Genomic DNA, 57,671 nt, shown 5'->3' on the forward strand with positions numbered 1-57,671 from the left:
AGCCCGTTGAGTACTCAGACCGTGCTCGAAGGCGGCGCGCCGCTGCTGTTGTCCGAAGTTGCTGAACCGCCTGCGCAGATGGTTGATTCGCTGACTACGCTGTTCAAGACGCTGAAAACGGTGAAACGCGCGTTCTTATGCTCGATTAAAGACAGCGCCGATGCGCCAGCTAACCTGCTGATTGGTATTGAAGCGGAAGGCGACATCGAGGAGATCATTCAGGCAACCGGCAGCGTAGCGACCGATACGCTTCCCGGCGACGAACCGATTGATATCTGCCAGGTGGTGGAGGGCGAAAAGGGCATCAGCCACTTTATGATTGCCCACATCACGCCGTTCTATGAAAAGCGCTGGGGCAGTTTCCTGCGCGACTTTAAGCAGAATCGTATTATCTGAATATGACGGGGGCCTGCGCCCCCGTGCAGATAACTGACTCAGATATTTTTGCTATTTATTTCAGGTAATACAACACAAAGCCAAATATCACTTTTCCCGTCACACACAGAATCACTATTCCGTTAAACAGCGCAAACTGCCCGCGCCAGGCCCGGCAATTTTCGTCGCCCAGCATCCGGCACACTGCCCAGGTCAGTCCTGCGGTCAGTAGAAAAGCCAGTAAAATGCCGACCATCAACGCGGCGGTAATGCACCAGCCCTCTGGCATAAGATCAAAACCACGTGCGGTGAGTAAGGTGATTTGTACCGGCCAGAAGAGTTGAAACCCTAATATCATTACCACGGGCAGACGCAGATTGCTCAGCGACGCATCAGGAGCGCGCGCGAGCCTCCAGGCATCGCGTACCAGTAGCCCGCCTAATACAACAGACGCCAGAATACTTACGTGTTGAAGAATAAAACTATATAAACTCAGTGCGGTGGAAGGGACATAGCGTAAAAAGAACAGATTGCAGAAAACAAGCACCAGCAGGCCCCACTTTACCCCCCAAGCGCGCAGTATCTCGCTAAAAAATGCTTTACCAGATGGTTGGTTATGCAGCATCCAGGCGGCAATTGGTAGCTTGCCGTAACCGGGAAACAGAAATACCAGAAGAAAACCAAAAAGCACCAGCTTGCCATATACTGTTAGCGGAATCTCTGCCAGAACAATATCTTTAACCGTGATATACGGCGATATCTCATCACGAAGGTCGCCCGGCCACCAGTGAACCCACATCTTCCAGTAATAGAGTATTGCTAAACCCACAGCCAGGCCAAAAAACCCCCCGAGCCACGGAAAACCTTGCCCGTCAACACGACTATTTCCTGAGACTATCGCCATTATTATTCCTTGTTGTAATGCATTCCTGAAAAATAATTTATTCAATTTTATAAAAATTAATAATATTAAATCACCTGAGCAATAACAACTTAATTTATCCGGAGGTGATGGGAATACAGTTGATGGGCCGTATATTCAGGTGTCGGAAAAGGAAATTCATGATGATTTTATTTCGATTATATATATTGATGAGTTTATAATTCGTATTCTTATGCTGAATAGTGATTGGTAATAAAATGCGGTTAATTATAAGGCGATGAGGGTATTCTCCTGGTGATACTCCAGGGGAAAAGAATAAAAAAACAGGTTTTATTAAATGATTGCGGAGGATATAGCTCCGCAATCATTATCATCAGCGTATTTTTATCTACTGCGCTGGTTCAATCGGCAAATCCATCCGCGCGCCCCATTCGCTCCATGAGCCGTCATACAGGCAAACGCCGTTGACGCCCAGGGTCGTTAGCGCTAGTACGACGACGGATGCCGTCACGCCGGAGCCGCAGCTGGCAATAATTGGTCGTTCAAAATCCACACCCTGACGCGCAAAGATCTCATTCAGCTCATCGACGGTTTTCAGCTCGCCGTTAATCACCAGTTCGGTCCATGGCACATTGAGTGCGCCTGGAATATGCCCGCTGCGCAAACCAGCGCGCGGTTCAGCCACGAGGCCATTAAAGCGCGCCGCCGGGCGAGCATCGACGATCTGCGCCGATCCTTCATGGCTTACCAGCAGCACATCGGTCAGACGCTTGATCACCAGCGGATCGAAGCGGCCGTCAAAATCACCTTCCGGCAATTCAGGAAGGCCTTGCTCCAGCGGTAGCTCATCGCGACGCCAGCCTTCGAGGCCACCCGCAAGTATCGAAACTTTTTCGACACCGAAAGTACGCAACATCCACCAGGCGCGCGGTGCGGAGAAGAGATTACCTTCATCGTACACCACCAGATGCTTATCACTGTTGACGCCAAGCTCACGCATCGCAACGGCAAAAGCCTCCGGGCGCGGCATCATGTGCGGTAGCGGGCTGGTGTGATCTGACAGGGCTTCAATATCGAAAAAAACGGCGCCAGGAACATGGCCTGCCAGGTACTCGGCGTTAAGGTCCCGATCGTCCTGCCCCGGTGGCGCCATGCGCGCATCGATAATTTGGATTTCCGGGTCATCAATATGTTCCGCCAGCCAATCGGCAGCGACAAAAAACGAGGTCGACATCGGCGTCTCCTTTTTTATTGTTCAAGAATGAATTGTCGACGTTTTCCGGGAGACTGACAAGTTAAGGATGCCAGAGTGGCGACCGTATCACGGATGATTCACTATTGAGAGTTTGATTCTATTCTCGTCGCTGTTGGCAATGATATTGTTCACGCATAATAATGTGTTCACTGAATGTATCTGGCTCTCGGGCCGAGGGGTTAGAAGGATGAAACCATTTCGTTTGGCGGCGCTATCTCTGGCGCTACTTACTGCGTTATCGTTGACCGGCTGCGATGACAGCGGCAAACCACAGGCGGCTGCCCCAGCGGCCTCTACGGCGGCGGATAAAGACAATGCGAAACCGGACAGCGCCCAGTTGGCGGCGCTGGCTGAAAAAAGCAAAGGCAAGGCGCTAACGCTGCTGGATGCCTCGGAAGTGCAGCTCGACGGCGCGGCGACGCTGGTGCTGACCTTTTCTATCCCTCTACAGCCGGATCAGGATTTCTCCCGTAGCGTGCATCTGGTCGACAAAAAGAGCGGCAAAGTCGACGGTGCCTGGGAGCTGGCGCCAAATCTTAAAGAGCTACGGTTGCGCCATCTGGAGCCAAAACGTGAGCTGATTGTTTCGGTGGACCCAACCCTGGCGGCGCTGAATAAAGCGACTTTTGACAGCAGCTTCGAAAAAATCATTACTACGCGCGATATCGCCCCAAGCATTGGTTTTGCCAGCCGCGGCTCGCTGCTGCCGGGGAAAGTCGTCGCCGGACTACCGGTGATGGCGCTGAATGTTGATAACGTCGACGTGAACTTTTTCCGCATCAAACCGGAATCACTCTCCGCTTTTGTCAGCCAGTGGGAATACCGTAATTCGCTGAGCAACTGGGAGTCGGATGAGCTGCTGAAGATGGCCGATTTGGTCTATACCGGCCGTTTCGATCTTAACCCGGCGCGCAATACCCGCGAAAAATTGCTGCTGCCGCTGGCGGATATCAAGCCTCTGCAAGAGCCGGGCGTCTATATTGCGGTGATGAATCAGGCGGGCCGCTATAACTACAGCAACGCCGCAACGCTGTTCACCCTCAGCGATATCGGCGTATCCGCACACCGTTACCACAACCGGCTGGATGTCTTTACCCAGAGCCTCGAAAACGGTGCTGCGCAGTCCGATATTGACGTTCAACTGCTGAATGCCAAAGGGCAAACCCTGGCACAAGCGAAGAGCGATGCTCAGGGGCACGTCACGCTGCAAACTGATAAAGACGCGGCGCTGCTGCTAGCGCGCAAGGACGGACAAACTACCCTGTTGGACCTCAAACTCCCGGCGCTGGATCTGGCGGAGTTTTCGATTGCCGGAGCGCCGGGCTTCACTAAGCAACTGTTTATGTTCGGCCCGCGCGATCTCTATCGACCGGGCGAAACGGTGGTTCTCAACGCCTTACTGCGCGATAGCGACGGCAAACTGCTGGCCGAGCAGCCGGTGAAGCTGGAAGTGGTGCAGCCGGACGGTCAGGTGATTCGTTCGACGGTAAGCAAGCCCGTTAACGGTCTGTACCAGTTTACGTATCCGCTCGATAGCGGCGCGGCAACCGGGATGTGGCATATCCGCGCCAGCACTGGCGACAACCAGCCGCGCGAGTGGGATTTCCACGTTGAAGATTTTATGCCCGAGCGCATGGCGCTGAACCTGACGCCGCAAAATGCGCCGATTGCTCCCGCTACTGATGTCAGTTTTGCCGTGACCGGCGCTTATCTGTATGGCGCGCCGGCCAGCGGCAACCAGCTACAGGGCAAGCTGTTCCTTCGCCCGCTGCGCGATGCAGTGCCCGCGCTGCCGGGCTTCCAGTTTGGCGATATTGCCGAAGAGAACCTTTCCCGCAGCCTGGATGAAGTACAGGCCACGCTCGATGAGCAAGGTCATGCGCAAGTGACCACCGCCAGCCAGTGGCAGGAGAGCCACTCGCCGCTGCAGGTAATTTTTCAGGCCAGCCTGCTGGAATCTGGTGGCCGCCCGGTGACCCGCACTGCCCGGCAGCCTATCTGGCCTGCCGACGCGCTGCCGGGCATTCGTCCGGAATTTGCCCTGAAAGAGATATACGACTATCGCACCGACAGCACCATCAAGCAGCCGGTGGTGGATGAAAACGGCAACGCCGCGTTTGAGATCGTCTATGCCGATGCCAAAGGCGAGAAGAAGGCGGTCTCCGGGCTACAGGTCAGGTTGATCCGCGAGCGCCGCGACTACTACTGGAACTGGTCTGATAGCGAAGGCTGGCAGTCACAGTTCGATCAAAAAGATCTTCAGGAAGGAGAGGAGTCGCTGGATCTTACTGCCGGGCAAACGGCGAAAGTGAGCTTCCCGGTTGAGTGGGGCTCTTATCGACTGGAGGTCAGAGGGCCGGACGATGTTGTCAGCAGCGTGCGTTTCTGGGCCGGATACAGCTGGCAGGATAACAGCGATGGTCAGGGGGCCGCGCGTCCGGACCGCGTTACCATGAAGCTGGATAAACCAGCCTATAAACCGGGTGACACTATCAAGCTGCACATTGCCGCTCCGGCAGCCGGTAAAGGCTATGCGCTGGTGGAATCAAGCGAAGGGCCGCTGTGGTGGCAGGAAATTGACGTTCCGGCGGAAGGCATGGATTTGTCGATTCCGGTGGATAAAGCCTGGAATCGCCACGACCTGTATCTCAGCACCCTGGTGATTCGTCCGGGGGATAAATCACGCTCCGCGACGCCAAAACGGGCGGTGGGGCTATTGCATCTGCCGCTCGGTGATGAAAACCGCCGTCTGAATCTGGCGCTGGAAGCGCCGGATAAAATGCGCCCGAACCAGCCGCTGACGGTTAAGGTTAAGGCCAGCGTCAAAGAAGGCGAGACGCCGAAGCAGGTCAACGTTCTGCTCTCCGCCGTGGATAGCGGCGTATTGAATATTACCGACTATGCGACGCCGGATCCGTGGAATGCTTTCTTTGGCCAGAAGCGTTACGGCGCAGATATTTACGATATCTACGGTCAGGTCATTGAAGGACAGGGGAGGCTCGCCAGCCTGCGCTTCGGCGGCGATGGTGATGAACTCAAGCGCGGCGGTAAACCGCCGGTCAATCATGTGACGATTATCGCCCAGCAGGCGCAGCCGGTGGTGCTGGATGAGAAAGGCGAAGGCACGGTAACGTTGCCGATTGGCGATTTTAACGGCGAACTGCGGGTGATGGCCCAGGCGTGGAGCGCTGATGATTTCGGCAGTAGTGAAGATAAAGTGATCGTTGCAGCGCCGGTAATTGCCGAGCTGAACATGCCGCGCTTCCTCGCCAGCGGAGATACTACACGCCTGGCGCTGGATCTCAGCAACCTGACCGACAAGCCGCAAACGCTCAACGTTGCGCTGAACACCAGCGGTCTGCTCCAGCTTGAAGGCGGGGAAATACCGCCGGTACAGCTGGCTCCTGGGGCGCGCAGCACTTTGTTTGTGTCCGTTCGCGCGCAGGACGGTTTTGGCGACGGCCAGGTTAACGCCACTATCAGCGGTCTGAACCTGCCTGGCGAAACCTTCACCCCGATGCAAAAACAGTGGACGCTGGGCGTGCGTCCGGCGTTTCCGGCACAAACCGTGAATTCCGGCGCGGTATTACAGCCCGGTGAAAGCTGGCAGGCTCCGGTGGCGCAAAGCCAGGGCTTCTCGCCCGCCACGCTGCAAGGGCAACTGGTATTCAGCGGTAAGCCGCCGCTGAATCTGGCGCGCTATATTCGCGATCTCAAAGCTTATCCCTACGGCTGCCTGGAGCAGACCACCAGCGGACTGTTCCCGTCGCTCTATACCAACGCCGTCCAGCTAAAAGCGTTGGGGATCAGCGGAGACAGCGATGAAAAACGGCGCGCGGCGGTGGATATCGGCATTTCGCGCCTGCTGCAAATGCAGCGCGATGATGGTGGTTTCGCCCTGTGGGATAAACAAGGATCGGAAGAGTACTGGCTGACCGCTTACGCGATGGACTTCCTCGTGCGAGCGGGAGAGCAGGGCTATAGCGTGCCGACGAATGCTATTAACAACGGCAACCAGCGCCTGCTACGTTATTTACAGGAACCGGGGCTGATGACCGTTCGCTATAGCGATGATGCCCAGGCCAGCCGCTTTGCTGCTCAGGCCTATGCTGCGTTGGTGCTGGCGCGGCAGCAAAAAGCGCCGCTCGGCGCGCTGCGCGAAATCTGGAATCGCCACGAGCAGGCGCGTTCTGGTCTGCCGTTGTTGCAGTTAGGCGTTGCGCTGAAAGCGATGGGCGATGCGCCTCGCGGTGACGAAGCTTTGAAGCTGGCAATGTCTACGCCGCGTCAGGATGCAAATCGCTGGCTCGGCGACTACGGTAGCGAGCTGCGCGATGATGCGCTGAAGCTGGCGCTGCTGGAAGAGAACAAGCTGCTACCGGAGGCGCAAAACAGACTACTAAGCAACCTGGCGGAAGAGGCTTATGGTCAGCGCTGGCTCTCAACGCAGGAGACCAATGCGCTATTCCTTGCCGGGCGCTCGTTGCAGGACGTTCCTGGCAACTGGCAGGTACAAACCTCGTTGCAGGTCGAACCGCTCTCCGGTGACAAAGCGCAAACTCGCAACCTGACCGGCGACCAGTTGGCGGCGCTGGAGGTGACCAACACCGGTCAACAGCCGCTGTGGCTGCGTCCCGACAGCAGCGGGTATCCGCAGAGCGCTCCACAGCCAGGCGGTAACGTGCTGGGTATTGAACGGCAAATTTTCGATACTCAGGGTCAGCAGAAATCGCTCTCTTCACTGCGTAGCGGTGAGCTGGTACTGGTGAAGCTGGAAGTCACAGCCAAACGCAACGTACCGGACGCGCTGGTGGTCGATTTACTTCCAGCAGGGCTGGAGCTGGAAAACCAGAATCTGGCCAACAGCAGCGCTAGCCTGCAGGAGAATGGCGAGGTGGTGCAGAATCTGCTCAACCAGATGCAGCAGGCGGATATCCAGCACATTGAATTTCGCGACGATCGTTTTGTCGCTGCGGTGGCTATCAACGAAGGACAGCCGGTGACCCTGGTTTATCTGGCGCGAGCGGTGACGCCGGGGACTTATCAGGTTCCGCAGCCACAGGTGGAGTCGATGTATGTGCCGCAATGGCGGGCAACCGGCGCGGCCAGCGGCCCGCTAACCGTCGCCCCGTAAATGCGCGGATTGAGTGGTATAAAACGCCGCTGGCGCTGGCTGGCGGCGTTCTTTTTTCTGCTGTGGCTTGCGGTGCTGGCGGCTGACAGGCTATGGCCGCTTCCGCTGCATGAGGTTACGCCCGCAAGGGTTGTGGTGGCGGAAGACGGAACGCCGTTGTGGCGCTTTGCCGATGCGCAGGGCGTCTGGCGCTATCCGGTGACGCTCGGTGACGTCTCACCGCGCTATTTGCAGGCGCTGACCCAGTATGAAGATCGCTGGTTCTGGGAGCATCCAGGCGTCAATCCTTTTTCTATCGCGCGTGCCGCCTGGCAGGATCTGACCTCCGGTCGGGTGATCTCCGGAGGCAGTACGCTGACCATGCAGGTGGCGCGCCTACTCGATCCTCACCCGCGTACTTTTGGCGGCAAGCTGCGCCAGTTATGGCGGGCGCTACAGCTGGAGTGGCATCTGTCGAAAAGCGATATTCTCACGCTATACCTCAACCGGGCGCCGTTTGGCGGCACGTTACAGGGCATTGGTGCGGCGAGCTGGGCCTACCTGGGTAAACCGCCCGCGCAGTTGAGCTACGGCGAAGCGGCGCTGCTGGCGGTACTGCCGCAGGCACCAAGCCGTCTGCGTCCCGATCGTTGGCCCGAGCGGGCTCAGGCAGCGCGCGACAAAGTGCTGCTGCGGATGCAGAGCCAGGGCGTGTGGCCTGAAAAACCGGTGCGTGAAGCTATCGAAGAGCCTGTGTGGCTCTTTCCACGCCAGATGCCGCAGCTGGCGCCGCTTTTTTCCCGCCGCGCGCTGGCGAGCAGCCGTGAAGATAAGGTGGTGACGACGCTGGATGCCGGGCTACAGCGGCAACTGGAAGATCTGGCGTTAAACTGGAAATCGCGCCTGCCGCCGCGCAGCTCGCTGGCGATAGTCGTGGTCGATCATACTAATATGAAGGTGCGCGGCTGGGTGGGATCGGCGGATATTACCGATGATAGTCGCTTTGGTCACATTGATATGGTGGCGGCGATTCGCTCACCTGGTTCAGTACTTAAACCATTTGTTTATGGCATGGCGTTGGATGAGGGGCTGATTCATCCGGCTTCTTTACTGCAGGACGTGCCGCGTCGTTTTAGCGACTACCGGCCGGGCAATTTTGACAGCGGTTTTCATGGGCCGGTGAGCGCCAGCGAAGCGCTGGTTCGTTCGCTGAACCTTCCGGCGGTGCAGGTACTGGAGGCCTACGGGCCGAAGCGGTTTGCCGCTAACCTGCGCAACGCTGGTCTGCCGCTGATGCTGCCAACGGGCGCGGAGCCGAATCTGTCGCTGATCCTCGGCGGCGCCGGGGCGAGGCTGGAGGATATTGTGGCGGCGTATAGCGCATTTGCCCGTCACGGCAAGGCCGCGCGCTTACGCATCACACCGAACGCTCGGCTAGTGGAAAGACCGCTACTGTCGCCGGGCTCAGCCTGGATTGTGCGGCGTATTCTTGCTGGTGAAGCGCAGCCTGTTCCTGATGCATCGCTGGTGCAGGTGGTGCCGCTGGCGTGGAAAACCGGCACCAGCTATGGCTATCGCGATGCCTGGGCGATCGGCGTTAATGCCCGCTACCTGATCGGCATCTGGACCGGGCGACCTGATGGTACGCCGGTGGTCGGGCAGTTTGGTTTTGCCAGCGCGGTGCCGTTGCTTAATCAGGTGAATAATATGCTGCTGGCGCGACCGTCGATGGGCCGCGGCGGATTGCCGACTGACCCGCGTCCACCGTCGGTCAGCGCCGGGAACATTTGCTGGCCTGGCGGGCAGCATTTAGCGTCAGGAGATGCGAACTGTCGCCGACGGTTGGCAACCTGGCTGCTGGATGAGAGCCAGCCGCCGACGCTGCTGCTGCCCGGTCAGGAAGGGATTCGCGGCATTCGTTTCCCGGTATGGTTGAATGACAAAGGGCTGCGGGTGGCGGCAGATTGCCCCGGCGCGGTGGAAAAAAATATCGACGTCTGGCCGCTACCGCTCGAACCCTGGCTCCCCGTTGGCGAACGGCGTCGCGCCAGACTGCCTGCAGTATCGGCTGATTGTCCGCCAGTACAAACCGCGGACCCCGCGCCGCTGGTGCTATCCGGCATTCGCGAGGGATCGGTGATTAAACGCCTGCCCGGTGAGCAGAAGGTTATGCTACCGCTGCAAACGACCGGCGGGGAAGGGCGGCGCTGGTGGTTTCTGAACGGCGAACCGCTGGCGGTGGAAGGCGTTAACGCAACCCTCAGCCTGGAACGCCTCGAAAATTATCAACTGGTGGTGATGGATGAGGCCGGGCAAATTGTTGCCGCGAATTTCACCGTACAATAAGCGGAGCTGTCATAGATTGGTCGGATTTGTTGTTTAAGGTCGCTTTTTTTTAAAAAAATGTTACCTAAACACATAGGCAACCGCTGTAGATGATGATTATAATTCGCGCCGTATTTATCTGCTCATCTGCAAAACAGAACAACACATATAAGAGGTTATCATGGCTATTGAACGTACTTTTTCCATCATCAAACCAAACGCGGTGGCAAAAAACGTTATTGGCGGCATCTTTTCTCGCTTTGAAGCTGCAGGGTTCAAAATTGTCGGCACCAAAATGCTGCACCTGACCGTTGAGCAGGCTCGCGGTTTTTATGCTGAGCACGAAGGCCGCCCATTCTTCGACGGCCTGGTTGAATTTATGACTTCTGGCCCGATCGTCGTATCCGTGCTGGAAGGCGAAAATGCGGTCCAGCGTCACCGTGACCTGCTGGGCGCAACCAACCCGGCGAACGCGCTGGCAGGTACCCTGCGCGCTGACTACGCTGACAGCTTTACCGAGAACGGCACCCACGGTTCTGATTCTGTTGAATCTGCTGCGCGCGAAATCGCGTTCTTCTTTGCGGAAGGCGAGGTTTGCCCGCGCACCCGCTAATCCTCGTCGTCTTTTCGACCGTCGCGATGTTGGCTGCGCGCGTTCACCCCGGTCACATAGTTATCTATGCTCCCGGGGCTTAACTTGCTTGCCGCCTTGCGACAATCGAAAAGCCATAGAGGATTAAGTATGTGGTTACGATTTTTTTATCATTGACTGCGTGCAAGCGTGGTATTGATGCGCCAGACTTTGTAGAATACAGCGCCCCGGACGAGCAGTTGCTCCCGGGGCGTTTCTTTTTCAACCCTCCAGGGGCCATAACGTGTAATAACGAGGCCGGGATCAATTATGTCTGAACAAATAGTCACACCTGATAGCGCCGCTCTGACGGTGCCGAACAAAGATGCCAAAATCAACCTGCTGGATCTGAACCGTCAGCAGATGCGCGAGTTTTTCAAAGATATGGGCGAAAAGCCTTTCCGCGCCGATCAGGTGATGAAATGGATGTATCACTACTGCTGCGATAACTTTGATGAGATGACCGACATCAACAAAGTCCTGCGCGGCAAACTGAAGGAAATCGCGGAGATCCGCGCACCCGAAGTTGTTGAAGAGCAGCGCTCCAGCGATGGTACTATCAAATGGGCGATTGCCGTTGGCGATCAGCGCGTTGAAACCGTGTATATCCCGGAAGACGATCGCGCCACCCTGTGCGTCTCTTCCCAGGTTGGCTGTGCGCTGGAGTGCAAATTTTGCTCTACGGCGCAGCAGGGCTTTAACCGTAATCTGCGGGTATCGGAAATTATCGGCCAGGTCTGGCGTGCGGCGAAAATTGTCGGCGCGGTGAAGGCAACGGGCGTGCGTCCGATCACCAACGTGGTAATGATGGGGATGGGCGAACCGCTGCTGAACCTGACCAACGTGGTTCCGGCGATGGAAATCATGCTCGACGACTTCGGCTTTGGCCTGTCCAAACGTCGCGTGACCCTGTCGACTTCCGGTGTGGTACCGGCGCTGGATAAGCTTGGCGATATGATTGACGTTGCGCTGGCGATCTCCTTGCACGCACCGAACGACACCATTCGTGACGAAATCGTACCGATCAACAAGAAATACAATATCGAGACCTTTCTGAACTCGGTGCGTGGCTACATTTCGAAGTCCAACGCCAATCAGGGCCGCGTGACTATCGAATACGTTATGCTGGATCACGTCAATGATGGTACCGAGCATGCGCATGAGCTGGCCGAGCTGTTGAAAGATACACCATGTAAGATCAACCTGATCCCATGGAACCCCTTCCCGGGCGCGCCGTATGGCCGTAGCTCCAACAGCCGTATTGACCGTTTCTCCAAAGTGTTGATGGAATACGGTTTTACCACGATTGTGCGTAAAACCCGTGGCGATGACATTGATGCCGCCTGCGGCCAGCTGGCGGGTGATGTAATCGACCGCACCAAGCGCACTCTGCGTAAGCGTATGCAGGGTGAAGCGATCGACGTTAAGGCAATCTGATAAATGATGCAGCGCGCAACCCGGGTTGTGCGTTGCATATTTATGTTGAATAGCCGGGCGAAATACACTGGTTTGGTTAATAATTACGGTGCGTTTTTGTTGACTTTGAGGCAGTATGTAGCGGTACAACAACCGCTTAGCATTCAATATTGATAAGTCTCTGTGATAGTACGTCATACGGACTTATACTGTTTGTCTGACGTTGAGCAGATGTCTCGCGGCGCGGGGTTACCGGCGCTGAACTTTAAATTTCACGTACCAGTAATTGTAGCGAATGAATACTGAAGCCACTCAAGACCATCAAGAAGCAAACACCACGGGCGCGCGTCTGCGTACGGCTCGTGAACAACTCGGACTCAGCCAGCAAGCGGTGGCAGAGCGCTTATGCCTGAAGGTTTCCACGGTTCGTGATATTGAAGACGATAAGGCCCCAGCCGATCTTGCTTCAACCTTCCTGCGCGGCTATATCCGTTCTTATGCTCGCCTTGTGCACATTCCCGAAGAAGAACTGCTGCCAATGATGGCGAAACAGGCTCCCATTCGCGCGGCAAAAGTTGCGCCAATGCAGAGTTTCTCGCTGGGCAAACGTCGTAAAAAGCGTGATGGCTGGCTGATGAGCTTTACCTGGCTGGTCCTGTTTGTGGTGATCGGACTCAGCGGCGCCTGGTGGTGGCAAGACCACAAAGCGCAGCAGGACGAGATCTCCACCATGGCCGATCAATCCACCGCTGAGCTGAATTCTGGCGATAATAATAGCCAAAACATTCCTCTGGGTAATGATTCGGCGAATTCTGCACCGGACGCTGTTGCTAACAGCGCGCCGGTAGATACTTCTACTGCGCCAGCGGCGTCAACCCCGGCTCCGGCCCCGGTAGATAACAACGCCGTTGTTGCGCCTTCTCAGGCGAATGTCGATACTGCGGCAACTCCAGCGCCTGCAGCGGTAAATCCAACCTCTCCACTACCTGGCGATCAGGCAAACGTGGCCGCTACAGCGGCTTCAGCTCAGGATCTGGTGCTGAACTTCTCCGCTGATTGCTGGCTGGAAGTGAGCGATGCTACCGGTAAAAAGCTGTTCAGCGGTTTGCAACGTAAAGGTGGTAACCTGAATCTGAGCGGTCAGGCGCCTTATAAGCTGAAAATTGGTGCACCGGCAGCAGTACAGATTCAGTATCTGGGTAAACCCGTCGATTTGAGTCGTTTTATCAGAACTAACCAGGTTGCGCGTCTGACCCTTAATGCCGAACAATCACCGGCGCAGTAATAGACGGGTAACGCGGGAGATTTTTCATGCATAACCAGGCTCCGATTCAACGTAGAAAATCTAAACGAATTTACGTTGGGAATGTGCCAATTGGCGATGGTGCACCTATCGCCGTACAGTCGATGACCAATACTCGCACCACTGACGTGGCGGCGACAGTCAATCAAATTAAAGCGTTAGAACGCGTTGGCGCAGACATTGTCCGCGTTTCCGTGCCGACAATGGACGCGGCTGAAGCATTCAAGCTTATCAAACAGCAGGTTAATGTCCCGCTGGTTGCCGATATCCACTTTGATTACCGTATTGCGCTGAAGGTTGCGGAATACGGCGTCGATTGCCTGCGTATTAACCCAGGTAATATCGGTAATGAAGAGCGTATTCGCATGGTCGTGGACTGCGCTCGCGATAAAAATATTCCCATTCGTATCGGGGTGAACGCCGGTTCTCTGGAAAAAGATCTCCAGGAAAAATATGGTGAACCGACGCCGCAGGCGCTGCTGGAATCGGCTATGCGTCATGTCGATCATCTCGATCGTCTGAACTTCGATCAGTTCAAAGTCAGCGTAAAAGCTTCCGATGTATTCCTGGCGGTTGAATCCTATCGTCTGCTGGCGAAGCAGATCGATCAGCCTCTGCACCTGGGGATCACCGAAGCCGGTGGCGCCCGCAGCGGTGCGGTGAAATCGGCTATTGGCCTCGGTTTACTGCTTAATGAAGGCATTGGCGACACCCTGCGCGTTTCGCTGGCGGCGGATCCGGTTGAAGAGATCAAAGTCGGATTCGACATTCTGAAGTCTCTGCGTATTCGCGCGCGCGGCATTAACTTCATTGCTTGCCCAACCTGCTCGCGTCAGGAGTTTGACGTTATCGGCACCGTTAATGCGCTGGAGCAGCGTCTGGAAGATATCATTACGCCGATGGATATTTCGATCATTGGCTGCGTGGTAAACGGTCCTGGTGAGGCGCTGGTATCTACGCTCGGCGTAACCGGCGGCAATAAGAAAAGTGGCCTGTACGAAGATGGCGTACGTAAAGACAGGCTGGATAACGACGATATGATCGATCAGTTGGAAGCGCGTATCCGTGCCAAAGCATCGATGCTTGATGAAGCGCGTCGTATCGATATTCAACAGGTTGAAGCAAAATAACGTGTTGGGAAGCGATACGCTTCCCGTGTATGATTGAACCTGCGGGCGCGAGGCGCCGGGGTTCATTTTTGTATATATAAAGAGAATAAACGTGGCAAAGAACATTCAAGCCATCCGCGGCATGAACGATTATCTGCCGGGCGAAACCGCTCTCTGGCAGCGCATTGAAGGCACACTGAAGCAGGTGCTCGGTAGCTACGGTTACAGCGAAATCCGTATGCCGATTGTAGAGCAGACCCCGTTATTCAAACGCGCGATCGGTGAAGTCACCGACGTGGTTGAAAAAGAGATGTACACCTTTGAGGACCGCAATGGCGATAGCCTGACGCTGCGTCCGGAAGGCACGGCTGGCTGCGTACGCGCCGGTATCGAACATGGTCTCCTGTACAATCAAGAACAGCGCCTGTGGTACATCGGGCCGATGTTCCGCCATGAGCGTCCGCAAAAAGGGCGCTATCGCCAGTTCCACCAGATTGGCGCGGAAGCGTTCGGCCTGCAGGGGCCGGATATTGATGCCGAACTGATTATGCTGACCGCTCGCTGGTGGCGTGAGCTGGGTATCTCCAGCCATGTTGCGCTGGAGCTGAACTCCATCGGTTCGCTGGAGGCGCGCGCCAACTATCGCGATGCGCTGGTGGCTTACCTTGAGCAGTTTAAAGATAAGCTTGATGAAGACTGTAAACGCCGCATGTACACCAACCCGCTGCGCGTACTGGATTCCAAAAACCCGGACGTACAGGCGCTGCTGAACGACGCGCCAGCGCTTGGTGACTATCTTGACGAAGAGTCTAAAGAGCACTTCGCCGGGTTGTGCGCTCTGCTGGATGCCGCCGGTATCAGCTATACCGTAAACCAGCGCCTGGTGCGTGGTCTCGACTATTACAACCGCACTGTGTTTGAGTGGGTAACGACCAGCCTTGGCTCACAGGGCACTGTTTGTGCCGGGGGCCGTTATGATGGTCTGGTTGAGCAACTTGGTGGCCGTGCAACCCCTGGCGTGGGTTTTGCTATGGGGCTGGAACGTCTGGTTTTACTGGTCCAGGCAGTGAATCCGGAATTTAAAGCAGATCCTGTTGTCGATATATACCTGGTAGCCTCCGGAACCGATACCCAGTTTGCTGCTATGCGTCTGGCTGAACAGGTTCGCGATGCGTTACCCGGCGTTAAGCTGATGACCAACCACGGCGGCGGCAACTTCAAGAAGCAGTTTGCCCGTGCGGATAAATGGGGCGCTCGTATTGCTCTGGTGGTGGGTGAGTCAGAAGCCGCTGACGGAAACGTGGTAGTGAAAGATTTACGCTCAGGTGAGCAAACTACCGTAACGCAGGATAGCGTTGCCGCGCATTTGCGCACACTTCTGGGTTAATCTCCCGGGAATCATTAGTCAGGAGAAGGACTGCGTGGAAACTTACGATAACGAAAACGATCAGGTCGATGCGCTGAAGCGTTTCTTTGCCGAAAATGGCAAAGCGCTGGCCGTCGGAGTGGTTTTGGGCGTTGGCGCACTGGTTGGCTGGCGCTACTGGACATCCCATCAGTTAGACACTGCCAGAGGTTCATCTCTGGCCTATGAGAATGCGATTTCCGCGCTTAAATCGGATAAGCCAGAAGCACTGAACGCGGCGCAGAAATTTGCCGCTGACAGTAAAAACACCTATGGTGCGTTTGCGTCTCTTGAGCTGGCGCAGCAGTTTGTCGATAAGAACGACCTGCAGAACGCTGAAAAGCAGCTTCAGCAGGGGCTGACAGCCGCTTCTGATGATAACCTGAAATCGGTTATCAATATGCGTCTTGCTCGCGTTCAGCTGCAGCTGAAACAGCCTGATGCCGCGTTAAAAACCCTTGATGCCGTTAAAGGCGAAGGTTGGACCTCAATTGTCGCTGATTTGCGCGGTGAGATCCTGCTGAGTAAAGGCGATAAGCAAGGGGCTAAAGCGGCCTGGGAAGCGGGCGAGAAAAGTGATGCTTCACCGGCGCTCAGCGAAATGATGCGTATGAAAATAAATAATTTGTCCATCTGAGAGGGACTCGATGCAATTGCGTAAATTACTTTTGCCAGGGCTGCTTTCCGTTACTTTATTGAGCGGTTGTTCGCTGTTTAATAGCGAAGAAGATGTGGTGAAAATGTCGCCACTGCCGACGGTGGAAAACCAGTTTACGCCGTCCACGTCCTGGAGCACCTCAGTTGGCGGCGGTATCGGCGAATTTTACTCTAATCTTCACCCGGCGTTTGCCGATGGCGTTGTCTATGCCGCCGATCGGAAAGGCACCGTTAAAGCTCTGAATTCAGGTGACGGTAAAGAAGTATGGTCGGTTAACCTGGCAGAGAAAGACGGCTGGTTCTCCCGCGCGCCTGCACTGCTTTCCGGCGGCGTGACCGTTTCCGGCGGTCATGTTTATATCGGTAGTGAAAAAGCCAAAGTCTTTGCGCTGAATACCAGCGATGGCACCGTCGCGTGGGAAGCGAGCGTGGCGGGTGAAGCCATTTCTCGTCCGGTGGTGAGCGACGGCATGGTTCTGATTCATACGACCAACGGTCAGTTGCAGGCTCTGAACGAGGCTGATGGTGCATTAAAATGGACCGTCAACCTTGATATGCCAGCGCTCTCCCTGCGTGGTGAATCCGCTCCCGCTACCGCCTACGGTGCTGCTGTTGTTGGTGGTGACAACGGTCGCGTAAGCGCGGTGCTAATGCAGCAGGGCCAGATGATTTGGCAGCAGCGCATCTCTACCGCGACCGGCCCGACTGAAATTGACCGCCTTAACGACGTCGATACAACCCCGGTTATCGTTAACGGCGTAATTTATGCGCTGGCCTATAACGGCAACCTGACGGCGCTGGATCTGCGTAGCGGCCAGATTATGTGGAAACGCGAGCTGGGTTCAGTGAACGATTTCATTGTCGATGGCAACCGTATTTACCTGGTTGACCAGAATGACCGTGTGCTGGCGCTGACCACTGACGGTGGCGTGACGCTGTGGACGCAAAGCGATCTACTGCATCGCCTGTTAACTGCGCCGGTGTTGTATAATGGAAATCTGGTCGTCGGCGATAGCGAAGGCTATATGCACTGGCTCAACCCGGAAGATGGTCACTTTGTGGCCCAGCAGAAAATGGATAGCTCCGGCTTCCTGACCGACCCGGTAGTTGCCGACGGTAAACTGCTGATTCAGGCCAAAGACGGCACGCTGTACGCAGTTACGCGTTAAGTACAGCAGTAGTTTGTTTTTGAGAAACGGCCCCTGGCAGACAGGGGCCGTTTTGACTTTTTTAGAAACGTCGTGAAAAGCGACGTTGTATCGATTTTTGTAAGAGGCATTTAACATGATACCTGTGGTCGCGCTTGTCGGGCGCCCTAATGTTGGAAAATCCACGCTTTTCAACCGTTTAACGCGCACTCGTGATGCGTTGGTCGCGGATTTTCCGGGGCTGACTCGTGACCGTAAGTACGGTCGTGCTGAAGTAGAAGGTCGCGAATTTATCTGCATTGATACCGGCGGGATCGACGGTAACGAAGAGGGTGTAGAAACGCGGATGGCAGAACAATCGCTGCTGGCGATTGAAGAAGCGGACGTGGTGCTGTTTATGGTCGATGCGCGCGCGGGCTTGATGCCTGCGGATTCAGCAATCGCCAAGCATCTGCGCTCTCGCGAAAAACCGACCTTCCTGGTGGCGAACAAAACTGACGGTATCGATGCCGATCAGGCAGTTGCTGATTTCTGGTCATTGGGTTTGGGTGAAATTTATCCGATTGCTGCTTCGCATGGTCGCGGTGTGACCAGTTTGCTGGAGCACGTCCTGCTGCCGTGGGTTGACGAAGTGAACCCGCCAGAAGAAGTGGACGAAGACGCAGAATATTGGGCAAAGTTTGAAGCAGAGCAGAACGGCGAAGAAATTGAAGAGCCGGAAGATGACTTTAACCCGCAGGATCTGCCGATCAAACTGGCAATTGTCGGTCGCCCGAACGTCGGTAAGTCAACGCTCACCAACCGCATTCTGGGTGAAGACCGCGTGGTGGTCTACGATATGCCCGGCACCACTCGCGACAGCATTTATATCCCCATGCAGCGCGATGAGCGTGAATACGTACTCATCGATACCGCGGGCGTGCGTAAGCGCGGCAAAATCACTGATGTCGTAGAGAAATTCTCAGTTATCAAAACCCTCCAGGCGATTGAAGACGCCAACGTGGTGATGTTGGTGATTGATGCCCGCGAAGGTATTTCCGATCAGGATCTGTCCCTGCTGGGCTTTATTCTCAACAGCGGCCGTTCGCTGGTGATTGTCGTCAACAAATGGGATGGTCTGAGCCAGGAAGTCAGAGAGCAGGTTAAAGAAACTCTGGACTTCCGTTTGGGCTTTATCGACTTTGCTCGCGTGCACTTTATCTCCGCACTGCATGGTAGCGGCGTAGGCAACCTGTTTGAATCCGTACGCGAAGCGTATGACAGCGCAACCCGTCGTGTGGGTACCGCGATGCTGACTCGTATTATGACCATGGCGGCAGAGGATCATCAGCCACCGCTGGTACGCGGTCGTCGTGTGAAGCTGAAATATGCTCATGCCGGTGGTTATAATCCGCCAATTGTGGTAATCCATGGTAACCAGGTTAAAGACCTGCCGGATTCTTACAAACGCTATCTGATGAACTACTTCCGCAAATCGCTGGAAGTGATGGGTACGCCGATTCGTATCCAGTTCAAAGAAGGGGAAAACCCGTTTGCTAATAAACGTAATACCCTGACGCCGAACCAGATGCGTAAGCGCAAGCGCCTAATCAAACATATCAAGAAAAGCAAATAAGCTATTCACCTGAATGAAGACCCCAAAGCCCGCATCTGTCGGGCTTTTTTATTTCTCGGGATCGCCAAATCGCTGATTAACAATAAACCTACTTGAGGCCGGCGTATAAATGTGCGAAAAATTAATCAGGATTAATACTTCTATGACATGAGGTCAAAATGAAAAGATTTTTAGCTCTCCTGATATTGTTTATTATCCCCATAACGTATGCCGCTGAATCACAACCCATTGAGCCTCGTATTAAGCCTGTTTATCCAGCTAAAACTGAGAAAAAAGGGATCTCAGGTCAGGTTAAGGCGCAATTTGATGTAGACGATAATGGCCTTGTCACTAACGTTCAGTTATTAAGCGCGGAACCTTCCGGAATGTTTGATAACGAGGTCAGGGCTGCCATGAAAAAATGGAAATATACAAAAGGGAAGCCTTCCAGCAATAACATTATCACTATTAATTTCACTCCGGGACCGTCTTCCGTAGAGGTACCTGCGCCAAACCAGCCGGGCAGCATTCAAAGCCGAGGAGTTCCCTTTAGATAAAAATAATGTACCCGAAATAATATTTGGAGAATCATTTAAAAGAAGGAATCAGGAACAGGGATATGAAAAAGATAATAATAGGTATTTTGGTCATCTTTACCAGCGGCTGTGTGCCGCTTCATCCTTCGGATTGCCATAAAACAACAGCGCTTGGGGACTGCAGTTCTGGGCGTTTCACTGACAAAGATGAGTATGGCAGGCAGGCGAGGGCGATTAAAGAGTCTATAGAGTCCCAGCTACCCGATCGCTACGGATGGACGGGCAAAAAATGCAGGATACACGTGAGTTTTAGCTACGATGGACAACTGAATAGCATCACAACAAGTGAAGGTAACAAACAATATTGTGCCGCGCTGGTTGATGCCGCTAAACGGGCCACCTTTGCGCCGTTTACCAATGAGAAAATCTATGATGCGTTTTCTCAGTCGCGATTCAGCATGCAGGGTGAATAAAACGAAACTCGGTAGCTCGGCGGTGGACGGATAGCCTGTTTGTTATTAATGATCCTCCAGTTGCAACAACAGTTGCTCGGTCCCCACTCGCTGCAAACGTGATAAAATGACGGAATATAAACGTCGTCAGGAGTCACCATGGAATTTAATTGCCCTGTTTGCCATACGCCGCTTGATGTACAAGCCAATATCGCGCACTGCGATCGTTGTGCTAAAGATTTTATTGTGGAAGCACGCTGCCCGGACTGCCACAAGCCGCTGGAAGTTTTAAAAGCTTGTGGCGCGGTAGATTATTTTTGCCAGAACGGACACGGACTGATTTCGAAAAAACGCGTGGAGTGGGTGGCTGTAGAGTAATCGATGTTACTTTTTCTTCGCCCGGGTTTTCTTCACGGATGTCACCGTTTTTACCTCGCTCTCTACCCAGCCGTCGTTGAGGCGGGTAGTGAGTAAATCCCCCTCGTGTACCTGTTTGGTTTGCTTCAGGACTTTGCCGTCGCTGGAGGACGTTACGCTATAGCCGCGGGCTAGGGTCGCCAGTGGGCTAACGGCTTCCAGATGAGTCACCATATTACCAAAGCGCTCGCGCTGATCGCTTAAACGGGCTCGGATGTTTTCCGCCAGCCGGTATTCCAGTTGCTGAATACGGCTTTGGGCGCGATGAATACGCGGCTGTGGGTTTTGTTGATTCAGGCGTTGCGTGGCACGCTGCTGGCGCTGGTCGGCGCGTTTTATCTGCGTCTCAAGAGCGAAACGCATGCGCTGACGCAATCTTTCCAGCTCTGTTTGCTGACGGGCCAGGCGTAGCTGGGGATGCTGTTGCTGCAAGCGATGAAAAATCTGGGTAAAGCGACGATGCCGGTTGGCAAAGAAGTAGTCCATCGCCATCTCCAGACGTTGCTGCCCGGATTGTAGCTGGCGCAGTAGCTCCTGCTGATTACGGCTGACAATCTCTGCGGCTGCGGAAGGCGTTGGCGCGCGCAGATCGGCGACAAAATCAGCAATGGTCACATCGGTTTCATGACCCACAGCGCTGACTACTGGAAGACGACTGGCAAAAATAGCCCGGGCTACCCGTTCGTCGTTAAAGCTCCACAAATCTTCCAGTGAACCGCCTCCGCGCCCGACAATTAACACATCGCATTCATTACGTGCGTTGGCAAGCTCAATGGCGCGAACGATTTGTCCTGGCGCATCATCGCCCTGAACGGCGGTCGGGTAGATAATCACCGGCAGAGAGGGATCGCGACGCTTAAGTACGTGTAAAATATCGTGCAGCGCGGCCCCGGTTTTCGACGTAATGACGCCGACACAGTGTGCTGGAGCGGGGAGTGCTTGTTTATGCTGTTGATCGAACAGCCCTTCCGCAGCCAAGGCTGCCTTAAGCTGTTCATATTTCTGCTGAAGCAGGCCTTCACCCGCAGGCTGCATGCTTTCGACGATGATTTGATAATCACCGCGCGGTTCATACAACGTAATGTTGGCGCGAACCAGCACCTGTTGCCCATGCTGCGGACGAAACGTCACGCGGCGGTTGCTGTTGCGGAACATCGCGCAGCGAACCTGGGCGTTATCGTCTTTTAAAGTGAAGTACCAGTGACCTGAAGAGGGCTGACTGAAATTCGAGATCTCGCCGCTAATCCACACCTGACCCATTTCACGTTCCAGCAGCAAACGAACCGACTGGTTTAGGCGGCTAACCGTGTAAATTGAGGGGGATTGAGATGGCAACATGTGAGCAAGATCAAATTTTAAATCAGCAGGTTATTCAGTCGATAGTAACCTGCTGAGAGGGGAGCGCAAGTATTATTTTCAAAAAAGGGTAGATGCAATCGGTTACGCTCTGTATAATGCCACGGCAATATTTATCCACCCAGGTCGAGATATTGCCCATGCTACGTATCGCTAAAGAAGCCCTGACGTTTGACGACGTCCTCCTCGTTCCAGCACATTCAACCGTTTTGCCAAATACCGCCGATCTCAGCACTCAACTGACGAAAACTATTCGTCTGAACATTCCTATGCTTTCCGCTGCAATGGATACCGTGACTGAAGCGCGTCTGGCGATTGCCCTGGCACAGGAAGGCGGCATCGGCTTTATTCATAAAAACATGTCCATTGAGCGCCAGGCTGAAGAAGTTAAGCGTGTGAAAAAACATGAATCCGGCGTGGTTTCCGACCCGCAGACTGTCCTGCCGACAACCACTCTGCGTGAAGTCAAAGAGCTGACCGAACGCAACGGTTTTGCCGGTTATCCGGTAGTGACTGAAGACAATGAATTGGTTGGTATCATCACCGGTCGTGACGTGCGTTTCGTTACTGACATGAACCAGCCAGTCAGCGTTTATATGACGCCGAAAGAGCGCCTGGTCACCGTGCGTGAAGGTGAAACCCGCGAAGTAGTGCTTGCCAAAATGCACGAAAAACGTGTTGAGAAAGCGCTAGTTGTTGATGACAGCTTCCATCTGCGCGGCATGATCACCGTTAAAGACTTCCAGAAAGCAGAACGTAAGCCAAACTCCTGTAAAGATGAGCATGGTCGCCTGCGCGTAGGCGCGGCGGTTGGTGCGGGTGCAGGTAACGAAGAGCGCGTTGATGCGCTGGTTGCTGCGGGCGTTGACATTCTGCTGATCGACTCTTCCCATGGTCATTCTGAAGGTGTGTTGCAGCGTATCCGTGATACTCGCGCTAAATATCCTGACCTGCAAATCATCGGCGGTAACGTGGCGACCGGCGCGGGCGCACGTGCCCTGGCAGAAGCGGGCTGCAGCGCGGTCAAAGTGGGTATCGGCCCAGGTTCCATTTGTACGACTCGCATCGTGACTGGCGTGGGCGTTCCGCAGATTACCGCCGTTTCTGACGCGGTTGAAGCGCTGGAAGGCACCGGTATTCCGGTTATTGCCGACGGCGGAATCCGTTTCTCTGGCGATATCGCCAAAGCGATTGCCGCAGGCGCTGCTGCCGTAATGGTTGGCTCCATGCTGGCCGGTACCGAAGAGTCTCCGGGCGAAATCGAACTCTATCAGGGTCGTTCTTACAAATCTTACCGCGGTATGGGTTCCCTTGGCGCGATGTCCAAAGGCTCTTCTGACCGCTACTTCCAGACCGATAACGCCGCCGACAAACTGGTACCGGAAGGTATCGAAGGTCGCGTCGCTTATAAAGGTCGCCTGAAAGAGATCATTCACCAGCAGATGGGCGGCTTGCGCTCCTGTATGGGTCTGACCGGTTGTGGTACCATCGACACCCTACGGACCAAAGCGGAATTCGTGCGCATCAGCGGCGCGGGTATCCAGGAGAGCCACGTTCACGACGTGACGATCACCAAGGAATCGCCTAACTACCGCATGGGCTCCTGATTTTCTTCGCCCGGCCATGCGCCGGGCGATTTATTTAACCTGTATCACTTGCCTCGGAATTATCGTCAATGACGGATAACATTCATAAACATCGTATTCTTATTCTGGACTTCGGTTCTCAGTACACCCAACTGGTGGCGCGTCGCGTTCGTGAATTAGGTGTCTATTGCGAACTGTGGGCATGGGACGTCACTGAAGCTCAAATTCGTGAGTTCAACCCTAACGGCATTATTCTTTCCGGCGGCCCGGAAAGTACCACTGAAAATAACAGTCCGCGCGCGCCGCAGTATGTGTTTGAAGCTGGCGTACCGGTATTTGGCGTGTGCTACGGCATGCAGACCATGGCGATGCAGCTGGGCGGCCACGTTGAAGCCTCTAATGAGCGCGAATTTGGCTATGCGCAGGTTGAAGTTCAGACCGATAGCGCGCTGATCCACGACATTGAAGATGCGCTGAGCGCAGATGGTAAGGCTATGCTGGACGTCTGGATGAGCCACGGCGATAAAGTGACCGCCATCCCGTCTGACTTCGTCACCGTTGCCAGCACCGAAACCTGCCCGTTTGCCATTATGGCTAACGAAGAGAAGCGTTTCTACGGCGTGCAGTTCCACCCAGAAGTGACTCACACCCGTCAGGGTTTGCGTATGCTTGAGCGCTTTGTGCTTGAGATCTGCCAGTGTGAAGCGCTGTGGACGTCGGCAAAAATTATCGAAGATGCTATTGAGCGTATTCGTCAGCAGGTTGGCGACGATAAAGTGATCCTCGGCCTGTCCGGCGGTGTGGACTCTTCCGTTACCGCGATGTTGCTGCACCGCGCTATTGGTAAAAACCTGACCTGTGTATTCGTTGATAACGGCCTGCTGCGCCTGAACGAGGCTCAGCAGGTGATGGACATGTTCGGCGATCGTTTCGGCCTGAATATCGTTCATGTTGAAGGCGAAGAACGTTTCCTGAGCGCGCTGAAAGGCGAAAATGACCCGGAAGCGAAGCGTAAAATTATCGGTCGCGTCTTTGTTGAAGTCTTCGACGAAGAAGCGCTGAAACTGGAAGATGTGAAGTGGCTGGCCCAGGGGACTATCTACCCTGACGTCATTGAGTCTGCGGCATCCGCAACCGGTAAAGCACACGTCATTAAATCTCACCACAACGTGGGCGGTTTGCCGAAAGAGATGAAGATGGGCCTCGTTGAACCGCTGCGTGAGCTGTTCAAAGATGAAGTGCGTAAGATTGGTCTCGAGCTGGGCCTACCGTACGACATGCTGTACCGTCATCCGTTCCCGGGACCGGGTCTTGGCGTGCGCGTGCTGGGCGAAGTGAAGAAAGAGTACTGCGATCTGCTGCGTCGCGCTGATGCCATCTTCATCGAAGAGCTGCACAAAGCTGACCTGTACAACAAAGTAAGCCAGGCGTTCACCGTGTTCCTGCCAGTTCGCTCCGTCGGCGTCATGGGCGATGGCCGTAAGTACGACTGGGTGGTTTCCCTGCGCGCTGTCGAAACCATCGACTTTATGACTGCGCACTGGGCGCATCTGCCGTACGACTTCTTAGGCCGCGTGTCTAACCGTATCATCAATGAAGTCAACGGCATTTCCCGCGTGGTGTATGACATCAGCGGTAAGCCGCCAGCGACTATTGAGTGGGAATAATTTCCCTTCGTAATAGCTAAATTTTTGCTAACTAAAACCCTCTTTGAAAAGAGGGTTTTTTATCCTCGCTGTTCACGATCGCTTGCCAGCCGTTAGCGGCAATTTTATATGTTGGTTGAATGCAATCGATACTGCCAACCCTACCACTATCAGCGCCAGTGCTGCGGAAACCGCTAAGCTTCCCTGAATTCCAAGATGATGATTAAGCCACGCATAGGTAAAAGGCGATACGGCTGCTAACAGCTGCGCGGGAATTAACAGAATGCCAGTGCGATGGGCGTAATCCTCGGCGGCAAAAAGTTGTAACGGCAGCGTTGCTTTAAATACGGTTGTCAAACCGTTAATTGCGCCATAGCCCAGTACGAACCCACCGGCCGCCCAGGACAGATAAGGTCCGCTCAGGCCAAGTACAAAGCAGAGCGGCATTAGCATGGTGGTCAATAGTGTTAGCCTCAATGGCGTTAATGTTGAACCGGACGCTACTTCGAGAAAGCGCGCGCCGGTTTGCCCAATCCCCCAGAGCATTCCCACGGCAACCGGAAGCCCATAGCTGGCAATAAACTCCGGTAAGTGTGTTGAAGTGCCGTTAGAGACAAAGGTGACCAGCGCAATGAGAGATGCATACAGCAGAGCTGGGCGCCGATCGTGGCGGGAAATCGGATTGTGTGGTTTTCTCCGTATTGGCGAGGGGAGTTTATGATTCGGCATAGCCCACAACAGCACGGCACTAACCAGACCAAAAAGGGCATAGATCTGCAGAGCATGCCGCCAGTCCATCTGCGTCAGTAGCCATGTTCCGAATGGCCAGAAAAGAGCCGAGGCCAATCCTCCGGCCAGAGTCACGCGTGAGATCGTGAGCCTGGCACGCTGTCCGTAAAGATTCACCAGCGCAGCGAACATCGTGTCGTACAGCGCCAGTCGCATGCCGATACCTGTCAATATCCAGGCGGCGAACCAGCTCGTCAGGCCGTGAATATTTGCCATGATGAGGCAACCCGTTGAGATCATCAACGTGCCGGAGATAACCACCCGTTGGCCGCCAAAGCGGGCCAGTAGTCGAGCGATAAACGGAGAGGTTAGCGCCATCATCAACATCGCAATAGTCAGGCCCAGGTAGATTTGCGTTGCGGCCCAGTTGGTGTCCTGGGCAATAGCCCTGGCGAAAGTACCGGGCATATAAAACGATATCCCCCAGTTGATCAGTTGATTGCATCCGGCGGCAAGGGTGACAAAGCCTGGTGCGGAGAGTGATTTTTCAGGTGTTTTCATCATCTTCCATTCTGTTACGCTGTTGTCGGCAGCATACCCTGCAAGCCATTGTGCAGGCAGGCCAGTTCGTTTATGACCCCTATAAGAGAAACTTTGTGATGATGATGCTCAATCTGGGAAATCTGGCGACGTTTCGTCTGGTGGTACAGCGTGGGAGCTTCTCCGCCGCTGCTGATGTTCTGGGATTATCGCAGCCCGCAGTAAGCCTGCAGGTGCGTCAGCTGGAGCAGTTTCTACAGACGCGATTGATTGAACGAACCGGGCGCGGCATTAAAGCGACGGCGGCCGGAATTGCCTTGCTGGCGCACAGCGAGCAGATTGAACTGGCGGTGAGCGCGGCGGTGCAATCAGTTAGTGAATTTAGCCGCGAAATCAGTGGATCAATATCGCTAGGCTCCGGAGCAACTGCCTGTATCCACCTTTTACCTCCACTACTGCAGAAGCTGCATCAGGATCATCCTTTGCTGACGGTTAGGGTCACGGTCGGCAATACTCTGGAGGTGGTCCGCGCTATTGAGGAGAACCGGCTTGACCTGGGACTGTGTACGCTGCCGGCAAACGGACGCAGTCTGGCGGTGACGCCGGTTTTAGATGAAGAGTTTGTGTGTATTTTCAGCGATGGGCAGGACGAGTTGCCATCGCGTCTGACACCAGAGATTCTGCAATCATTGCCGCTAATTGCTTTTGAAGTGGGGAGTGGAACCCGGGATCTGATTGACGGTTGGTTTCGCACTAATGGACTGATGGTCGTGCCAGTGATGCAGTTAGGCAGCATTGAGGCGATTAAACGCATGGTGCGTGCGGGGCTGGGGTTCAGTATTGTGCCGCGAATGGCGGTAGAGCATCCACAGGATCGCGTCGGCTTAAATGTTCAATCGTTGACCCCGCTGCTGCATCGTCAGTTAGGTGTGGTTATGCGGCAGGATAAAGTCATCAGCAAGGGAATTGCTGAGATGCTGCGTTTACTACATCAAGTGGGCAACCGATAGTTGGGTACACCGTGCGCTTATTTTCGTACGGGGGCGTCCGACGGGGCTGACGGCTCAACGGTGATAGTCGATTGTTGTGATTGTTTCTTGTCCTGATGATGATGCCAGGCGCCGATAGAGGAGTAGACAAAACGTCCAAAAAAGAAGATAAAGCTGATTAGCAGTACGATACGGGTCATGCGACGGTTAAATCGATGTCGTTTACGCATACTGGGTGCCTGACTCACAAAAGGTTCCTTGAAGTATACCCGCAGGGCGGGCGATATGCGTATTAAGGCACAGGAAAGCGGTGGGGTCAATTGATGCGGATGTAAAAATCCGACGGTCAAAACATTACTTAATGTTATATAAGATGATTGTCGTATTTACATGCTTTCTGCTTATGGCGTTTGAGTGCTAAAAAATAAGCTTTATTAATATTAGCTGCGTGATTTTTTGATTTATATCAATCGCCTGTTCTCTCTGATAACTAAAATCTCCAGCCAGTTCCGCGTTATTATTTTTGGCGCGATTATGATGGTTGGTCGGATGCCTGCCTGAATATACCCTGCAGGATTTAGGGTTATCTGTTGAGCATCTATGAGCTTAATTAAACTTTACAGGCAATATCGGGATAAATGGTGGGCGCTACCGCTCGTTCTACCCACGTTTTTGCTTCCTATATCAAGATGGGCCAATACCGTTGCTGTGCTGAATGGTAATGACGTTTCTCTTTACTATTTGCCTCTGGGATTAGTCCTTAGCCTGATGCTTTTTTTTGGCTGGGCTGCGTTGCCGGGGATCGTCATTGGCCTGTTGTGCTCCATTACTCGTGGCATGACGCTGGAAGATTCCGTCGGCGTGATTTTCCATTTCCTTATTCCGACGGTGCTGTGCTGGGGTGGTTATCGCATTTTCGTGCCGCGCAGGCAGCAAATCTCTCACGGTAATGTCGGACTGATGCCCCACCGACTGTTCTGGCAAATGCTGCTGCCATCGCTGATTTTTCTGGTTCTTTCTCAGCTTGCCGAATATCTTGGTATTCACCCTCGTGCCACGGGGCTGCTGGGGATAAATCCTTTTAGTTTACGTACGTTAATCACTTTTCAGGCATTGATGGCGGGGTGTCTAACCGGCATACCATTGTGCTATTTCTTGATTCGAATTATCCGAAATCCACTCTATATTCGTGGATTTATTTCTCAGATTCGCCTGCAGATCGATCCAAAAATAAAACGCTTTGAGATCGTTTTATGGGCAGCGGTATTGTTAATATTACTCGTATTACTATTAATGCCATTGAACAGTTCGAGTACTATTTTTAGCACAAACTATACGTTGTCATTACTTATGCCGGTGATGTTATGGGGGGCGATGCGCTTTGGTTATCGTTTCGTTTCATTGGTTTGGTCTCCTGTTTTGATTGTTATTATTCATTTTCATTATAGATATTTGCCGCTGTCTCCGATTTACAATAATCAGTTAGCCATCACTTCCTCCAGCTATCTGGTGTTCTCTTTTATTATTGCGTATATGGCGATGTTGGCGACTCAGCAGAGGGCTATCTACGCTCGCGTGCGCCGAATGGCTTTCCTGGACCCGGTTGTTCACTTGCCCAATTTGCGGGCGTTGGGCCGCGAGTTGAATCGTTCACCCTGGTCAGTGCTGTGCCTCTTACGCATTCCTGAGCTGGAAATATTAGGCCGCCATTACGGCGTTCTGTTGCGTATTCAATACAAGCAGCATCTGGCTGAGTCTCTTGGCGAGTTATTGATGCCGGGGGAGGATGTCTATCAGATGGCCGGGCATGAGCTGGTGATCCGCCTCAACAGTGAAGACCACCAGCAGCGAATTCCCCTGTTGTATGAGCATCTCAAAAAGTTTCGTTTTGTCTGGAATGGTATGCCACTGCAGCCCCCGGTGGGGTTTAGCTATTGCAACGTTCGCTCCCCGGTGGTTCATCTGCATTTACTACTTGGTGAACTTAATAGTGCAGCCGACCTTTCTCTGGTGACCGGAAATCCAGAGAATCTGCAGCGCCGTGGCGCCATTAATTTGCAGCAAGAGCTGAAAGACAAAGTCACGATGATGAACCTGCTGGTGAAGGCGCTGGAGCAGGATCGGTTTATCCTGATGGCGCAACCGATCGTTGGCATTCGTGGTGATAGTTATCATGAAGTCTTACTCCGAATGCTGGATGACAGCGATAAGATAATCATGCCGGACGTTTTTTTACCGGTAGCGCATGAGTTTGGCCTCTCTGCGCGCATTGATAGCTGGGTTCTGGAGCATACGCTCATCTTTATGGACAAGCAGCGCAAGAAGCTGCCGGGGATGCGCCTGGCGATTAATATCTCGCCTTTTTCAGTGAGTAATAGCCATTTTCATCATCAGGTAAAAGCGCTGCTGGAACGTTATGATATCGAACCCTGGCAGATTATTTTTGAGTTGACCGAGAACCATTCGCTGACTAATCCTGAGCAGGCGCGACAAACCCTGGCGCACTTGCAGGATATGGGCTGTCGCGTGGCCATTGATGACTTTGGTACCGGTTATGCCAGCTATGCGCGGCTAAAAACAATGAATGCTGATCTGCTGAAAATAGACGGTAGCTTTATTCGTAATCTGCTGACCAGCAGCCTGGACTATCAGGCTGTCGCATCCATTTGTCTTCTGGCACGAATGAAAAATATGCAGGTGGTGGCGGAATATGTTGAAACGGCGGAGATTCGCCAGGCGGTGATTTCGCTGGGAATCGATTATATGCAGGGCTACGATATCGGTAAACCCGCACCGCTTGAGCGACTTGCCGACGGTTGAACATCATTGAATGGGCCGGTCAGTCCGGCCCATATGAGGTGGGTTATGGCGCTATATCAGGCTGTTCTTCTTCGCTAATCTTCAGCCACCAGTCCGGAACGCCTTCCCAGTACTCCTGCTCTTTTTCCAGATCGAGCAGCACCAGCGCATTTTGACTGAACCAGTCATGGGGGAAAACCAGCGTCCAGTGGTTAGCTTCGGTCTTCAGCGTTAAGGTCGGCGGCGTTGTCGTCGCCTGACGCTGATTATTCAGCAGCACGCCGAGGCGCAGGAGCTGGATCAGCGGCAGAAACTGCTTTTTCTTAAACAGCGTAAAACGCGGCAAATCATCCAGCTTGATCGCTTTACGGTGATAGCGGACCAGCGTTGCCATCAGCATTTGCTGTTCCTGATTAAAGCCCGGCAGGTCGCTGTTTTGCAGGATATAAGCCGAGTGACGATGCATGCCGCTATGGTTAATGTTTAAGCCGACTTCGTGCAGCATGGTTGCCCACTTCAGTAGCGCCGCGAGATGTGGGTTGACAAGCTTAGGGTTCTGCTCCTGCCACTGGTCAAACATATGCGTGGTTGTCTCCAGCACCCGACGCGCCTGTTCGCGGTCGATATTGTACTGGTTAGCCAGGCTTTGCGCGGTGCGGCTACGAATATCCTGATGGCGGAAACGTCCCTCCATTTCGTACAGAACGCCTTCGCGCAGCGCACCGTCGGACAGGCGCAGTTCCTTAATCGCCAGCGCATCGAACACGCCGCAGAGAATAGCCAGGCCTGGCGCGAAAACGGCTTTTCGGTCTTCAGAAAGCCCCGGCAGGCTAAGAGAGTCGAAATTTTTATATTTCAGCAGCTCTTCGACCAGCATTTCGAGACGTTCAGGGGTAATAAAGCCATCTTTCTCGCCCATAGCGACCAGCACTTCATGAGCAGCTTTAATGGTGCCGGAGGCACCGAGGGCGACGTTCCAGCCCTGAATGCGGAACTGCCAGGCCAGCGTTTCCAGTTTCTGTACCGCCGACAGGCGCGCGCGCTGGAAATTCTCTTTGCTGATAATACCGCCAGGGAAATAGACCTGGGAAAAGCTCACACAGCCCATGCGACGGCTTTCCACCAGGCGAGGTTCGAAATCCTCGCCAATAACCAGCTCGGTAGAGCCGCCGCCGATATCGATAACCAGTTTACGGCCTCGCTCTGGTTGCGTGTGCTCAACACCCATAAAAATCAGGCGCGCTTCTTCGTTGCCTGGGATTATCTCTATCGGATAGGGGATAACCTTTTCTGCGCGCTTGAGGAACTCAGCTGCGTTTACTGCCTGGCGTAACGTGTGCGTCCCGACGATGCAGACGCTGGAGGGGGAAAAACCCTGCAGGCGTTCAGCAAATAGCGACAGGCAGTTCAGCCCACGCGTAATGGCCTCTTCGCTCAGCACAGAGTTTTCATCCAGACCATCGGCCAGATGCACCCGCTGTTTAAGGCGACCGATGATCTGCATTGCCCCGTCAACGACGCGGGCGATCACCATATGAAAACTGTTCGAACCAAGGTCGACCGCAGCAAACTCCTGTGGCCGAGGGGTTTTTTCGTTTATTGGCATAGGTTAGTCGGGCTGTTCGAGTGATTTGAGATAGTCGTAAATCGCCGTTTGCGCGCGTACTTTACGGCGATTGCCGCGCGGCACGTAGCGATTACTCAGTTCTTTATCAAGATAGCGTGCTTTGACCGTATCGTTGAACAAGAGATCGAAAATATCCAGCACGCGCTGTTTCAGTCTTGGGTCCAGCAGCGGCGCGGCGACCTCAATACGATAATCGATATTACGCGTCATCCAGTCCGCAGACGATAACCAAACCTGCTTATCGCCTCCATTTTCAAAGAAATAGACGCGGTCATGCTCAAGGAAGCGGTCAACGATACTGGTTACGCGAATATTGTCGCTGATACCTTCTAGCCCAGGGATCAGAGAACACATGCCGCGAATCAGCAGATTAACCGGCACGCCGGAGCTTGACGCAGCGTACAGGCGATCGACCAGGCCTTTATCGACCAGGTTGTTCAGCTTCAGGGAGATTCCGCAAGGTAGACCATTCTGCGCGTTAGCGATTTCACGGTCGATCATTTCATACAGCAGGCGACGGGAGTTCTGCGGTGAAACCAACAGATAATCGAAGCTGACCGGACGGTATGGGTTTTCGATAAAGTTAAATACCCGACGAACTTCATTGGTGATGCGCGCATCGGCGGTCAGTAAGGAATAGTCGGTGTAAAGACGCGCAGTTTTTTCGTTGAAGTTGCCGGTACCGATATGCGCATAGCGGACGACTTCATCACCCTCTTTACGGGAAACGAGGAACAGTTTGGCGTGAATTTTCAGCCCAGGCGCCGAGAAGATCACGTGCACGCCGGCTTCGGTCAGACGTTTGGCCCAATGAATATTGGCCGCTTCGTCGAAACGTGCCTGCAGTTCTACCACCACGGTGACTTTCTTGCCGTTGTGAGCGGCATGGATCATGGAATCAATAATCCGCGAATCTTTAGCCACGCGGTAGATGTTGATTTTGATAGCCAATACGTTCGGGTCGAAAGAGGCCTGACGCAGCAGTTCGAGCACGTGTTCAAAGGTGTGGTACGGATAATAGAGCAGCACGTCGCGTTCGCGAATCGCGTCAAATCCGTTGCGGAACTTATCGAACCACAGATGACGCAGGCGCGGCATCGGCTTGTTGACCAGATTGGCTTTGCCAACATTTGGGAAGCCGATAAAGTCTTTAAAGTTGTGGTAGCGTCCACCCGGGAGCATGGAGTCGTAGTTAGAAATAGACAGCTTATCACGCAGCATTTCGACCATTGCGTCAGGCATATCGCGCTGATAGACAAAACGTACCGGTTCCGCGGTCAGGCGCTGCTTCAGACTGGAGGACATCAGTTCCATCAGGCTCGATTCCATCTCATGCACCAAATCATATTCGGCATCACGGGTCATTTTCATCGAGTAGGCATTCAGCGCGTCGTAATCGAAGAAGCCTTTAAAGATATCATCCAGACAGTAGCGCAGAATATTATCAAGCAAAATCATTGGCTTACGGCGTCTTGGTGCTTCCGGCGGCAGGTTCACAAAACGGGGAACTTTATCTGACGGAATTTCCAACAGCGCGTAATTGATAGTATCCCCGCGGATGATCTCTACCGCCAGATAGGTGTAATCATCTTTCAGAAATTGCACCAGATCCGTTTCACGATTAATCAGGATCGGCGAAATATGCTGGCGAAGGTAGAGCTTGAAGTAATTGCGCAGCCAGGACTGCTGGTTGACGGAGAGCTGGCGTTCGTTAATCAGGAAAATCTGGTTACGCGCCATTTCCAGCAGCAGCTCGTTATACAGACCATCAAATTCCTGATCGGCCTTTAGTACACGAGCCTGGATTTTGCCTAGCAGGTGACGAGAGTGGGCGGTACTGCCTTGCTCTTCGCTGATGATGATGCGGCGCTTTAGCTCGGCGAACCGCACTTTATAAAATTCATCGAGGTTGTTGGAGTAGATTCCCAAAAAACGCATGCGCTCAATCAGCGGGTTGCTTTTGTCCGCCGCTTCCTGAAGTACGCGCTCGTTAAAGGACAACCAGCTGAGTTCTTTTTCGATGTATAGCTTTTCCTGGCCCATTACAACTCACACTCCGTTTTACTCACAGGACATAGACTATTATGACGAAATTTTCCGCATAGCGATTCACTGTGTCACAACAATATGACAGTAAGAAGAACTATTTCTTCGACATGATTGATTGCTAAACGATTTTAATCAAAAAAAGCCCCGCATGGATAAAACGCAGGGCGATGGGTTATTCTTCGGCAGCGTAGCCCTGGGGCGGTAGCTTTATTTCGTCGAGCCAGGCTTCTTTGCCATCGGTACGCAGACGACCATCGACAAACCAACTGACCACCAGCGGATAGATATCGTGCTCCTGAGCCTGGACGCGAGCGGTGATCTCATCTTCGGTATCTTCGGCGAAAACGGGTACCTTCGCCTGAAGTATTACCGGCCCGCCATCCAGTTCGTCAGTGACGAAATGCACCGATGTCCCATGTTCCTCGTCGCCATTTTCCAGCGCCTGGCGATGAGTGTGCAGGCCCGGGTATTTTGGCAGCAGGGAAGGGTGGATATTCAGCAGGCGCCCATGATAGTGAGCGACAAACGCCGGGCTGAGAATGCGCATATAGCCTGCCAGTACCACTAGATCCGGCGCATAAGCGTCAATCTCATGCATCAGTTCGCGATCGAAAGCTTCACGATTGGCGAACTCGCTGGCGGTGAGCGCATGAGCCGGAATATTAGCCTCACGCGCGCGCTCAAGGCCGAACGCATCGGCCTTGTTGCTGAAGACTGCTCGCAGGGTGCCGTTGATTTTTTTCCGGGCGCAGGCGTCAATAATGGCCTGTAGATTACTGCCGTTGCCGGAAATCAGCACCACAATGTTTTTCATTCAATGACCACACGCTGTTCGGAATCAGAGGCTTTGATATAACCCATTTTCCACGCCTTTTCACCTTTCTCATTCAGGAAGGCGATGGCTTTGTCAGCAGCTTCAGCAGGGAGGGCGATAACCATGCCCACGCCGCAGTTAAAGGTACGATACATCTCATGGCTGCTGACGTTACCGGCAGTTTGCAGCCAGTTGAATACTTCCGGCCACTGCCATGAAGACTCATCGATGACTGCCTGAGTGTTGTCCGGCAGGACGCGCGGGATATTTTCCCAGAAACCGCCGCCAGTCAGGTGGGCGATGGCGTGAACGTCAACGTTAGCAATCAGGTCGAGAATGGATTTCACATAGATGCGGGTCGGGGCCAGCAGGTGATCCGCCAACGACTTACCGTTGAGATCGGTAGTTTGCGGGTCAACGCCGCTCACTTCGATAATTTTACGCACCAGAGAGTAACCGTTAGAGTGCGGGCCACTGGAGGCCAGAGCCACCAGCACATCGCCATCGGCCACTTTGCTGCCGTCGATAATTTCTGATTTTTCTACCACGCCGACGCAGAAACCCGCCACGTCGTAATCTTCGCCATGATACATACCCGGCATTTCCGCCGTTTCGCCGCCGACCAGCGCGCAGCCGGACTGCAAACAACCTTCGGCGATACCGCTGATCACGCTGGCTGCGGTATCCACATCCAGTTTCCCGGTCGCGTAGTAATCCAGGAAGAACAGCGGCTCAGCACCCTGAACGACCAGATCATTCACGCACATGGCGACCAGATCGATACCGATGGTGTCGTGACGCTTTAGATCCATCGCCAGACGCAGCTTGGTGCCGACGCCGTCAGTTCCAGAAACCAGCACCGGCTCGCGGTACTTCTGCGGCAATGCGCACAGTGCGCCGAATCCGCCCAGTCCACCCATCACTTCCGGGCGACGGGTTTTCTTCACCACGCCCTTAATACGGTCGACGAGAGCGTTGCCTGCATCAATATCTACGCCGGCATCTTTATAGCTGAGAGAGGTTTTATCGGTCACTGCGAAGTCTCCACGCGTTTGCGGTAGCAATAAAAAACGGCGCAATTCTAACAGGGAAAGCAAACGTTTGCGAGCCTGCTTTGCAGTCGACGTAAAACAGTTGCTATGTGCGCAAATTTGATACTGTTCACGAAAATGAAACCGGGTACATTCTTCTGCTTGCCACTGAGCCAGACAATCACCATCATGCCAATGAAACCGGTTTCTTTTTTATCAATAACAGATAAACCGTGAGTTGGGTGGGATTTAGTAAGGGAGTTGAGGATGAAAATTGCCGCGTTTGATATTGGTGGCACGGCGTTAAAAATGGGCGTAATGACCCGAGAAGGCGCGCTGTTGGATAAAGGTAAACAGTCAATAAGCGACAGCGATGGCGACCAGATTCTGCAGGCGATGCTGGCGTGGATTGCTGCTCATCCAGAATGTGAAGGGGTGGCTATCAGCGCTCCCGGCTACGTGAATCCGCACACTGGCTTTATCGAAATGGGCGGCGCCATCCGTAAATTTGATAATTTCGCCATTAAAACCTGGCTTGAAGAGCAAGTGCGTTTGCCGGTCGCCATTGAAAATGACGCTAACTGTGTGCTGCTGGCCGAGCGCTGGCAGGGCAAAGCCGCAGAAATGGCTAATTTCCTGGTTCTGACCATCGGCACCGGTATCGGCGGAGCGATTTTCTGTAATAACCAACTGGTGCATGGTGCGCGTTTTCGCGCCGGTGAATTCGGCTATATGCAAACGGCGCGTCCCGGTACCCGCGACGTGCGGCGCTATTCGATGAATGAAAACTGCACACTGCGCGTTCTGCGCCATCGCTATGCTGAACATATCGGTAAAGCGCTGGATGAAGTGACCGGTGAAGAAATTTTTGACCGCTACGATGCGGGCGACGCCACCTGTCGGCGTCTGGTTTCCGAATTTTTTAACGGTCTCGGCACCGGGCTTTATAACCTCGTCAACGTGTTCGACCCGCAAACGATTTTAATCGGCGGCGGAATTGTGGAACGACCGGGCTTTCTGGCGCTGCTGCGCGAACATCTGGCCTGGTTTGGCATTGCGGACTATATCGACACCGTCAGCCATGGCAACGACGCCGGGCTGGTAGGCGCTGTTTACCATTTCAATCAGCAATATCGGTCGCATAGCGGCGACTGCGCATAGATAGGGAGAGAACATGTCTGGATTCAAAGAAGGTTTTCTGTGGGGCGGTGCGGTCGCAGCGCATCAGTTGGAAGGCGGCTGGAAAGAGGGCGGTAAAGGCGCCAGCGTCGCCGATGTGATGACCGCAGGCGCGCACGGCGTGCCGCGTGAAATCACTGATGGCGTGCAGCCGGGGAAAAACTACCCTAACCATGAGGCGATTGATTTTTACCATCGCTATAAAGATGACATTCAGCTGTTTGCCGAAATGGGCTTTAAATGCTTCCGTACCTCAATTGCCTGGACGCGTATCTTCCCGCTGGGCGATGAGCTGGAACCGAACGAAGCCGGACTGCAGTTTTACGACGATCTCTTTGATGAGTGCCTAAAGCACGGCATCGAACCGGTCATTACGCTCTCCCACTTTGAAATGCCGTACCACCTGGTGACGGAATATGGCGGCTGGCGTAACCGTAAGCTGATTGATTTCTTCGTTCGCTTTGCGCAGGTCGTGTTTACCCGCTATCAGCATAAAGTGAAGTACTGGATGACCTTTAACGAGATCAACAACCAGGCGAACTTCCACGAAGATTTTGCGCCATTTACTAACTCCGGACTGAAGTATCTGCCCGGCGAAGACCGCGAGCCGGTCATGTATCAGGCGGCGCACTATGAGCTGGTAGCCAGCGCGCTGGCGGTTAAAGTGGCTCGCGAAATTAACCCGACATTGCAGATTGGCTGCATGATCGCCATGTGCCCGATTTACCCGCTGAGCTGTGCGCCCAACGATATGATGATGGCGATGAACGCCATGCATCGTCGCTACTGGTTCACCGATGTTCACGTGCGCGGCAAGTATCCTCAGCACCTGCTGAACTACTTCGAGCGTCGCGGTTTTGCGCTGGATATTACCGAAGAAGACCGCGCGGCGCTGACTCAGGGCTGCGTCGACTATATCGGCTTTAGTTACTATATGTCGTTCGCCACCAAAGCGACTGAGGATAATCCGCAGCTGGATTACGATGAAACCACCAGCCTGGTTTCCAATCCGTACGTGCAGAAGTCGGACTGGGGCTGGCAGATTGACCCGGTCGGGCTGCGCTACTCCCTGAACTGGTTCTGGGATCACTACCAGCTGCCGCTGTTTATCGTTGAGAACGGTTTTGGCGCCATCGACGTGCGCGAGGCTGATGGCTCGGTGAATGACCAATATCGTATCGACTACCTCTCTGCGCATATTGCCGAGATGAAAAAAGCAGTTGTTGAAGACGGCGTTGACCTGATGGGTTACACCCCGTGGGGCTGTATCGATCTGGTCTCGGCGGGCACTGGCGAGATGAAAAAACGCTACGGCTTTATCTATGTTGATAAAGACAATGAAGGCAACGGTACGCTTGAGCGTAGCCGCAAGAAATCTTTTGCCTGGTATCAGCAAGTTATCGGCAGCAACGGCGAAAAGCTGTAAATTGCCACAAAGCCCCATCCAGCCCCGCGTTCGCGGGGTTTTTTTATTTTGTCTTATACTGGCTCAGGCAGCGTAAAGCATTTTGGTTGATCCCGGTCAAACATATCGGCTATGGCGTAAAAGGTAAAAGGCGGTATAATCCGGCGATTTTTTTTGTGGCTGCCCCTCAGAGGAGAAAGAGAATGAAGATCGTGGAAGTGAAACACCCACTCGTCAAACACAAGCTGGGCCTGATGCGCGAGCATGACATCAGCACCAAACGCTTCCGTGAACTCGCCTCAGAAGTGGGCAGCTTACTGACTTATGAAGCCACTGCCGATCTGGCGACCGAGAAAGTCACCATTGAAGGCTGGAACGGTCCGGTAGAAGTCGAGCAAATCAAAGGTAAGAAAATTACCGTTGTGCCGATCCTGCGCGCAGGTCTGGGAATGATGGAAGGCGTGCTTGAGCATGTGCCGAGCGCGCGTATCAGCGTCGTGGGCATCTATCGTGACGAAGAAACCCTTGAGCCGGTTCCTTACTTCCAGAAGCTGGTGTCCAATATTGACGAACGTATGGCGCTGGTAGTTGACCCGATGCTGGCAACCGGCGGTTCAATGATCGCCACTATCGACCTGCTGAAAAAAGCGGGCTGCACCAGTATTAAGGTGCTGGTTCTGGTGGCCGCGCCGGAAGGTATCGCCGCGCTGGAGAAAGCGCATCCGGATGTGGAAATGTACACCGCATCAATTGACCAGGGCCTTAACGAGCACGGATACATTATTCCGGGGCTCGGCGATGCCGGCGATAAGATTTTTGGTACGAAATAAATGATGAAGTAGAAAAAGCCGACTTTGATAGTCGGCTTTTTTTTGAATAAAACACACCAACAACAACCAACAAACGACTCTCAGAGGAAAATGCCATGACGCGCCGTGCTATCGGGGTGAGTGAAAGACCGCCGCTTTTACAGACAATCCCGCTTAGTTTGCAACATCTGTTCGCCATGTTTGGCGCAACGGTACTGGTGCCCGTTCTGTTTCATATCAACCCGGCCACGGTACTGCTGTTTAACGGCATCGGAACGCTGTTATATCTTTTCATCTGCAAAGGCAAAATCCCGGCTTACCTTGGATCGAGCTTTGCCTTTATTTCCCCGGTACTGCTGTTGTTGCCGCTGGGCTACGAAGTTGCCCTCGGCGGCTTTATCATGTGCGGCGTGCTGTTTTGCATCGTCTCTTTTATTGTCAAAAAAGCCGGTACCGGCTGGCTGGATGTGATGTTCCCCCCGGCGGCGATGGGCGCGATTGTTGCGGTTATCGGGCTGGAACTGGCGGGCGTTGCGGCGAACATGGCCGGACTGCTGCCTGCGGACGGGCAAGCTCCAGATACCAGGACTATTATCATTTCGATGGTGACGCTGGGCGTGACGGTCTTCGGTTCGGTGCTGTTCCGCGGTTTCATGGCGATTATCCCGATTTTGATCGGCGTGCTGGTGGGCTACGCACTCTCTTTTGTGATGGGCGCTGTCGATACCACGCCAATCGCTGAGGCTCACTGGTTCGCGCTGCCGACCTTCTACACGCCGCGCTTTGAATGGTTTGCGATTTTCACCATTCTGCCTGCCGCGCTGGTCGTCATCGCCGAGCACGTTGGGCATTTAGTCGTGACGGCGAATATTGTCAAAAAAGATCTGCTCCGCGATCCGGGCCTGCATCGTTCAATGTTTGCCAACGGTCTCTCCACGGTGATCTCCGGCTTCTTTGGCTCCACGCCGAACACCACCTACGGCGAGAATATCGGCGTGATGGCGATTACCCGCGTTTACAGCTCCTGGGTTATTGGTGGGGCGGCGATTATTGCGATTCTGCTCTCCTGCGTTGGCAAGCTGGCGGCAGCAATCCAGATCATTCCGCTACCGGTCATGGGCGGCGTGTCTCTGCTGCTGTACGGTGTGATCGGCGCATCGGGTATTCGCGTGCTGATTGAATCAAAAGTGGATTACAACAAAGCGCAGAACCTGATTCTGACCTCCGTTATCCTGATCATCGGCGTTAGCGGTGCGAAGGTGCATATTGGTGCCGCAGAATTGAAAGGTATGGCGCTGGCGACCATCGTGGGTATCTGCCTGAGCCTGATCTTCAAACTGATTAGCGTTCTGCGTCCGGAAGAGGTTGTCCTCGACGCGGCGGATAGCGAAGAAGCAAAACATTGATCCTTATACCGGGCGGCGATCCCGCCCGGTTCTCTCCTTAGCTATTTGTGTGCTAAACTCTTCGCGTTTTTCTGAAAGCCTATGTTGAGGTCCATCTGAACGCACCGGCACAGCTCTCTTTGCCACTGTATCTTCCCGATGATGAAACTTTCGCGAGTTTCTGGCCGGGCGATAATCCTTCTCTTCTTGCTGCCCTTCAGAACGTGCTGCGGCAGGAACATAGCGGATACATCTATATCTGGTCACGCGAAGGGGCGGGGCGCAGCCATTTATTGCACGCCGCCTGCGCGGAACTCTCCCAACGTGGCGACGCAGTGGGCTACGTTCCTTTGGATAAACGGACGTGGTTTGTGCCAGAAGTGCTGGACGGAATGGAGCAGCTATCGCTGGTTTGCATCGATAATATTGAATGCGTGGCGGGCGATGAACTGTGGGAAATGGCGATCTTCGATCTCTATAACCGGATCCTTGAATCGGGCAAAACTCGGTTGCTGATTACCGGCGATCGGCCTCCTCGCCAGCTCAAACTGGGGCTGGCGGATCTGGCATCGCGCCTCGATTGGGGGCAAATCTACAAGCTACAGCCGCTATCAGATGAAGATAAGCTTCAGGCACTACAACTGCGTGCCAGATTGCGCGGCTTCGAGATGCCGGAAGATGTGTGTCGTTTTCTACTTAAGCGGCTGGATCGTGAAATGCGCTCGCTGTTCATGACTCTTGATCAGTTGGATCACGCCTCGATTACCGCTCAGCGCAAATTGACGATCCCGTTCGTGAAAGAAATCCTGAAGCTTTAGGCTGCGCCGCAACGTTCAAATCCGTTACGGCGCGTTGCTTCTAGCTGACAATTTCCAGAACTTGCTCAGGTGGGCGGCCGATTCTTGCTTCGCCGTGGCTCACTACGATAGGCCGTTCAATCAGCTTTGGATTGTCGATCATCGCCTGGATTAGCGCATCTTCGCTAAGTTGTGGGTTAGCGAGATCCAGCGATTTATACAGATCTTCTTTCTGGCGCATCAATTCACGAGCGCTGGCCATCCCCAACATCTTCAGCAGCTGACGCAGCGTAGCGGCGTCCGGCGGCGTCTCCAGATAAAGCACCACTTCAGGATCGATGCCGTTGGCTTTCAGCAGGCTTAATGTGTCGCGACTCTTGGAGCAGCGAGGGTTGTGATAGATTTTGACCGTATCGGACATGAGATCTCCTTACATTTTCTGGTACGGTTTGAAGCGTTCTTGCAGCTGGCGCAGCTGATCGATGCGCGCATCGTAGCGAGCCTGTTGCAAACTGCCTAATTTCACCTGCGAGCTGGCGCTGCTGAGCAGCGTAATGGCCTGATCGAGTCGGCCAACCAGCGCCATGCCTTCCGCCCGTGCGGCCAGCTCCTGATCGCGATTGCCGAGTTTGGCTTCCGCCTGCGCCAGTAAATCCCAACCGTTGGCGTCATCTTTATAATTAAAAGTGTAGCGATTTAGGATATTCGCCGCTTCTGCCGGTTGCCCGCCTTCCAGCAAGGCGTTGGCAAGGTTTAATTGCAGCACCGGATTGGTTCGCAGCTCACGGGCACTTTTCAGGCGATTAATCGCCTCCGTCGCTTTCTTCTGCCCAAGGTCAATATCGGTTGCCAGGTCAAGATACCAGGCGTTTTGCGAATCAGCACTCAGCAGCGGCTGCAGCGTTTTGCTCGCCAGCGCGTAATTGTCGTTGCCCATCGCCAGCAGGGCGCGACCGTATTGCGCGGCATGCTGTTCGCGGATATTCCCTTTCTCCCAGCTGCTTAGCAGATCATTGCCCAGCTTGTTGTCGCCGGAGGTGTACATGCCAAGCGTACGGGCTTTCGCCAGATAGAAGTCAGCCGAGGACTGGACGACGACCGGACGCATCTGGTTTGCGCGGTTGCGGGCGTCGGACAGACGGCTTTCCGGCAGGGGGTGCGTCAGCAGCATTTCCGGCGGACGAGTAGAGTAGCGCGATTCATCAAGCAGCTTGCCCATAAATGCCGGCATCGCCTGCGGATCGAAACCAGAACGCTGAAGAACCTGAATACCAATGCGGTCGGCCTCTTCTTCGTTTTGCCGGGTAAAGCTGATCATTCCCTGCTGGGTTCCCGCCAGGGTCCCGGTGAGCGCCGCCATCCCGGCCTGCGGACTTGCCATCGCCAGAAGAATCGATCCCAGCGCGCCGACCCAAGTCAGCGGAGCGTTACGCTTTTGGTCTTCCATCGCGCGGGCAAGGTGGCGCTGGGTGACGTGAGAAATTTCGTGCGCCATGACCGACGCCAGCTCGCTTTCGTTATCGGAATAGCGGAAAAGGGCCGAGTGCAGCACAACGTTACCGCCGAAGAATGCAAAGGCGTTAATTTGATCGTTATTGATTAGATAAAAGTGGAACGGCGTTCGCACTGAATTGGCGTGCGAAACCAGACGCATACCTAAGCCGTTAATGTATTGTACCAGCAGCGGGTCATTGATTAGCGGTGCGCTACCGCGCAGCTGGCGTACATAATAATCCCCCATCTGCAATTCCTGGCCAATGGAGAGCGTGCTTCCTGCGGAGGTGCCCATGTCCGGCAGGGTGTCTGCGGAGTCGGCAAAAGCAGGTAATATCGAACCCAGCGTCAGCGACGCTATGACGGTTGCCACCAGCGTTTTCTTCAACTGCCTGAACATAACCTCAATCCTGTAATGTAGGTGTGCCAGTTTGACCGATTGTGCGGCGTAATGTTCCCTGACCGCAAGCAAGTTCAGCAAGTTCAGCGAGTTTAGCCGTCGTTAGCGGCGTTGCAAATATCATATTCACCCGGTCATTAATGTTTGTGGTTTTACCCATAAAAAGCGAAGTCTTTTTTGTGACATTTCGATACAATTCCCGAGATTGTTACAGCTTTGCTCTTCAGGGAAGGGTTTTATGCTTCAGATGTTAATGCAGTGGTACCGCCGTCGGTTCAGCGATCCGGAGGCGATAGCGCTGCTGGTCATTTTGCTGGCCGGGTTCGGCATTATGTTTTTCTTCAGCGGCCTGCTGGCACCTCTATTAGTGTCCATCGTGCTGGCCTATCTGCTTGAATGGCCAACGGTCAGGCTGGAGCGTATCGGTTTTTCTCGTACCTGGGCCACCTCGGTGGTCCTGATTCTGTTCGTCGGCATTCTGCTATTGATGGCGTTTGTAGTGATGCCGGTTGCCTGGCAGCAGGGCATTTATCTGATTCGTGATATGCCGGGGATGCTGAACAAACTTTCTGATTTTGCCGCGACGGTGCCGCGCCGTTATCCGGCCTTAATGGATGCCGGAATTATCGACGCCATGGCGGAGAATATGCGCGGGCGGATGTTAACCGTCGGTGATTCGGTAGTGAAATATTCGCTTGCCTCGCTGGTCGGGCTGCTGACTTTGGCGGTCTATCTGGTATTGGTGCCGCTGATGGTTTTCTTTCTGCTGAAAGACAAAGAGCAGATGCTTAACGCCGTGCGCCGTGTGCTGCCGCGCAATCGCGGGCTGGCAGGGCAGGTGTGGAAAGAGATGAACCAGCAAATTACCAACTATATTCGCGGTAAGGTGCTGGAGATGATCGTCGTCGGCGTGGCGACGTGGATTGGTTTTATCCTTTTCGGGCTTAACTATTCATTGTTGCTGGCGGTGCTGGTTGGGTTTTCAGTACTGATTCCCTACATTGGCGCTTTTGTGGTTACCATTCCTGTGGTCGGCGTGGCGCTATTTCAGTTTGGCGCGGGCACCGAATTCTGGAGCCTGTTCGCGGTTTACCTGATTATTCAGGGGCTGGATGGCAACCTGCTGGTGCCGGTGCTGTTCTCCGAAGCCGTTAACCTGCACCCGCTGGTGATTATTCTGTCGGTGGTTATCTTCGGCGGCCTGTGGGGATTCTGGGGCGTGTTCTTCGCGATTCCACTGGCGACGCTAATCAAAGCGGTGGTGCATGCCTGGCCGGATGGCCTGATAGTGGAAGACGTAGAAGAAGAGAATTAGCGCAACGCTTACCGATGAGCGGTAAAAAAAGACGCCGGGCGGTTTGAAACTGATCCGGCGTCTTGCGTTTGTCTGCGCGTCAGGCGTTTTCTTTCAGCCAGTTCAGCACCACGTCGTGGTGATTGCTGGTTTTGAAATCATCAAACACATGTTCGATTTTGCCGTCGGCATCGATGAGGAAGCTAGTACGGTGAATACCGTCGTAGGTTTTCCCCATAAACGTTTTTTCACCCCAGATGCCAAACTGTTCGCATACCTGATGATTCTCGTCAGACAGCAAAGTAAAGTTCAGCAGCTCCTTTTCGGCGAAGCGGGAGAGTTTTTCTGGTTTATCAGTACTGATACCCAGTACTTCAACGCCTGCTTTTTTCAGGTCGTCCATATTATCGCGTAAACCACACGCTTGTACGGTGCAGCCCGGGGTCATGGCTTTCGGGTAAAAATAAACCAGAACACGCTGTCCCTGGAAGTCGGTCAAATTTACTTCCTCGCCGTCCTGGTCTGGTAAGCTAAATTTCGGTGCAATGTCACCGGCTTTCAGTGGGTTCATTACTCAAACTCCATCCTGTTCATCATGCTGTGAATAATTAACGATGTTAATACTGCCTTGTGCATTCAGTTCTGTACATAGGGCTTTGAACGCTTGTTCGATATTTGATGCATTTTGCGTAGTCGGGCTATGGGCGGTGATTTGGATAAAAAGCTGCGCTGAATCGTCGTTCGCTCCCGGTTGGGTGCGGGAGACCAGCTCGGCAATGTTCATTTTCCACGTATCGCACAGGGCAGTAAATCGCTCAATAATATGCGGCGAATCCGGCACCTCAACCTGAACCCAGACGGTGTTTTGCATCGCCTGATGCGGCCTTGCGGTTGTACGCTTCATTACGATCAGCAGATCAAGCTCGGCACCTTTCAGCGGCAGAGTCGATTCAATCAGGTTAATCGCATTCCACGAGCCGGAGAGCAGCATGATAAACGTAAACTCGTCACCAAGCATGGCCAGCCGGCTGTCTTCGATATTACAGCCGCAGCTGCTGACGTGGCGAGTGATTGTATTCACGATGCCAGGGCGATCAGCACCCAACGCGGTAATAACCAGATAGTGTTGTAATGAGGCTGTCAAACCTGTTCTTCCTTTAAAAAGGTGAGGTAACATTAGGAAAGCATAAAAAAAACCGGCATACAACATCCCTGATGGCATCGGGTCTCTTGCTTTTATTGCGGCACCAAACGTAACATTGAGAATCTTGTCCCACTTCTGCTCTGAGGATGGCCCATGTTTACGGGAAGTATTGTAGCGCTTATCACGCCGATGGATGAAAACGGTAACGTCTGCCGGTCAAGCCTGAAAAAACTGATTGATTACCATGTCGCCAGCGGTACCTCGGCGATCGTTTCGGTAGGCACTACCGGAGAGTCCGCAACATTGAGCCATGAAGAGCATGGTGACGTGGTTATGCAGACGCTGGAGCTGGCTGACGGGCGCATCCCGGTTATCGCGGGTACCGGTGCAAATGCAACCGCAGAGGCGATTAGCCTGACCAAGCGGTTTAACAATAGCGGTGTGGTTGGCTGCCTGACGGTTACGCCTTATTACAACCGTCCGACCCAGGAAGGACTGTTCCAACACTTTAAAGCTATTGCAGAACATACTGACCTGCCGCAAATCCTGTATAATGTGCCGTCCCGTACCGGTTGCGATATGTTGCCGGAAACCGTCGGTCGTCTGGCGGAAGTTAAAAATATTATCGGTATTAAGGAAGCGACGGGGAACTTAAGTCGCGTTCATCAGATCAAAGAGCTGGTTTCAGATGACTTTATTCTGCTGAGCGGCGATGACGCGACGGGAATGGACTTTATGCAGCTTGGCGGTCACGGCGTGATTTCCGTAACCACAAACGTTGCGGCGCGCGAAATGGCTGAAATGTGCCGACTGGCTCTGGCTGGTCAATTCGCCGAAGCTCGGGCGATTAATCAGCGTCTGATGCCGTTGCATACAAAATTATTTGTCGAACCCAACCCTATCCCGGTCAAATGGGCATGTAAGGCGTTGGGTCTTGTGGCGACCGATACGCTACGCCTGCCGATGACCCCGATTACCGAAAACGGTACTAAGGTTGTCACCGCAGCGTTGAAGCATGCCGGTTTGCTGTAAAGTTTAGGGAGATTTGATGGCTTACTCAGTACAGAAGTCGCGCCTGGCGAAGGTTGCGGGTGTTTCGCTGGTTCTACTCCTCGCGGCCTGTAGTTCTGACTCGCGCTATAAGCGTCAGGTGAGCGGCGACGAGGCCTATTTGCAGGCAACGCCGCTTAGTGAACTTCACGCGCCAGCAGGGATGATCCTGCCGGTTCAGGTGGGTGATTATAATATTCCGGTTGCTGCCAGCACCGGTAACACAGGCAAGGCTCTGGATATCCGTCCTCCGGCTCAGCCTCTGGCACTGGTTAGCGGCGCGCGCACTCAGTTTAACGGTGATACCGCGACGCTGATGGTGGAGAACGGTCGCAGCGGTTCGCTGTGGGCGCAGGTGGCAAGCATCATGCAGTCGAAAAACTACACTATCGCGAAACGCGATGATGCCAGCCAGACGCTGAATACCGACTGGGTCGAATGGAATCGCCTCGATGAAGACCAGCAGTACCGTGGTCGCTATCAAATCTCAGTTAAACAGCAGGGCTATCAGCAAGCAGTGGTCGTGAAGTTGGTGAATCTGGAGCAGGCGGGTAAACCGGTTGCCGATCCGGCTTCGCTTCAGCGCTACAGTACTGCCATGTTGAACGTCATTTCCGAAGGTCTGGATCTGAACGCTACCAGCGCTCAGAACGCCGCGCAGAAAAATGCCGGGGCGACCTTCGACGTGCAGAGCGGTGCGGATGATACCGGTCTGCCGATGCTGGTCGTTCGCGCACCGTTTAACCTGGTGTGGCAACGCCTGCCGGGCGCGCTGGAAAAAGTGGGTATGAAGGTAACCGATAGCTCCCGTTCTCAGGGTAGCTTCTCCGTAACCTACAAACCCCTATCCGACAGCGGCTGGACCGATCTGGGCGCTCGCGACCCGCAGTTGGTATCCGGCGATTATAAACTGCAGGTCGGGGACCTCGATAACCGCAGTAGTCTGCAGTTCATCGACCCGAAAGGACATACCCTGACGCAGTCGCAAAATGACGCCCTGGTTGCCGTATTCCAGGCCGCATTAAGTAAGTAATAAACAGGGCTGGAGTAATCCGGCCCTTTTTAATGTATAGTGACGCAAACGTGTGCGTATACACATCATCCTCCAAATTGCCTCTTTGTTGGCTGCCTTCGTTCACCCCAGTCACTTACTTATGTAAGCTCTTGGGGATTCGCTCAGTTGCCGCCTCGATGCACTTTGAATGATTTTGTGTATAGGCGGAAACGTATTTTTTGGGCTTAATATCACTGGAGTGGTGAAAGATGAAAAAGCTAGCTGAGTTGTATCGTGGTAAAGCGAAGACCGTTTACAGCACCGAAAACCCGGATCTGCTGGTACTCGAATTCCGTAACGATACGTCAGCAGGTGACGGTGCTCGCATTGAGCAGTTCGATCGTAAAGGCATGGTGAACAACAAGTTCAACTATTTCATTATGAGCAAACTGGCGCAAGCGGGTATCCCGACCCAGATGGAAGCGCTGTTGTCCGATACCGAATGTCTGGTGAAAAAGCTGGATATGGTGCCGGTGGAGTGCGTTGTGCGTAACCGCGCTGCCGGTTCGCTGGTGAAACGTTTAGGGATTGAAGAGGGCATCGAGCTGAACCCGCCGCTATTTGATCTGTTCCTGAAAAACGACGCCATGCACGACCCGATGGTCAACGAATCCTACTGCGAAACTTTCGGCTGGGTGAGTAAAGAGAACCTGGCGCGTATGCAGGAACTGACCTACAAAGCTAACGACGTGCTGAAAAAGCTGTTTGACGATGCGGGCCTGATCCTCGTGGACTTCAAGCTGGAGTTTGGTCTGTTTAAAGGCGAAGTGGTGCTGGGCGACGAGTTCTCTCCGGACGGCAGCCGTCTGTGGGACAAAAAGACCATGGATAAAATGGACAAAGACCGTTTCCGCCAGAGCCTCGGTGGCTTGATTGAAGCCTATGAAGAAGTTGCCCGTCGTCTGGGCGTAGAACTGGACTAATCCCCCGACGCCAGAGGAAACCCTCTTCTTCTGGCGCTCTTCTTGCTGTTTCCTGTGGTAATCCTCCGCTGAACCGCCTACGATCTCATACATTGGTTTTATGATGAATTGAGGTGCTTATGCGCTGGCAAGGGCGTCGCGAAAGCGACAATGTTGAAGATCGCCGTGGTCAATCCGGTTCACCGATGGGCGGAGGTGGCGGTTTTCGTCTCCCCAGCGGGAAAGGCGGCATCGTGCTGCTGATTATCATTGTGGTGGCGGGATATTACGGCGTTGATTTAACCGGCATGTTAACCGGTGAACCGGTGTCACAACAGCAAACCACCACTCAACGCTCTATTAGTCCACAGGATGAAGAAGCCGCGAAGTTCACTAAAGTGGTTCTGGCGGATACGGAAGATACCTGGGGCATGATTTTTAAAGACATGGGTCGTCAGTATCCGCAGCCTAAGCTGGTGATGTATCGCGGCGCGACGCGAACCGCCTGCGGTACTGGCCAGTCGGTAATGGGGCCGTTCTACTGTCCGGCGGATAGTACGGTGTACATCGACCTGTCATTTTACGATGAAATGAAAACTAAGCTCGGCGCGGGCGGCGACTTCGCTCAGGGTTACGTTATCGCCCATGAAGTCGGTCATCATGTACAAAAGCTGCTGGGTATTGAGTCGAAAGTGCGCCAGCTACAGCAGAATGCTTCACCAGCGGAAGCGAACCGCCTGTCAGTTAAAATGGAGCTACAGGCGGACTGCTTCGCGGGCGTCTGGGGCTACAATATGCAGAAGCAGGACGTAATGGAGGTTGGCGACCTGCAGGAGGCGCTGAACGCCGCAGAGGCGATTGGTGATGACCGCTTGCAGCAGCAGAGCCAGGGACGCGTGGTGCCGGACAGCTTTACTCACGGTACATCGCAGCAGCGCTATACCTGGTTTAAACGCGGCTTCGATAGCGGCGACCCGGCGCAGTGCAACACCTTTGGCAAAGCGCTGTAATTGCCGTCGGTCATGGATGAACTGCTTCACCTGACGGCGCAAATGGCGCGTGAGGGCATCCGTCGTCTGCTGGTGCTCAGCGGCGATGATGCCTGGACTTTCAACCAGGCGCAAAATCTGCGTACTCTGTTGGCTGGTGATGGGCTGTGGGTTGGCCCGCAGCCGGCGCCGGAGCCGTATACGCCTCCCGGTGCGCTGAAGACCCTCCTGGGCCGGGAATTCCAGCATGCTTTTTTCGATGCGCGTGAGGGGTTCGACGTCGCGGCATTTGCTGCGTTAGCCGGTACGCTGCGCGCAGGAAGCTGGCTGATTTTGCTGATCCCCGATTTTTCCCAATGGCCGACCCGGCCTGACGCTGACTCTCTGCGCTGGAGCGACACTCCCGAGTCGGTCCCCACGCCAAATTTTGTCTATCGTTTCTGCCAGCAAATTATTGCCGATAATGATTCTGTACTCTGGCGACAGGGGAATGAGCTGACATTACCCGCTTTCCCGCTTCGAGAACCCTGGCATCCCGCTGATGGTCAGCCGCAGGCGGAGCAGGCAGCCGTTCTTGCCGAATTGGCTGACTTCCCTCCCGGTATCGCCGCCTTAACCGCAGAGCGCGGACGAGGCAAATCCGCTCTGGCGGGAATGCTTATTCGCCAGCTGGCAGGGGATGCCATCGTCACGGCACCGGCGCGTGGAGCCACAGATGTGATGGCGGCTTTTGCAGGTGAGGGCTTTCGCTTTATGGCTCCCGATGCGTTACTGGCATCAGAGCGCAACGCTTCGTGGCTGATTGTTGATGAGGCCGCCGCCATTCCGGGGCCGCTGTTGCGCCAGCTGGTGGAGCGTTTTCCGCGCACTCTGCTCACGACTACTGTTCAGGGCTACGAAGGCACCGGGCGCGGTTTTCTGCTTAAGTTTTGCGCCGGTTTTGCCCATTTGCGGCAGTTTAGTTTGACGACGCCCATCCGCTGGGCATTGGGCTGCCCGCTGGAGGCGGCTATCGCGCAGTTGCTGTTGTTTAGCGATGAGACCTTTCAGCATGCGCCTGCTGGCGACACGGTACTGGAAAATGTCAGTCAGGCCAGCTGGCAGCAGCAGCCCGCTTTACCGGAGGCGATGTATCAACTGCTCTCCGGGGCGCACTATCGCACTTCTCCTCTCGATTTACGCCGCATGATGGATGCGCCGGGGCAGCATTTTACCTGCGCCCGCAGCGCAAACCGCGTCGCCGGAGCGTTGTGGCTGGTGGAGGAGGGAGGGCTGGAGTCATCGCTCAGCCAGGCCGTATGGGCTGGATATCGCCGCCCGCGTGGTAATCTGGTGGCGCAATCCTTGGCTGCACACGGCGGTAGCCCGCAGGCGGCAACGTTGACGGGCTTGCGTATCAGTCGCATTGCCGTACACCCGGTGCGCCAGCGTGAGGGGCTTGGGCAACGGCTGGTTGATTGGGCGGCGTCTCAGGCGTCGGAGCGGGACTATCTCTCGGTCAGTTTTGGCTACACACCCGAACTGTGGCGTTTTTGGGATAGCTGCGGTTTTATGCTAGTGCGCCTGGGTACTCATCGGGAAGCCAGCAGCGGCTGTTATACCGCGATGGCGCTCTATCCCATCAGCGCGGCTGGCCGACATCTGGCTCAGCAGGAAATCCGCCGGTTGCTGCGCGATGAACACTGGCTGCGCGACTGGCGAGATGAGCCTTTGCCGCTGACTATGCTGGAAGAAGCGGCTATCTTTACTGAAGAGGATTGGCTGGAGGCTGCGGGCTTTGCGTTTGCCCATCGCCCGCTGCTGGCGGCGGTTGGTAGCCTCAATCGGCTGCTCATGCAGGTGAATTTACCGCTGCCTGCTTTGCGCGCACGCCTGGAGCGCCAGGATGAAGCGGAACTTTGCCGCACGTTGCAACTCTCCGGGCGAAAAGCGCTGCTGGCCAGGCTGCGCGAAGAGGCGGCGCAGGCGTTATCAAACCTGGACGCAACGCGCGCGGATGCTCTGCGCCAGCAGGTCAACATGCTGCAATTTTTTTAACTAACTCCTTCAGTTAAATGGCATGGTCATATTTCGCATGCGGCGTAAACTTCCTTGCAGACATTAAGGAGACAGCCGTGAAACACGATCATTTTGTTGTTCAAAGCCCCGCGACCCCTGCACAGCAACTGCTGCTGCTGTTTCATGGCGTCGGTGATAACCCGGTTGCTATGGGGCAAATCGGCAGCTGGTTTGCGCCGCTCTTTCCCGATGCGCTGATTGTCAGCGTCGGCGGCGCGGAGCCGTGCGGACCGCCTCCGGGACGCCAGTGGTTCTCCGTGCAGGGCGTCACTGAAGAGAACCGCCAGCAGCGCGTGGATGCCATTATGCCGACCTTTATTGAAACAGTTCGCTATTGGCAGCAGCAGAGCGGCGTTAGTCCGCAGGCGACGGCGCTGATCGGCTTCTCGCAGGGGGCGATTATGTCGCTGGAGAGCGTTAAAGCGCAGCCGGGGCTGGCATCGCGGGTGATTGCGTTTAACGGCCGCTATGCAACTCTGCCGGAGAAGGCGACCACGGCGACAACAGTCCACCTGATTCACGGCGGTGAGGATCGTGTTATCGATCTAGCGTGGGCAGTCGCCGGGCAAGAAGCGCTCCAGCAGGCCGGTGGCGATGTGACGCTGGATATTGTTGAAGACCTGGGACACGCGATTGACGATCGCAGCATGCAGTTTGCCCTCGATCATTTGCGTTTTACCGTGCCGAAACACTATTTTGATGAAGCGCTCAGTGGCAGCACGCCGAAAGACGACGATCTAATCGAACTGCTGTAAATAGAAAACCTGGAGGCGATGCTGCGCATCTGTCCGGGCTACCAGACCCACATACGGCAGTGAACCCGTAGCCCGGGCAAGGCGCGTCAAGCGCCGCCCCCCGGGAAAATAACGGCACACTGTGTTAATTTCCCGAAGGCGATGCTGCGCATCTGTTCGGGCTACCAGACCCACATACGGCAGTGAACCCGTAGCCCGGGCAAGGCGCGTCAAGCGCCGCCCCCGGGAAAATAGCGGCACACTGTGTTAATTTTCCGGAGGCGATGCTGTGCATCTGTCCGGGCTACCGGATCTGCAGGACCCGTAGACATTACTGAAGTAAGACGCTTACTTTTTCTTCGACTGGCCGTTCTTAGGCCAGTCATCCTCATCGTCCCACTTATCGTTGCAATCGCGATGCGGAGGCAGCTCCGGCTTATTGTTGAGAAATTTTTTGTGGTCAACGCGACTCAGATCCTTAATCACGTTAATCATCACGCCCACTAAAAATACCAACACCAGAATCCACCAGTATTTCGTTAGCCAATCCATGCGCGCTACCTCTTATCTATGATGCCGTCAGGCGACCAGCTGTTCCATGATGCGTTGGTACATCCGCGCCAGTAGCTGGAGATCGGCGGCATTAACACATTCGTTGATTTTATGAATAGTGGCATTCACTGGCCCCAGCTCAACCACCTGCGCACCCATGCGTGCGATAAAACGCCCGTCGGAGGTGCCGCCATTGGTCAGGAGCTGCGGTTTAATTTCATTATAGTGCTCTATGGCGTTCACCACCGCATCAACCAGTTTACCGCGGCCGGTCAGGAACGGTTGGCCTGAAAGCCACCAGTCAACGCTGTAGCGCAGTTCGTATTTCTCCAGCAGTGCTACAACGCGCGCTTTGATCATTTCGTCAGTCAATTCTGTGCTAAAGCGGAAGTTGAACTGCACGAACATATCGCCGGGAATCACGTTGTTGCTGCCGGTTCCGGCCTGCACGTTAGCGATTTGCATGCTGGTTGGCGGGAAGAAATCATTGCCTTTATCCCATTCAATATTCACCAGCTCTGCCAGCATCGGAGCGGCGCGGTGGACCGGGTTATCCGCGAGATGGGGATAGGCCACGTGCCCCTGCACGCCGTGAATGGTCAGGTTGCAGGTCAGGGAGCCGCGACGGCCATTTTTGACGACGTCGCCGACAACTTCGGTACTGGAGGGTTCTCCGACCAGACAGTAATCCAGGCGCTCGTTACGCGCCATTAGCGCTTCCACGACTTTAACGGTGCCGTTTTTGGCGCTAGCTTCTTCATCTGAGGTGATCAGAAATGCCAGGCGACCTTGATGGTTCGGGTACTGGGCGACAAAGCGTTCAGCGGCAACCACCATCGCAGCGAGAGAGCCTTTCATGTCTGCCGCGCCGCGGCCAAACAGCATTCCGTCGCGAATAGTAGGCTCGAAAGGCGGGTTAATCCAGCGGTCGGCATCGCCAGAAGGGACAACATCAGTATGGCCGGCGAAAGCCAGCGTTTCCCCGCGCCCGCGCCAGGCCCAGAAGTTTTGGGTATCGCCGAAATCCATCGGTTCAACGGTAAAGCCAATCGCACGCAGACGTTCAATCATTAACGCCTGGCATCCCGCATCATCGGGGCTGAGGGAAGGGCGGCGAATAAGCTGCTGAGCCAGCTCAATGACCGGGCAAGACATAGACTACACCTCGTTAAACTGCTGATAACTAGATTCACTGAAACCCAGCAGCATAGGCTGACCGGGCGCACAGAGCAATGGGCGTTTGATGATTGCCGGCATTTCCAGCATCAGTTTTGCCGCAGCATCGGCGTTATCGATACCTGCGCGGACCGTTTCGTCTAGCTTGCGCCAGGTGGTTCCCCGGGTATTGAGCAGCGCTTCCCAGCCGAGTTCATCTATAAAGGTATCTAATAATTCGCGGTCCAGACCATCAACCCGATAATCATGAAAACGATATTCTATCTGCTGGGCTTCCAGCCAGCGGCGGGCCTTTTTTATGGTATCGCAATTTTTTATCCCGTACATGGTGAGCATGATTAAACCTTTTCCATTGAATTAAAAGTTTGACCAGGAATATTCCTAATAATACCCGTCATACTTCAAGTTGCTTATGTGTTGGCTGCACTCGCTCACCCCAGTCACATAGTTATCTATGTTCCCGGGGATTCACTCCCTTGCCGCCTTTAAGCAACTCGAATTATTTAGGGTATATAGGTCGTTAATAAATAATACGTGAATTACGTTAATAAATATCGTTTTTTACCCGTGATATATCCTGAACGTTATCTATTGGTTGCTTTTTGACCTGTTTTTGCGCTGTGACTTGTCACAAGCCGAGTGAGGGCGGATTGTGCTGATGAACAAATGTTGCTGAATGTTGCTGTTGGTCACATTAAACGGGTTAAATTCGGCTCATAGTACTTACGAATGAAAGGGCTTTTTCTGGAGGCGGTAATTAAAGTAATCAGAGCGATAGCGTAAACACACTTTTCACCATCAACGAATTTGCATAAAATCACCCATAATAATAAGAGAGGCTATTATGATTGAGCATGAACTAGGGAACTGGAAAGATTTTATTGAAGGTATGCTTCGTAAATAAATTTCCATAATGTAAGTAGGGCGATTCCACGGGCAGAATAATAATGCAGTCGAAACGACCAATTATGAAAAAGGCGACACTTTCGGTCGCCTTTTCTGTTATTAATCCCGGTAAAATAAAGCAGACTTATCTCTTTGTTATTGCGGCCGTTCCTTAAGCGGGAAGCGACGGCGCACCAGCACGAAGAACAGCGGTACGAAGAAGATTGCCAGCACGGTAGCGGAGATCATACCGCCCATCACGCCAGTCCCCACCGCATGCTGGCTGCCGGAACCGGCCCCGGTGCTGGTCGCCATCGGCAGCACGCCGAAGATAAATGCCAGCGAAGTCATCAGTATTGGCCGCAGTCGCTGGCGACAGGCCGATAGCGTCGCGATAAGCAGGTCTTCACCTTTCTGGTTTAACTCATTGGCAAACTCGACGATAAGAATGGCGTTTTTCGCCGACAAACCGATAACCGTTAACAGACCCACCTGGAAATAAACGTCGTTTTCCAGACCGCGCATCCAGGTCGCCAGCAGCGCGCCGATAACCCCCAGCGGTACCACCAGCATCACTGAGAACGGCACCGACCAGCTTTCATACAGAGCCGCCAGACACAAGAACACAACCAGCAGCGAAATGGCGTACAGCGCCGGGGCCTGCGCGCCGGAGAGGCGTTCCTGATAAGACATCGCCGTCCACTCCACGCCAAATCCATTCGGTAGCTGCTGGGCCAGTTCTTCCATGATTGTCATGGCGGTACCGGTACTGACGCCCGGGGCGGCTTCACCGACGATCTCCACCGCCGAGTAGCCGTTGTAGCGCTCCAGACGCGGCGAGCCGGTCTCCCAGCGCGAGGTGGCGAAGGCGGAGAAGGGCACCATCGTGCCGCTGTTGTTGCGTACATACCAAAGATTGATATCGTCCGGCAGCATGCGATATGGCGCTGCGGCCTGAACATAAACCTTCTTCACGCGACCGCGGTCCATAAAGTCATTGACGTAGCTCGAGCCCCAGGCGGTTTGCAGCGTATCGTTGATATCGTCGATGGACACGCCCAGCGCCTGCGCTTTACGCTGATCGATGTCGACCTGCAACTGCGGGCTATCGTCGAGGCCGTTATGGCGGACACGGGTCAATTGGTCATTTTTGGCAGCCAGCTCCAGCAGGGTATCACGGGCGGCCATCAGCGCTTCGTGTCCGTTACCGGCGTGGTCCTCCAGCTCCATATCGAAACCGGCGGAGCTGCCCAGCCCGCTAATAGCCGGTGGGCTGCTGGCGAACACGCGCGCTTCTTTAATTTTGTTAAACGCCTTGGTTGCGCGTTCGATGATGGCAAAGGATGAACCGGTTGTTGGATCGCGCTCGTCCCAATCCTTCAGACGCACGAACATGCGCGCTACGTTCTGCCCGTTGCCGCCGGGGCCGGAGCCGATGGTGGCGAATACCGATTCGACGTTCTGTTTCTCCTGTTTCAGGAAGTAATCTTCCGCCTGCTGTACCACTTTCAGCGTCTGCTGCTGGGTCGCGCCGCTGGGCAATTGCACCGACGTGGTAAACATGCCGCGGTCTTCCAGCGGCAGGAATGACGTAGGGAGATGCAGGAACAGAAACACCATCCCGCCCAGCAGCAGGACGTAGATCATTATCCAGCGCAGCGAACGGTGAAGAATTTTGCCGACGGCGGTTTCGTAGCGGTCGGCATTACGATTAAACATGCGGTTAAACCAGCCGAAGAAGCCCCGTTGTCCGTGGGATTCTCCTTTATGAATCGGTTTGAGCAAGGTGGCGCACAGCGCTGGCGTCAGGATCATCGCCACCAGGACGGATAGCACCATCGCTGAGACAATCGTTATTGAGAACTGACGATAGATAGCGCCGGTGGTGCCGCCGAAGAAGGCCATCGGCACAAATACCGCCGAGAGCACCATGGCAATGCCGACCAGCGCCCCCTGGATCTGCCCCATCGATTTTCGCGTCGCCTCTCGCGGCGAAAGACCTTCCTCGCTCATGATGCGCTCGACGTTTTCCACCACCACGATGGCATCATCCACCAGCAGGCCGATCGCCAGCACCACGGCGAACATGGTTAAGGTGTTGATGCTGTAGCCGCAGATGTAGAGGACGGCGAAGGTTCCCATCAGTACCACCGGAACGGCGATGGTGGGGATCAGCGTGGCACGGAAGTTCTGCAAGAACAGGTACATCACGAGGAACACCAGCGCGATGGCTTCCAGCAGCGTCTTCGCTACGTCAGTAATTGATGCTTTCACGAAAGAAGTGGTTTCGTAGGCAACTTTGTATTCCAGACCGTGCGGGAAGTATTGCGATAGCTCGTTCAGGCGGTCGATAACGCGTTCGGCGGTCGCCATTTCGTTGGCGCCGGATGCCAGTTTTATCCCCAGACCGGAAGCGGCCTGACGGTTGTAGCGGCTAAGATAATCGTATTTTTCCGCCCCCATCTCGACGGTGGCGACGTCGCCGAGAGTGACCTCGGAACCATCCTGATTAACCCGCAGGGTGATATCGCGGAACTGCTCTGGGGTTTGTAACAGCGACTGTGAATTAATGGTGGCGT

47 protein-coding genes and 1 pseudogene (2 of these 48 running past the window's edge) are annotated in these 57,671 nt (G+C 54.2%); 31 read left to right on the top strand and 17 right to left on the bottom strand.

From position 1 onward, the window contains the following. Window positions 1-396: the 3' portion of an enhanced serine sensitivity protein SseB gene (gene sseB, locus HV213_RS08275; RefSeq protein WP_181485333.1), read on the top strand. 381 nt of this gene lie to the left of the window's left edge; 396 of the gene's 777 nt are visible here — the last part of the coding sequence; its start codon lies beyond the left edge, outside the window; it ends in the stop codon at window positions 394-396. 55 nt (window positions 397-451) lie between these two features. Here the strand turns inward: sseB and HV213_RS08280 are convergent, their stop codons facing one another. Further along, complete coding sequence (locus tag HV213_RS08280; RefSeq protein ID WP_228288598.1) at window positions 452-1,324, bottom strand: hypothetical protein; 873 nt, start codon at window positions 1,322-1,324, stop codon at window positions 452-454. Between the two features lie 322 nt (window positions 1,325-1,646). Further along, on the bottom strand, window positions 1,647-2,492 hold the full coding sequence (gene sseA / locus HV213_RS08285; RefSeq protein ID WP_181485334.1) for a 3-mercaptopyruvate sulfurtransferase: 846 nt from the start codon (window positions 2,490-2,492) through the stop codon (window positions 1,647-1,649). Window positions 2,493-2,700: 208 nt separating this feature from the next. Between sseA and HV213_RS08290 the strand changes: the two genes are divergently transcribed. The 13 genes from HV213_RS08290 (at window position 2,701) to HV213_RS08350 (ending at window position 20,580) form a co-directional block, all read left to right on the top strand. Next, a complete protein-coding gene (locus HV213_RS08290; protein ID WP_181485335.1) occupies window positions 2,701-7,647 on the top strand; it encodes an alpha-2-macroglobulin family protein in 4,947 nt (1,648 codons plus the stop codon). After that, window positions 7,648-9,972, top strand: coding sequence for a peptidoglycan glycosyltransferase PbpC (gene pbpC, locus HV213_RS08295; protein ID WP_181485336.1), 2,325 nt, complete (start codon window positions 7,648-7,650; stop codon window positions 9,970-9,972). Window positions 9,973-10,132: 160 nt separating this feature from the next. Beyond that, window positions 10,133-10,564 (top strand): nucleoside-diphosphate kinase, encoded by a 432-nt coding sequence (gene ndk, locus HV213_RS08300; RefSeq protein WP_004114414.1) that lies wholly within the window; start codon window positions 10,133-10,135, stop codon window positions 10,562-10,564. Between the two features lie 288 nt (window positions 10,565-10,852). Further along, on the top strand, window positions 10,853-12,019 hold the full coding sequence (locus HV213_RS08305) for a dual-specificity RNA methyltransferase RlmN (RefSeq protein WP_112215468.1): 1,167 nt from the start codon (window positions 10,853-10,855) through the stop codon (window positions 12,017-12,019). A gap of 274 nt (window positions 12,020-12,293) precedes the next feature. Then, entirely contained in the window at window positions 12,294-13,283 is a 990-nt protein-coding gene (gene rodZ / locus HV213_RS08310) for a cytoskeleton protein RodZ (RefSeq protein ID WP_181485337.1), read from the top strand. Between the two features lie 26 nt (window positions 13,284-13,309). Continuing rightward, window positions 13,310-14,431 carry a flavodoxin-dependent (E)-4-hydroxy-3-methylbut-2-enyl-diphosphate synthase gene (ispG, locus tag HV213_RS08315; protein WP_142513075.1) on the top strand — a complete coding sequence of 374 codons (1,122 nt, stop codon included), beginning with the start codon at window positions 13,310-13,312 and terminating at the stop codon, window positions 14,429-14,431. Between the two features lie 91 nt (window positions 14,432-14,522). Continuing rightward, window positions 14,523-15,797 carry a histidine--tRNA ligase gene (gene hisS, locus HV213_RS08320; RefSeq protein ID WP_181485338.1) on the top strand — a complete coding sequence of 425 codons (1,275 nt, stop codon included), beginning with the start codon at window positions 14,523-14,525 and terminating at the stop codon, window positions 15,795-15,797. Window positions 15,798-15,831: 34 nt separating this feature from the next. Further along, complete coding sequence (locus HV213_RS08325) at window positions 15,832-16,452, top strand: YfgM family protein (RefSeq protein WP_112215472.1); 621 nt, start codon at window positions 15,832-15,834, stop codon at window positions 16,450-16,452. Between the two features lie 10 nt (window positions 16,453-16,462). Continuing rightward, window positions 16,463-17,641 carry an outer membrane protein assembly factor BamB gene (gene bamB, locus HV213_RS08330; RefSeq protein WP_181485339.1) on the top strand — a complete coding sequence of 393 codons (1,179 nt, stop codon included), beginning with the start codon at window positions 16,463-16,465 and terminating at the stop codon, window positions 17,639-17,641. A gap of 115 nt (window positions 17,642-17,756) precedes the next feature. Beyond that, on the top strand, window positions 17,757-19,235 hold the full coding sequence (der, locus tag HV213_RS08335; protein ID WP_181485340.1) for a ribosome biogenesis GTPase Der: 1,479 nt from the start codon (window positions 17,757-17,759) through the stop codon (window positions 19,233-19,235). A gap of 158 nt (window positions 19,236-19,393) precedes the next feature. After that, window positions 19,394-19,771 carry a TonB family protein gene (locus HV213_RS08340; RefSeq protein ID WP_181485341.1) on the top strand — a complete coding sequence of 126 codons (378 nt, stop codon included), beginning with the start codon at window positions 19,394-19,396 and terminating at the stop codon, window positions 19,769-19,771. Window positions 19,772-19,833: 62 nt separating this feature from the next. Continuing rightward, on the top strand, window positions 19,834-20,223 hold the full coding sequence (locus tag HV213_RS08345; protein ID WP_181485342.1) for a cell envelope integrity TolA C-terminal domain-containing protein: 390 nt from the start codon (window positions 19,834-19,836) through the stop codon (window positions 20,221-20,223). A gap of 138 nt (window positions 20,224-20,361) precedes the next feature. Then, entirely contained in the window at window positions 20,362-20,580 is a 219-nt protein-coding gene (locus HV213_RS08350; protein WP_181485343.1) for a zinc ribbon domain-containing protein, read from the top strand. 6 nt (window positions 20,581-20,586) lie between these two features. Here the strand turns inward: HV213_RS08350 and xseA are convergent, their stop codons facing one another. Further along, a complete protein-coding gene (gene xseA / locus HV213_RS08355) occupies window positions 20,587-21,957 on the bottom strand; it encodes an exodeoxyribonuclease VII large subunit (protein WP_181485344.1) in 1,371 nt (456 codons plus the stop codon). Between the two features lie 158 nt (window positions 21,958-22,115). On the opposite strand from xseA, the gene guaB reads away from it, so the two are divergent. Together guaB and guaA are read left to right on the top strand one after the other, a co-directional pair. Then, window positions 22,116-23,582 carry an IMP dehydrogenase gene (gene guaB / locus HV213_RS08360; protein WP_110272117.1) on the top strand — a complete coding sequence of 489 codons (1,467 nt, stop codon included), beginning with the start codon at window positions 22,116-22,118 and terminating at the stop codon, window positions 23,580-23,582. Between the two features lie 68 nt (window positions 23,583-23,650). Continuing rightward, window positions 23,651-25,228 carry a glutamine-hydrolyzing GMP synthase gene (gene guaA / locus HV213_RS08365; protein ID WP_181485345.1) on the top strand — a complete coding sequence of 526 codons (1,578 nt, stop codon included), beginning with the start codon at window positions 23,651-23,653 and terminating at the stop codon, window positions 25,226-25,228. A gap of 72 nt (window positions 25,229-25,300) precedes the next feature. Here guaA and HV213_RS08370 read toward each other — a convergent pair whose 3' ends face one another. Further along, window positions 25,301-26,497: an MFS transporter gene (locus tag HV213_RS08370; protein ID WP_181486363.1), complete on the bottom strand. Its 1,197-nt coding sequence runs from the start codon at window positions 26,495-26,497 to the stop codon at window positions 25,301-25,303. Window positions 26,498-26,569: 72 nt separating this feature from the next. Between HV213_RS08370 and HV213_RS08375 the strand changes: the two are divergent. Beyond that, a pseudogene (locus tag HV213_RS08375) lies at window positions 26,570-27,486 on the top strand (LysR family transcriptional regulator). A 17-nt stretch (window positions 27,487-27,503) separates the two neighbouring features. On the opposite strand, the gene HV213_RS08380 reads toward HV213_RS08375, so the two are convergent. Continuing rightward, complete coding sequence (locus HV213_RS08380; RefSeq protein ID WP_181486365.1) at window positions 27,504-27,695, bottom strand: YfgG family protein; 192 nt, start codon at window positions 27,693-27,695, stop codon at window positions 27,504-27,506. Between the two features lie 370 nt (window positions 27,696-28,065). Between HV213_RS08380 and HV213_RS08385 the strand changes: the two genes are divergently transcribed. Next, window positions 28,066-30,285 (top strand): EAL domain-containing protein, encoded by a 2,220-nt coding sequence (locus HV213_RS08385; RefSeq protein ID WP_181485346.1) that lies wholly within the window; start codon window positions 28,066-28,068, stop codon window positions 30,283-30,285. 43 nt (window positions 30,286-30,328) lie between these two features. Here the strand turns inward: HV213_RS08385 and ppx are convergent, their stop codons facing one another. The 4 genes from ppx to purM form a co-directional block, all read right to left on the bottom strand. Then, window positions 30,329-31,870 carry an exopolyphosphatase gene (gene ppx, locus HV213_RS08390; protein WP_181485347.1) on the bottom strand — a complete coding sequence of 514 codons (1,542 nt, stop codon included), beginning with the start codon at window positions 31,868-31,870 and terminating at the stop codon, window positions 30,329-30,331. A gap of 3 nt (window positions 31,871-31,873) precedes the next feature. Then, entirely contained in the window at window positions 31,874-33,934 is a 2,061-nt protein-coding gene (ppk1, locus tag HV213_RS08395; RefSeq protein WP_110272135.1) for a polyphosphate kinase 1, read from the bottom strand. 178 nt (window positions 33,935-34,112) lie between these two features. After that, a complete protein-coding gene (purN, locus tag HV213_RS08400; protein ID WP_110272136.1) occupies window positions 34,113-34,754 on the bottom strand; it encodes a phosphoribosylglycinamide formyltransferase in 642 nt (213 codons plus the stop codon). After that, window positions 34,751-35,788 (bottom strand): phosphoribosylformylglycinamidine cyclo-ligase, encoded by a 1,038-nt coding sequence (gene purM, locus HV213_RS08405; RefSeq protein ID WP_112215485.1) that lies wholly within the window; start codon window positions 35,786-35,788, stop codon window positions 34,751-34,753. Before purM ends, purN begins: the two co-directional genes overlap by 4 nt. A gap of 264 nt (window positions 35,789-36,052) precedes the next feature. Between purM and bglK the strand changes: the two genes are divergently transcribed. The 5 genes from bglK (at window position 36,053) to HV213_RS08430 (ending at window position 41,381) form a co-directional block, all read left to right on the top strand. After that, window positions 36,053-36,946, top strand: a complete 894-nt coding sequence (gene bglK / locus HV213_RS08410) for a beta-glucoside kinase BglK (RefSeq protein ID WP_181485348.1) — start codon at window positions 36,053-36,055, stop codon at window positions 36,944-36,946. Window positions 36,947-36,959: 13 nt separating this feature from the next. Beyond that, window positions 36,960-38,390 (top strand): 6-phospho-beta-glucosidase, encoded by a 1,431-nt coding sequence (locus HV213_RS08415; RefSeq protein ID WP_181485350.1) that lies wholly within the window; start codon window positions 36,960-36,962, stop codon window positions 38,388-38,390. Between the two features lie 182 nt (window positions 38,391-38,572). Next, complete coding sequence (upp, locus tag HV213_RS08420) at window positions 38,573-39,199, top strand: uracil phosphoribosyltransferase (protein ID WP_110272141.1); 627 nt, start codon at window positions 38,573-38,575, stop codon at window positions 39,197-39,199. Window positions 39,200-39,294: 95 nt separating this feature from the next. Beyond that, a complete protein-coding gene (gene uraA / locus HV213_RS08425) occupies window positions 39,295-40,584 on the top strand; it encodes a uracil permease (RefSeq protein ID WP_181485351.1) in 1,290 nt (429 codons plus the stop codon). Window positions 40,585-40,679: 95 nt separating this feature from the next. Next, the gene (locus HV213_RS08430; protein WP_220022280.1) at window positions 40,680-41,381 is read left to right on the top strand and encodes a DnaA inactivator Hda; all 702 of its coding nucleotides are present in this window, start codon (window positions 40,680-40,682) and stop codon (window positions 41,379-41,381) included. A gap of 40 nt (window positions 41,382-41,421) precedes the next feature. On the opposite strand, the gene arsC is transcribed toward HV213_RS08430, so the two are convergent. Then, window positions 41,422-41,781 (bottom strand): arsenate reductase (glutaredoxin), encoded by a 360-nt coding sequence (gene arsC / locus HV213_RS08435; protein WP_110272144.1) that lies wholly within the window; start codon window positions 41,779-41,781, stop codon window positions 41,422-41,424. Between the two features lie 9 nt (window positions 41,782-41,790). Continuing rightward, entirely contained in the window at window positions 41,791-43,254 is a 1,464-nt protein-coding gene (gene bepA / locus HV213_RS08440; protein WP_181485353.1) for a beta-barrel assembly-enhancing protease, read from the bottom strand. Window positions 43,255-43,492: 238 nt separating this feature from the next. Here bepA and HV213_RS08445 point away from each other — a divergent pair, with 238 nt between their 5' ends. After that, window positions 43,493-44,569, top strand: coding sequence for an AI-2E family transporter (locus HV213_RS08445; protein ID WP_110272146.1), 1,077 nt, complete (start codon window positions 43,493-43,495; stop codon window positions 44,567-44,569). A gap of 79 nt (window positions 44,570-44,648) precedes the next feature. Here the strand turns inward: HV213_RS08445 and bcp are convergent, their stop codons facing one another. Both bcp and HV213_RS08455 read right to left on the bottom strand, forming a co-directional pair. Continuing rightward, window positions 44,649-45,119 carry a thioredoxin-dependent thiol peroxidase gene (gene bcp, locus HV213_RS08450; RefSeq protein ID WP_112215491.1) on the bottom strand — a complete coding sequence of 157 codons (471 nt, stop codon included), beginning with the start codon at window positions 45,117-45,119 and terminating at the stop codon, window positions 44,649-44,651. Window positions 45,120-45,122: 3 nt separating this feature from the next. Continuing rightward, window positions 45,123-45,692, bottom strand: a complete 570-nt coding sequence (locus HV213_RS08455; protein ID WP_167492732.1) for a glycine cleavage system transcriptional repressor — start codon at window positions 45,690-45,692, stop codon at window positions 45,123-45,125. Window positions 45,693-45,845: 153 nt separating this feature from the next. On the opposite strand from HV213_RS08455, the gene dapA reads away from it, so the two are divergent. The 6 genes from dapA (at window position 45,846) to ypfH (ending at window position 52,500) form a co-directional block, all read left to right on the top strand. Beyond that, window positions 45,846-46,724 (top strand): 4-hydroxy-tetrahydrodipicolinate synthase, encoded by an 879-nt coding sequence (gene dapA, locus HV213_RS08460; protein WP_112215492.1) that lies wholly within the window; start codon window positions 45,846-45,848, stop codon window positions 46,722-46,724. A gap of 16 nt (window positions 46,725-46,740) precedes the next feature. Beyond that, window positions 46,741-47,775: an outer membrane protein assembly factor BamC gene (bamC, locus tag HV213_RS08465; protein WP_181485354.1), complete on the top strand. Its 1,035-nt coding sequence runs from the start codon at window positions 46,741-46,743 to the stop codon at window positions 47,773-47,775. Between the two features lie 230 nt (window positions 47,776-48,005). Then, window positions 48,006-48,719 (top strand): phosphoribosylaminoimidazolesuccinocarboxamide synthase, encoded by a 714-nt coding sequence (purC, locus tag HV213_RS08470; RefSeq protein WP_181485355.1) that lies wholly within the window; start codon window positions 48,006-48,008, stop codon window positions 48,717-48,719. Window positions 48,720-48,838: 119 nt separating this feature from the next. Then, the gene (ypfJ, locus tag HV213_RS08475; RefSeq protein WP_181485356.1) at window positions 48,839-49,708 is read left to right on the top strand and encodes a KPN_02809 family neutral zinc metallopeptidase; all 870 of its coding nucleotides are present in this window, start codon (window positions 48,839-48,841) and stop codon (window positions 49,706-49,708) included. Window positions 49,709-49,720: 12 nt separating this feature from the next. Continuing rightward, the gene (locus tag HV213_RS08480; protein ID WP_181485357.1) at window positions 49,721-51,724 is read left to right on the top strand and encodes a tRNA(Met) cytidine acetyltransferase TmcA; all 2,004 of its coding nucleotides are present in this window, start codon (window positions 49,721-49,723) and stop codon (window positions 51,722-51,724) included. A 77-nt stretch (window positions 51,725-51,801) separates the two neighbouring features. Further along, entirely contained in the window at window positions 51,802-52,500 is a 699-nt protein-coding gene (gene ypfH, locus HV213_RS08485) for an esterase (RefSeq protein WP_181485358.1), read from the top strand. Between the two features lie 327 nt (window positions 52,501-52,827). On the opposite strand, the gene HV213_RS08490 is transcribed toward ypfH, so the two are convergent. The 3 genes from HV213_RS08490 to HV213_RS08500 are packed head-to-tail and all read right to left on the bottom strand — an operon-like array spanning window position 52,828 to window position 54,543. Continuing rightward, a complete protein-coding gene (locus HV213_RS08490) occupies window positions 52,828-53,031 on the bottom strand; it encodes a YpfN family protein (RefSeq protein ID WP_110272153.1) in 204 nt (67 codons plus the stop codon). 27 nt (window positions 53,032-53,058) lie between these two features. After that, entirely contained in the window at window positions 53,059-54,186 is a 1,128-nt protein-coding gene (dapE, locus tag HV213_RS08495; protein WP_112215498.1) for a succinyl-diaminopimelate desuccinylase, read from the bottom strand. Window positions 54,187-54,189: 3 nt separating this feature from the next. Then, the gene (locus HV213_RS08500; protein ID WP_110272155.1) at window positions 54,190-54,543 is read right to left on the bottom strand and encodes an ArsC family reductase; all 354 of its coding nucleotides are present in this window, start codon (window positions 54,541-54,543) and stop codon (window positions 54,190-54,192) included. Window positions 54,544-55,051: 508 nt separating this feature from the next. Here HV213_RS08500 and ypfM point away from each other — a divergent pair. Continuing rightward, complete coding sequence (gene ypfM, locus HV213_RS08505) at window positions 55,052-55,111, top strand: protein YpfM (protein ID WP_100181659.1); 60 nt, start codon at window positions 55,052-55,054, stop codon at window positions 55,109-55,111. 137 nt (window positions 55,112-55,248) lie between these two features. Here the strand turns inward: ypfM and acrD are convergent, their stop codons facing one another. Beyond that, window positions 55,249-57,671 carry the 3' portion of a multidrug efflux RND transporter permease AcrD gene (gene acrD / locus HV213_RS08510; protein ID WP_181485359.1) on the bottom strand. The gene runs 691 nt beyond the window's last position, so the window shows 2,423 of its 3,114 coding nt (coding positions 692-3,114); the start codon falls outside the window, past its right edge — the gene reads right to left on this strand; the stop codon is at window positions 55,249-55,251.

The organism is Klebsiella sp. RHBSTW-00484 (assembly GCF_013705725.1).
GTDB lineage: Bacteria > Pseudomonadota > Gammaproteobacteria > Enterobacterales > Enterobacteriaceae > Klebsiella.

What these genes read in the sequence shown, in the direction of transcription:
- guaA (WP_181485345.1), top strand. Translation starts at nt 23,651, where the DNA reads ATGACGGATAACATTCATAAACATCGTATTCTTATTCTGGACTTCGGT.
- dapA (WP_112215492.1), top strand. Translation starts at nt 45,846, where the DNA reads ATGTTTACGGGAAGTATTGTAGCGCTTATCACGCCGATGGATGAAAAC.
- HV213_RS08480 (WP_181485357.1), top strand. Translation starts at nt 49,721, where the DNA reads ATGGATGAACTGCTTCACCTGACGGCGCAAATGGCGCGTGAGGGCATC.
- HV213_RS08340 (WP_181485341.1), top strand. Translation starts at nt 19,394, where the DNA reads ATGAAAAGATTTTTAGCTCTCCTGATATTGTTTATTATCCCCATAACG.
- uraA (WP_181485351.1), top strand. Translation starts at nt 39,295, where the DNA reads ATGACGCGCCGTGCTATCGGGGTGAGTGAAAGACCGCCGCTTTTACAG.
- HV213_RS08415 (WP_181485350.1), top strand. Translation starts at nt 36,960, where the DNA reads ATGTCTGGATTCAAAGAAGGTTTTCTGTGGGGCGGTGCGGTCGCAGCG.
- bamC (WP_181485354.1), top strand. Translation starts at nt 46,741, where the DNA reads ATGGCTTACTCAGTACAGAAGTCGCGCCTGGCGAAGGTTGCGGGTGTT.
- ypfJ (WP_181485356.1), top strand. Translation starts at nt 48,839, where the DNA reads ATGCGCTGGCAAGGGCGTCGCGAAAGCGACAATGTTGAAGATCGCCGT.
- ppk1 (WP_110272135.1), bottom strand. Translation starts at nt 33,934, where the DNA reads ATGGGCCAGGAAAAGCTATACATCGAAAAAGAACTCAGCTGGTTGTCC.
- purC (WP_181485355.1), top strand. Translation starts at nt 48,006, where the DNA reads ATGAAAAAGCTAGCTGAGTTGTATCGTGGTAAAGCGAAGACCGTTTAC.
- HV213_RS08345 (WP_181485342.1), top strand. Translation starts at nt 19,834, where the DNA reads ATGAAAAAGATAATAATAGGTATTTTGGTCATCTTTACCAGCGGCTGT.
- purN (WP_110272136.1), bottom strand. Translation starts at nt 34,754, where the DNA reads ATGAAAAACATTGTGGTGCTGATTTCCGGCAACGGCAGTAATCTACAG.
- xseA (WP_181485344.1), bottom strand. Translation starts at nt 21,957, where the DNA reads ATGTTGCCATCTCAATCCCCCTCAATTTACACGGTTAGCCGCCTAAAC.
- bamB (WP_181485339.1), top strand. Translation starts at nt 16,463, where the DNA reads ATGCAATTGCGTAAATTACTTTTGCCAGGGCTGCTTTCCGTTACTTTA.
- bglK (WP_181485348.1), top strand. Translation starts at nt 36,053, where the DNA reads ATGAAAATTGCCGCGTTTGATATTGGTGGCACGGCGTTAAAAATGGGC.
- pbpC (WP_181485336.1), top strand. Translation starts at nt 7,648, where the DNA reads ATGCGCGGATTGAGTGGTATAAAACGCCGCTGGCGCTGGCTGGCGGCG.
- ispG (WP_142513075.1), top strand. Translation starts at nt 13,310, where the DNA reads ATGCATAACCAGGCTCCGATTCAACGTAGAAAATCTAAACGAATTTAC.
- ndk (WP_004114414.1), top strand. Translation starts at nt 10,133, where the DNA reads ATGGCTATTGAACGTACTTTTTCCATCATCAAACCAAACGCGGTGGCA.
- HV213_RS08370 (WP_181486363.1), bottom strand. Translation starts at nt 26,497, where the DNA reads ATGAAAACACCTGAAAAATCACTCTCCGCACCAGGCTTTGTCACCCTT.
- HV213_RS08445 (WP_110272146.1), top strand. Translation starts at nt 43,493, where the DNA reads ATGCTTCAGATGTTAATGCAGTGGTACCGCCGTCGGTTCAGCGATCCG.
- HV213_RS08490 (WP_110272153.1), bottom strand. Translation starts at nt 53,031, where the DNA reads ATGGATTGGCTAACGAAATACTGGTGGATTCTGGTGTTGGTATTTTTA.
- ppx (WP_181485347.1), bottom strand. Translation starts at nt 31,870, where the DNA reads ATGCCAATAAACGAAAAAACCCCTCGGCCACAGGAGTTTGCTGCGGTC.
- upp (WP_110272141.1), top strand. Translation starts at nt 38,573, where the DNA reads ATGAAGATCGTGGAAGTGAAACACCCACTCGTCAAACACAAGCTGGGC.
- HV213_RS08290 (WP_181485335.1), top strand. Translation starts at nt 2,701, where the DNA reads ATGAAACCATTTCGTTTGGCGGCGCTATCTCTGGCGCTACTTACTGCG.
- der (WP_181485340.1), top strand. Translation starts at nt 17,757, where the DNA reads ATGATACCTGTGGTCGCGCTTGTCGGGCGCCCTAATGTTGGAAAATCC.
- arsC (WP_110272144.1), bottom strand. Translation starts at nt 41,781, where the DNA reads ATGTCCGATACGGTCAAAATCTATCACAACCCTCGCTGCTCCAAGAGT.
- HV213_RS08350 (WP_181485343.1), top strand. Translation starts at nt 20,362, where the DNA reads ATGGAATTTAATTGCCCTGTTTGCCATACGCCGCTTGATGTACAAGCC.
- HV213_RS08380 (WP_181486365.1), bottom strand. Translation starts at nt 27,695, where the DNA reads ATGCGTAAACGACATCGATTTAACCGTCGCATGACCCGTATCGTACTG.
- rodZ (WP_181485337.1), top strand. Translation starts at nt 12,294, where the DNA reads ATGAATACTGAAGCCACTCAAGACCATCAAGAAGCAAACACCACGGGC.
- guaB (WP_110272117.1), top strand. Translation starts at nt 22,116, where the DNA reads ATGCTACGTATCGCTAAAGAAGCCCTGACGTTTGACGACGTCCTCCTC.
- HV213_RS08305 (WP_112215468.1), top strand. Translation starts at nt 10,853, where the DNA reads ATGTCTGAACAAATAGTCACACCTGATAGCGCCGCTCTGACGGTGCCG.
- bepA (WP_181485353.1), bottom strand. Translation starts at nt 43,254, where the DNA reads ATGTTCAGGCAGTTGAAGAAAACGCTGGTGGCAACCGTCATAGCGTCG.
- HV213_RS08385 (WP_181485346.1), top strand. Translation starts at nt 28,066, where the DNA reads ATGAGCTTAATTAAACTTTACAGGCAATATCGGGATAAATGGTGGGCG.
- HV213_RS08500 (WP_110272155.1), bottom strand. Translation starts at nt 54,543, where the DNA reads ATGCTCACCATGTACGGGATAAAAAATTGCGATACCATAAAAAAGGCC.
- dapE (WP_112215498.1), bottom strand. Translation starts at nt 54,186, where the DNA reads ATGTCTTGCCCGGTCATTGAGCTGGCTCAGCAGCTTATTCGCCGCCCT.
- sseA (WP_181485334.1), bottom strand. Translation starts at nt 2,492, where the DNA reads ATGTCGACCTCGTTTTTTGTCGCTGCCGATTGGCTGGCGGAACATATT.
- bcp (WP_112215491.1), bottom strand. Translation starts at nt 45,119, where the DNA reads ATGAACCCACTGAAAGCCGGTGACATTGCACCGAAATTTAGCTTACCA.